The organism is Pseudomyxococcus flavus, from assembly GCF_050038885.1.
In the GTDB taxonomy this organism is placed as follows: Bacteria; Myxococcota; Myxococcia; order Myxococcales; family Myxococcaceae; genus Myxococcus; species Myxococcus flavus.
Map to the genome: position 1 here is coordinate 2,689,823 of NZ_CP143624.1, position 57,317 is coordinate 2,747,139.

The window sequence follows — 57,317 nt, forward strand, 5'->3', positions numbered from 1 at the left end:
GTGTGTCATCCTCGGGATGCATCATCCGCGAAAGACGGTTGAGTCGATCGTACTCAAAAGCGGTACAGAGCGGCGATGCAGGACGAGCGTGGCGCCTGTTGGAGTCTGGAGTAAACCCTCCACATAGGGGCTCCAACGGTGATGAGGTCGGCTGGTAGGCGGCCCCTATTCCCACGCGATTGCCCGCGCCATCAAAAAGCGAAACCTGGTGGTAGCGATTGTCGCTGGGTAGAGCCGGAACTGCGCTTCCCACGGCCTCATAGGTGAGTCGCCCGAGAGGATCTCCCTCATAATATCGTTGATGACGAACCATCCCGTGACGATCACGTACGGTCTCGCCAACAAGCTTGCCATCTCCTGAATAGCTGTAATCTAAACGCTCACTGTACAAAGTCCCATTGGGGTACGGCGCGGTCGCCTTCCACTGCAGTTTGTCGGTGAGCGTCCCTCCAACACACCCGGATCCCAGGGTCGTTCCCGCGCGGAAACACTGCACTTCGTATCGGCCGTCCGGGTGCTGCACCCAGTTTCCGGAGCCACTGCCTGTGTCATACCCATACTTCGTCACGGAAACCAAAGGCGTCCCATCGGCCACCCGGGTCTCGACCAACACGTTTCCCGCATAGATGAATTTTGTCACGACGCCGTTCGCGTCGCGCATCTGGGTCAGTTGACCGTATTCATCGTAGTCCTCGAAACGCGTCTCAAGGTAGCTCTTGGGATCGACCCCGCCCGGCGAGGTACACGTCCCATCTCCAGATATCCGGCTAAACACACGCCTGACAGCCAAACGACCAGCCAATCGAGGAGAAGCGGTCTCGGGCCAGTACTCATACTGCGTCATGGGAATGGGTGATTGGCTGTATTGGCTCGTCGAACACTGCTGCGCATCCAGGTGTCCCACTGCACACGGCCCCGCCACTTCTACAATTCGCCCCTTCGCGTCGCCATAGCCAGTCTGAGCAAACCCTCCTGGCACGGTGCAGGTGTAGTGGTCGCGATAAAAGACGCCGATGTGGCGCAATTCCGGAGCCCAAGTACCTTGCGCAGGGTCAAACTCGGAAGTGTATCCACTCCGAATCACGGCCTTGAGTCGTCCAGTGTCCTCATCGTAGTGATTCCGTACTTTATAAATTGCGTTTTGAGCCAGCACAGACTGTCCTGACACGTCCTTTATTCGTTGCTTGTAGTCCGGTCCGTACGTATAGCTGAAGTTGCGTGTCAACAAGGCGTCGCTGCCATCCGCCAGCGTAGCCCCCTCCTTGACTGCGGCTACCTCCACCGGAGGTAACGTTGGCCGATAGCCATTGCGCTCAGGAGGAACGCCCGCTCCCTCGGGAGCTAGCGCGTTCTCATAGACGGTTCGAGTACCGCGAACGTCGACAACGCTCTTCGTCGCAAAAACAAAATAGTCATGAGCGAGCGGAGGGCACGGCTCAACCCGACACGGATTGAACGATTCGACCTCCCAAGCGGTCTGTCGCTGATCAGGAGCCAGCGCACTACACGCCAACCCGGAACATTGCAAATCATTGCTCGTACGGATCGGACCATGCGGACTGTTTCGTCGCACCGCCATCACTGCGGTATTCGTAACTCCTGGAACCTGTGCTCCAGTGCCATCTCCGACCATTGTTGTTTCGATCTGCTGATGCTGGGTCTGGTTATTCCAGCAGTCCCCAAGATAGAGAGTACTAGGCGTTCCGAAACGTCCAGGATGACAGTAGGGGACCCCACCGTCCGAACGTGTTCTTCCATTGTTGTCAGCCCACAAATTGACCTTGGTGTTGCCGCTTCGGGACTGATTCACATAGGCGCCATCTTCGGAATCCATGATGAGCTCTCGCTCAAAGACACCGTTCCGTATCACACGGAACGTACGCAGCGGCTGCGGAGAAGGGCTACCATTGGCGTAAAGCACGGGCTCTACATACTCGTAACGCAACCGTGTCTCGGTCCCCGCCCCATGCCCGGCATTCAGGAGCACCTCCTCCAGCAATCCACCAAGAACTTGCGTCGACGTACCAGCATCCTGCTCGAATAGACCTTCTGCATATTGGTAGGAGACGACAGGTGTCGCGCCCGTTGGTGGCGCAGACTCTCCCGCGTCCGTCAACCAAATTTGTTTGAGAACACACTCCCGCTGAGGAACGACGCTTCCCGAGATCCCACCGTCCGCCAGCGTATGTATCATCTGCCGCCGGTCACGGAGGTTCACCGTGTCATATCCCAACCACAGCTTGCTGCCACCGGCCACCTCGATACTGGTGACATACGTCTTTCCCGCCCCAAGCACCGCGTCATCCGCAGCACCACACGCCTGACCGTACCCCAGCGTCGCAATGCGACGTTGGCAGGAGCTCACGGGATCAAGAAGAGAGCATCCCGGCGCCTCGATCTCCGGGCTCAACACGTAGCTAAGACGGCGGCGTATCCACCCCGGTTCTGCAGGCCCTCCGGGGGTGTCTCTCCAAGGTTCGGCGTACACGAACCGGCCCCCCGGCGTGTGGAGAACGAAAGCGGCCCCGAACCCAGAAGAGCTACCATTCAGGAGTTCCAGTTTCACGTCGTTGTCAGCATGGTTGCGCGCGAAGCAGGATGGCAATGGCGGTTGATTATTGCCCTGGCTCAGGCCGCACGCCTTGAACGAGAGTTTTTCCCCATCTGGTGTGAGCACATGCCAAGTCAAATCAAATATTGGATTTTCCCAACACAGATCATCTCCGGGCACGCATGGCCGCCGGCGTGCCTCATAGTCAACCCAGCTATCGAAATTGTGCCCCCACCTCATCCCCCCAGCGCAGTTGCTTTCAATGGTTCCACTGCACTGAAGAGGCGCAGCATGGCGATAATAGCCCAACGCATCCGCCTTCATGCTACCAAAGGGTGCACTTTCCGGCCGTTCGCTGAGATCCGAGGTCTGCCCCAACGTATCCATCGCATAGCGACGCACGAAGTTCACGCGCCCAAGCGTTCCTGTCACACTGATGTCAGCATGACTATAATTGGCACGCATGCTCCCCAATGACACTTCGCCTTCGGCTCCAGCCGTACGCGATCCCCCCACAGGAGGACGAGGATTGGCTGTCGCCTTTTCGACGGCGGCCTGCACCTCTGCATCTGTCTCAGTATCACCAGCCACCTGTGCGACAGCTAAACCCAGCACTGCAAAAACGAGCGCGGCCACTCCGCGCACATAAGCGCGATTTCGAATCATTCTACACTCCTGAGCAAAACCATTCGGCCTGTTCAACATTCATGTCGGCAATCACCACATTGTCTCTACTTCGCCGGCAATGACGAAGGAAGACACAAAGACTCGTTCCCGCCGGGCGAGGCTGCCGTGCACGTCCAACCATTGGGGCACTCGGACGTCCCAACACACGGCCGACTGCACAGCCTCGCGCCAGTCGAAACGCGCACACACAGCCCGCTCTCGCACTCGGCTGCCCCATGGGTTGCGCATGACTCAGTCAACTTACGCTTAGCCAAGCTTGACCCATCAACTGGCATGGGCTTCCATTCGCGAACCACATTGCCCACCGGGTCTGCAGCTGGCGGCGGCTTCTCTGTCCGCGCAGCCTCCTGCGAACACCCTAGAGCCAGAACCCCAAAAAACCAGACAAGGCTGCCCACAGTTGACAGTCGAAACTGTCCCTGCCTCTTCCTGTAGCCTGAACGCCGCATCGCCGAGCACCCCTTGGGCACATTTGAGAGCCCCCATTCATACCGCATGTCAGACATACATGTCCACGAGTGAACATCGGCGCGCAAAGCACGAAAAATCCGAAAAACACGCAAACTAACACACTCTAAGTTTTAGAAGAAAACAAACCCAAAGTGCACAAGAGAGTGACCGCTCGCCTTAGCAAGGACAAGCATCATCCGAGGCTTGACGACTCACCTGGGGAACCGTCCTGGTTCGCGCGTTCCGATTGGAAGATGCCCCCATGGAAGACGCCTGCATAGCCCGCTGAGTGCCGATGAGAATCAAGGCAATTGCCGGTTGCGCAGACTCATTGGGTGCCCTTCGCTTCCTCCGCGGAAGAGTTGGCCGACATTGCGCAGGCAACCAAGTGACGTTGGCGGCTCCTACACAAGACGACACGCCCTCTCTACGCGGCGGACCGGCACGCAAAGAACCTGGAATGCAAAGGCTTGAGCGTTCCGCCGCAAGGAGCACCAGGCCCCCCAAACTCAGGCAGTCCATTGCGACGACGCTGCCGTGCACAGCGTGTCGACTGCTGACAAATGTCCCCTGCCGTTGAAGGCCCTGCCAATACCCAGATGAACAAAGACTTGGAGCGCTCGGAGGTAGCGGTCGCCACTTTGAGCGCCGAGCCCTTGACAGCGATGGCTTGGTGGTGCGCGACCAGGTGCGAGTCGCCGCGGCATTCACTTCCGATTTCCGCGTGGCAGCAGGGAGGCCTCCTACGTATCTCATTCCCTCCGAGCCAACATGGCCGTGCCCGAGCCCCTCTTCCGAGTCGTCCTGGACACCTACGGCGCCTCACTCGAGCAAGTCTCAAGAAACCTTTGTCGGCCTGTTTTGCCTGAGACGCTCGGCGGGTGGGGTGCCCGTGACGTCAAGGTTCGGCAGGGGGCAGTGGCCGGAAGACGCGGAAGAGCAGCACCAGCGAGGGCACCACCGCGGCCGTGCCCACCCCCAGCGCCACCAGCAGCAATCGCTGCGCGCCAGGACTCGCCGCCGCGCCTTGCAGCGTGACGTCCGGCACCACCAGATACGGGTGCTGCGAGGCCGCCCACCCCAGCACGATGAGCCCCGCCTGGAGCGCCGCGGCGACGCGGGCCCACCGGAAGCGCCGCGTCCACAGCAGCGCGAAGGCCGCCACGGCCGCCACCGCCGTGCCCACGTGCAGCGTCAGCGCGAAGGGCGAGCGCAGCAACCCCTCCCAGACGCGGGGCGCCCCGTCCCTCGCCAGCAGCAACACCGCCAGCGCCGCTGCGAACACGGCCACGCCTGCCCCCAGCGCGCGGCGGCGGAAGTCCTCGCGCAGCGCCGTGGAGGGGGCTTCGTGGGTGAGGTACACCGCCGCCAGGAAGGCGAAGAGACACAGCGCCAGTACGCCCACCGCCAACGAGAAGGGCGTCAGCCACGACGCGAAGAAGCCGCTCACCACCGCGCGGCCCTCGACGCGAATGTCCCCGCCCACCACCGCGCCCACGCACATCCCCAGCAAGAGGGGCGCGATGACGCTCGCGCCGCTGAAGACGAGCCCCCACTGCCGCTGCACCGTGTCCCCGCGCGTGTCGTAGGCCCGGAAGGTGAAGGCCGCGCCGCGGAACACGATGCCCAGCAGCAGCAACGTCAGCGGCACGTGCAGCGCCACGCTCAGCACCGCGAAGGCGCGCGGGAAGCCGGCGAACAGCAGCACCACCCCGACGATGAGCCAGATGTGATTCACCTCCCACACGGGGCCGATGGCGCGGGCGATGAGCGCGCACTGCTCCGCCTTGCGCGGCCCCGACGCCAGCAAATCCCACACACCTCCGCCAAAGTCCGCGCCACCGAAGAGCGCGTAGAGGACGAAGGTCCCCGCCACCGCGAAGCCCAGAATCGCGTCAATGGACATGGGTCACTCCTGTCCGCGCTCTGCCCTGCAAGAGCAGCAGCGCTCCCACCACCGTGAAGCTCCCCACCGCGTCAGTGGACATGGGCCGCTCCTTCCAGCGCGCGCCCTGCCAAGGAGGCAGCGTTCCCACCACCGCGAAGCCCAGAATCGCGTCAGTGGACATGGGCCGCTCCTTCCAGTTCGCCGCGCTCCCGCCGGGGCAGCGTGCCCGCCACCTGCCGCGCGAGCAGGAACACCACCGTCACGCCCAGGAACAGGTACACGGCGGTGAAGGTCCAGAAGGGCGCCGCCAGGTGCGGCACCGGCGTCACCGCGTCCGCCGTGCGCATGACCCCGCGCAGAATCCACGGCTGCCGTCCCCACTCGGTGACGAGCCAGCCGGCCTCCATGGCCACCACGCCAAGCGGCCCCGACAGCAGCCACGCCCACATCCACCTGCGCCCGTGCGGCCACGCCTTCTTCCGCCACCGCCAGCCCAGCGTCGCCAGGGCCAGCAGCGCCATGGCGCTCCCCGTCCCCACCATGAGCTGGAAGGCCACGTGGACCTTCGCCACCGGCGGCCACTCATCGCGAGGAAAGGCGTTGAGCCCCTTCACCTCCGCGTCCGGGTCCGCGAAGGCCAGAATCGACAGGCCCTTGGGGATGTCCAGCGCGTAGGGCACCTCGCCCGTCTCCACGTTGGGAAGTCCGCCCATCCGCAGCGGCGCGCCGCGCTCCGTCTCGAACTGGCCCTCCATCGCCGCCAGCTTCACCGGCTGCGCCTTCGCCACGTGCTTGGCGGACAGGTCCCCCACCAGCGGCTGGAGCAAGGCGGTGACACACGCCAGCGGCAACGCCACCGACAGCGCCTTCTTGTGGAAGGCCGCGCCCGGGTGGCGCAGCAGCACGAAGGCGTGGATGCCCGCCATGGCGAAGGCGCTCGCCTGGTAGCAAGAGAGCAGCACATGCGCCGTCTGGTACTGCCAGCCCGGGCTGAACATGGCCACCAGCGGCTGCACGTCCACGGGCCCCGCCGCCGACGGCGTGAAGCCCGACGGGTGGTTCATGAACGTGTTCACCAGCGTGACGAAGAAGGCGCTGGCGGCGCCGCTCACCGCCACCATGACGCCGGAGAACAGGTGCAGCCCCGGCGACACCCGCTCCCGCCCGTACAGGTAGATGCCCAGGAAGATGGCCTCGGTGAAGAAGGCCACCCCTTCCAGGCTGAAGGGCAGCCCTATCACCTCGCCGTATTGCCCCATGAACTCCGGCCACAGCAGGCCCAGCTCGAAGGACAGCACCGTGCCGCTCACCGCGCCCACCGCGAAGAGGATGGCCGTCCCCTTCGCCAGCTTCTGGCTCAACTTCCGGTAGTCCGCGTCACCGGTGCGCCGGTGCTTCCAGTCACTGAGCACCATGAGGACGGGGAGCGCCACCCCCGCCGCCGCGAAGACGATGTGGAACGCGAGCGACAAGCCCATCTGCGCCCGCGCGTAGAGCAGGTCCGTCATGGGCATCAGAATGGTTTATGTCTGATTTTTACGCTTTTATCTATTCTTATAAATGCCCTCAGCGGAAGCGGGGACGCGGCGCGCGGGAACCAGCGTCACCACGGCGTTTCGTGCCACGGCGGAGGCCAGGGCGCTGGCGAAGATGAGGACGAGCTTGCGCCCCAGCTCGACGCCCAGCGGGCGCTGCTCCGCGCTGGAGGCCAGGCGGTCCGGGTGCTCCCAGGCCCGCGTCAGCGCCTTGCGGCGCTTGCGGCGCAGGATCTCGTCGCGATGCCGCGCGCGGTAGATGGCGAAGCCCACGCCCAGCCCCACCACCGTCAGCGCGACGGCACCCACGGCCATCAGCTCGGTGCGGTGCTGCTGAGCATGGTAGCGCACGTCGAGCGCGCGCTCACGCCGCCGGTCCAGCTCCGCCAGCGTCAGCAGCAGCTCGTCGCGGATGCGGTCCGCGGTCTCCTCCACCTGCTTCCGGTCGCCCATGCCCCGGGTGATGCGGTGCTCCTCGCGCCGCTCGATTTCCACGGACGCGCCCGATTCGCGGCCATCACCGTTCATTGCAGCGTCTCCCGCGTGAGGTGGTAGTCCGTCTTCAGCCGTTCCTGGGTATGTGGCAGGGGCTTCCTGGGCACGCGCTTGCTGCCCACGAAGAGCAGCCCTCCGGCGATGGCCAGCAGCACCACGCCCACCACCAGCACGCCCAGCGCCTGGGCCATGGGCAGCGCCAGCCCCAGGGCGACGAAGAGGACCGCCAGGGAGGTGAGCGCCAGGACGGCGCCTGCCCCCAGCAGGATGCCCGCGGTGCGCGCGGCCTTCAGCTCCTCACGCAGCTCCTTCTTCGCGTGCATCACCTCTGCGCGCACCAGCAGGCGGGTCTCCGCCAAGGCATGCCGGATGAGCTCCGCCGTGGAGAGCGTCTCCAGTTGACTTCGCTCCAGGCGTTCCGATTCGAGGTCCACGACGTGCGCCTCCTGCGCTGAGTCCGCGGACCACACGTGCGCTCCCATGCCAGCCTGGCATCCTTGCGGCCCGCTCCTTCGCACAAGGTGGGCAGGACGCTCCCTCCAGTGAAGTCCCGGGGGAGTGCACCTCGACGTCTGCCCGCCTGCCCGGCCTGCGCGCTCAGCGGCGGCGGCGGTGCGCCAGGGCGGTGGCCAGCGTCTCGCGGACCTGGTGGGCGCGGAACAGACGGTCCGCCGTGTCCATCAGGTTCTCCGCGTACAGCACCTGCTTGCGCAGCCGCGCGGGAATGGCCCGCGTGCCCAGGTGGGCCCCCAGCAGGGCGCCCGTCAGCGCGGCGGCCACGTCCGCCTCTCCGCCGCAGCGCAGCGTGAGGGCCACCGCCTCGCGGAAGTCGTGCGGCACCTTGAGGGTGGCGTACAGCGAGGTCAACAGCACCGGCACCACGTGGGGCGGCAGGCCGTCCACGCCCTTCAGCTCGCTGGGAGGCACGCCCACCTTGCGCAGCTGCGACAGCGCGCGCGTCGTGTCCCAGGTCAGCAGCCGCGGCAGGTACCGCACCTCCTCGGCCAGGCCCTTGTCGTGCACGGCCGCCGCCAGCGACAGCTCCTCGCAGAAGGCCGCGGGCGTCAGCGGCTCCTCCTCCATGCCCAGCGCCGCGGCCTGCGCGAAGGCCGCCGCGGCAGCGGCGCAGACCGGGTCCTTGTGGGTGATGACGGTGAGCACGCCCGCGTCGTGAGGCAGGCGCGCGCGGTGGCCGCTCTCCAGCAGCCCCACCACCAGCGCGCGGCTCAGCACCGAGTGACAGCGCGTGCCCAGCGACGCGCCCGCGCTCATCCACGGCACGCCGCCGGCCAGCCGCTGCAGCGCGTCCGCGAGGCTCTTGGGCGGCTGGAGGATGATGCCCTCCTGCCACAGCCACGCCAGGTGCGCCGCCGCGCTGCGCCCGTCCACCTTGCCCTCGCGAATGACGCTCTCCGCGGCCGCGAGCAAAAGCTGCGTGTCGTCGCTGAACTGGCCCTTGGCGAACTTGCCGCGCGGGCGGGGCGCGAAGTCCTCGGCAAGGCCAGGCAGCCGCGCGAGGCTCGCCGGCGGGATGCCGCGCAGCGGAAAGCCGAGCGCATCGCCGATGGCGAGCCCCACGAACGCCGCATGGAACCTGTCCTGGCGCTCGGCGGGAGTCAGCGACATGGGGTCGTGGAGATTAACCGAGGCTCAGGCCCGGACGGCCAGCGAGAAAGGAGAGAAACGCGTGAAACATCCGCGAGCCTGGACGGGAAGATTCATGCCGGGACTTGACGAGCGCGAGGCAACCGTCCTCGAACATCCACACGCAATCTTCACCGTCCACCCTCCATCCCTCGCGTCTCGTGGATCGCAACGCGGGGTGGGGTGACTACCGCAACCAACACACGCGCGGCAAGCGCTGGTCGGTGCACGCATCCGCGCACCTGTACACGTGTCCAACTCTCGAAGCTTCGTGCACGGTGCGCATGGCGCACGAGGGACGCGCAGGTGGCACCGGCGCGCGGGTGTCAGCACACGCGCGCCACGACTTCATGCGCCGTCACGTCCCAGGTTGACGACGGCTTGCAGCCGCGCCATCACGGCTTGTGCGCCCTGGTGCAGGTGCGTGCCATCCCAGAGCGCGGGCGTGGTGTGGCCTCCGTGCCGGCGCCAGTCCGCCGCTGCTTCCTCGAAGGCCACGTTGCGGAAGCGCACGCGGTCCTCCAGCGCGTAGTCCACGATGTAGCGCCGCGCCTGCGCGGAAGGTGCATCCGCGATGCGATGAAACAGCTCGAGCGTGCCCGACATCATGGCGCCGCGGCCGGAAGGAAGTAGTCCGTGAGGTTGGGCTGCGAGCGCACCAGCAGGTCCGCGAGCGTGTACTTGTCCAGCACCGAGAGGAACGCGTCGCGCGCCTCGGACAGGACGCCCTTGAGGCCGCAGGCGGGAGCAATGGGACAGGTGTTGCGCTCCCGGTCGAAGCACTCCACGAGGTGGAAGTCCGGCTCCGCGGCGCGCAGCACGCGCCCCACGCGGATGTCCGCGGGCGCGCGCGCCAGCATCACGCCGCCCGAGCGTCCCGCGCGCGCATCCACCACGCCCTGCCCCGCCAGCGTCTGCACCACCCGCACCAGGTGGTGCTTGGAGATGCCGTAGGCATCCGCAATCTCCTGGGTGGAGACGAGCCGGTCGGTGCGCGTGGCCAGATAGAGCAGCACCCGTAGCGAGTAGTCGGCGTGGAGGGTGAGGTACACGTCAGCGGGCTCCGGCGTCAGGAAGGCGCTGCGCCAGGGGGACGCTCGGCAGAAAGGCATCCACGTGGAGCTCCTTCAGCGAGAGGCCGGCCAGGAACAGCTTCTTGCGAAGGGATAGCACCAACGGCCCGTCGCCGCAGAGCCATGCACGCCAGCCTACTGGCCGGGGGCACTCGGCGCGGATGAGCACGTCCAGCGCGCCCTCGGCCACGTCGCGGGTGCCGCCCTCCAGCACGCATGGCCGGTAGTGGAGCTGAGGATGCTGCTCCGCCAGGGCCCGCAGCGCGTCGGTGAGGTAGAGCCCCTCGGGTGTGCGGGCGCCATGGAAGAGCCAGATGGGCCCCGCGTGGCCTGCCTCCAGCGCGTCTCGAACGATGCCGTAGAGCGGCGCGAGGCCGGTCCCCGTCCCGGCCAGCAACAAGGGCTGCTCGGGGCGGCCGGGGACATAGAAGCAGCTTCCCACCGGCCCCTGCACCTGGAGCCTGTCGCCCGGCCGTGCGTCATGCGCCAACCAGCCGCTCATCGCCCCTCCCGAAAGGAGTCGCACATGTAACTCCAGTGCGTCTTCGCGGGGCAAGCTCGCCAGCGAGTAGCTGCGCGTCAGCCCATCCGAGCGGATGAGGGAGAGGTACTGCCCCGCGCGATAGGACAGGGGGCTGTCCGTCTCCAGGCGCACGCGCAGGACACTCGGTGACAGCGGTGTCAGGGTGGCGATGCGCGCGGGGACGCGCAGGGCCTCCGCGCCCGTGACCTCCAGCACCGTGCCTTCCGGTGGCCGGCAGGTACAGGCGAGGAAGTACCCCTGCGCCCGCAGCGTCTCCTTCAGCCCTGCCTGCGCGGCTTCCGGGACGGGGCCCGCCACGGCCCGCATCAGGCAGGACTGGCAGGCCCCGGCGCGGCAGGCATTCGGAACGGACACGCCCTGGCGCAGCAGTGCGTCCAAGACGCTCTCTCCGGGCTCGAGCGGATACCAGCTGGACTCGTGCTTCACCTTCGCCATGGCGTGTGCTCCGGTGGGGTCAGCGGTTGAGGACGTCCGCGCGAGTGCTCTCCGCGATGGCCAGCACCTTCGCCACGAGCGGCGCCGGCACGCCGAGCTCCTCCAGCGTGTCCTTCAGGTGACCCGCCACCGCGTCGAAGTGCGTGTCGTTCAGCCCTCGCTGGACCAGCGGCGCGTGCCCCGCGCGCATGTCCTTGCCGCTGTAGTGAACCGGCCCCCCCGTCACCATCGTGAGGAACGCCTTCTGCTTGGCGGACTGGCGCTCCATGTCCACGTCCTCGAAGAAGTGGCTGATGCGCTCGTCCGCCAGCACCTTCCGGTAGAAGACCTCCACCGCCGCCGCCATCGCAGGCTCACCGCCCAGCTGCTCGTAGACGCTCTTCTCCGCCGCAATGCTCATGGTGTTCGCTCCCTTCGCCCGACATGGGCGCAAAGCTGCATTTTAAATGCTGCTTTGAAGCACGCTGCATCAACTGGGCCACAAGGGCAGCTGCGCTACTGGAAGCCAGGAATGAGGCTGGTGCGCGGCGCAACGTTTGCGCGAAGGTCCAGGTGCGGACGCAACGTCGCCCTCGACTGCACGACGGTTCCTCGGAGGCGCAAACCTTGCGCGCCATCACGAGGACTGTCGCGGACACCGGCTCCACACGAGGGGAGCCCCGGCGTCACGCGCAGGCAGCCAGGAGCCGGAAAGCCCCTGGCCGGTGAATCCGGAAGGCGGCGCTTCAGGCGCGCGCGGTGGTGGCGGCGCCGATACGGGCCGCCTCGCGGCGCACCGTGGCCTGCTCCAGCTCGAAGCGCGCGTCCTCGGCGGACATGCCCTTCATGCGCTCCTGGGCCTCGGCCATGCGGCGGCGAGCGCCTTCGACGTCGATGCCCGTGACGGGCTCGGCCGCGTCGGCGAGCACCAGCACCTTGTCGTTGCCCACCTCCACGAAGCCACCTGCGACGAAGTAGGACTCACGCCGGCCGCCCTCAATCAGCGTCAGCGCGCCCGGCTCCATCAGCGACAGGAACGGGGTGTGCCCCGGCCGCACGCCGAACAGGCCCCGACCCCCGGGGACAATCGCCTCGTCGGCCTGCACCGACAGGATGCGCTTCTCGGGGGTGACAATCTCCACAGTCAGCTTGGCCATGAGGCTCCTCGCACAACCGAATCAGAACGTGAGCTGGCGGGTGGTCCCACCTACCGGCTCCAACTCCACCACCCCGGCATCCGTGAGCCGGGGCCCCTTGCCGGGGATGCCGAGCGTGCCCTCCAGCCACTTGAAGTGGTGGGTGAGCTGTCGCACCTCGGAGAGCTGCCGCGTGGTGAGCCACTCGGTCAGCCGCTTCTCCTGGAGCCGCTGGCCATCCCGCCCGTACTGCGCCGCCACCACCACGCGCGCCCAGGCCGGAGGCCCCTTGGGCTTCTTCACCTTCGACCGCTTCTTGGGGCGCGGCTCCGACACGGGCTTGCCCTTCTCCACCAGCGGCCACACCACCCACACGCGCTCGCCGTCGTTGGAGACGAAGTAGAGGTCATCCACCGTCCCCACACACTGCGGCAGGGACCAGACGGGGCCGCTCTCCTGCGTCACTTCCAGCCGGCACTGCCCCTCCGCCACCTCCACCATGCGCACGCTGTACAGCCCGTTGGCGCTCACCCGGGCCCGTCCCTTGCGTTCCTCCGCGACCGCGGGGGAGCTCAGGAGCATCAGGACCAGGGCGAGCGCTGCACGGCGCATGGTGACCTCGGCGAGAGGGGGGAACCCTGGAGCTTAGCTCGCCGCGAGCTTCCGTGCGTTCTCGACGACCTCGTCGATGCTGCCCGCCATGTAGAAGGCGCCCTCGGGGATGTCGTCGTGCTTGCCCTCGGCGATCTCCTTGAAGCCCTGGATGGTGTCCTGGAGCTTCACGTAGCGGCCGTCCTTGCCGGTGAAGACCTTGGCCACGAAGAAGGGCTGCGACAGGAAGCGCTGAATCTTGCGGGCGCGGGCCACCACCAGCTTGTCGTCCTCGGAGAGCTCGTCCATGCCGAGGATGGCGATGATGTCCTGCAGCTCCTTGTACCGCTGGAGGATGCCCTGGACCTTGCGGGCCACCGCGTAGTGCTCGGCGCCGATGACGGCCGGGTCGAGGATGCGGCTGGTGGAGTCGAGCGGGTCCACGGCGGGGAAGATGGCCAGCTCGGCGATGGAGCGGTTGAGCACCGTCGTCGCGTCGAGGTGGGCGAAGGCCGTCGCGGGCGCCGGGTCCGTGAGGTCGTCGGCGGGGACGTAGATGGCCTGCACGGAGGTGATGGAGCCCTTCGTGGTGGAGGTGATGCGCTCCTGCAGACCGCCCATCTCCGTGGCCAGCGTGGGCTGGTAACCCACGGCGCTGGGGATGCGGCCCAGGAGGGCGGACACCTCGGAACCGGCCTGGGTGAAGCGGAAGATGTTGTCGACGAAGAGGAGCACGTCGCGGCCTTCCACGTCGCGGAAGTACTCGGCCATCGTCAGGGCCGACAGGGCCACGCGGGCGCGGGCGCCGGGCGGCTCGTTCATCTGGCCGTACACCAGCACGGCCTGGCTGGCCTCCAGGTTGTCCGTCTGGATGACCTTGGTGTCCTGCATCTCGTGGTAGAGGTCGTTGCCCTCGCGGGTGCGCTCACCGACGCCGGCGAACACCGAGAAGCCGCCGCGCTCCACGGCCACGTTGCGGATGAGCTCCTGCAGGAGCACCGTCTTGCCCACGCCGGCGCCGCCGAAGAGGCCAATCTTGCCACCGCGGGTGTACGGGGCGAGCAGGTCGATGACCTTGATGCCCGTCTCGAACATCTGCACGCGCACGTCCTGCTCGGTGAAGGGCGGGGGCGGGCGGTGGATGGACCAGTGCTCCTGCGCCTTCACGGGGCCCATCTCGTCCACCGGCTCACCGGTGACGTTCAGGATGCGGCCCAGCGTGGCCTTGCCCACCGGCACCTGGATGGGGGCGCCCGTGTTGGTGACGGGCATGCCGCGGCCGAGGCCCTCGGTGGAGTCCATGGCGATGGTGCGGACGGTGTTCTCACCCAGGTGCTGCGCCACCTCGAGGGTGAGGTTGTCCGGCTCGGCGCTCAGGTTCGCGTTGGTGACCTTGAGGGCCGTGTAGACCTCGGGGAGACCGCCGGGCGGGAACTCGACGTCGACCACCGGGCCGAGGACCTGGATGATTCTGCCTGCCGTCGGAACTTGAGCGCTCATGGAATCGTCTGCCTCGCACGGGGAGCGGACGGGCGCCGCCACCCTTGAAATTTCGGCCCGGCTGGGAGGGCGGGCCCCCTTTACCGGGGCCCCCCCCGGGGGTCAAGCCTCCCGGGCAACTGACTGGTAAGTCCGGCTTAGCGGAACCACACGCCGGGCGCCACTCCCTTACTTTCCATCCGGTTGGTACACCAGGGGCAGCCCGCTGTTCGGGCTGCCGACCACGACGACCTTGGCGTGGGTGAAGCGCATCTTTGGCTGCGCTGCTCCTCCGCCAGCGTGTCGGCGATGGCCTCGCGGATGGCCGTGGGCAGCGTCACGTCCCGCACCAGGATGGCCTCCACCACCACGTGCTTGCCTTCGAGCGAGCGCGTCACCTCGTCGAAAGCCTCCTGGTCGAGCTGCTCGCGCCTGGTGGAGTAGATTTCCTCCGGCGCGTAGCGGCCGAACACCTTGCGGGCCTCCGAGCGGACGATGGGGGCGATCAGGATGTCGGCGTACCTGGGCCCCGTCTGGGTGTGCAGCTCGAAGAGCTTCGAGGGGTCCACCCGGTAGCGGGCGCTGGCGTCCACCTTGAGGCCCAGGCCGTTGTTGGAGAGGACGCTCAGCCCGTCCTTCATCTCCTGGACGCGCAGGTTCCGCTGCTTCATGAGCCCCTCCTCCGACGGTCGCGATGCTCGCCGGAGGCTTCAAACACAAAGGGCCCACCCCGAAAGGGGCAGGCCCGGAAGCTGCGGTGGTCGCGGCTGCGGAAACGCCCTACTTCAGGGCCTCGGCGCCGGAGACAATCTCCATCAGCTCCTTGGTGATGACCGCCTGACGCGTGCGGTTGTAGGTGAGCGTCAGGCTGCCAATCATGTCCGTCGCGTTGGAGGTGGCGTTCTCCATGGCGCTCATGCGGGCGCCGTGCTCGCTGGCCACGCTCTCCAGGAGGGCGCGATAGAGCTTGATGTTGACGGCCTGGGGCACCAGGCGGTCCAGCACGGCCTGGCGGTCCGGCTCGTACTTGAAGTCCACCAGCGCCGTGGAGCCCTGGGCGGACGCCTGCTCCTCCGAGCCCAGCGTCTGCAGCGGCAGCAACTGGGCGACCTTCACCGTCTGGGAGATGGCGGAGACGAACTCGTTGTAGACGATGTGGACCGCGTCCACCTCGCCGTTGAGGTAGCTGGCCACCAGCTCCTCGGCCACGTCCGCGGCGGAGCGGTAGTTCAGCCGCTGGTAGAGCCCGCCGAAGTCCTTGCGGATCTCCTGGCCGCGGTTGCGGAAGAAGTCGTTGCCCTTGCGGCCCACCGTGGAGAGGCGGATGGCCTCCAGGTGCGTGTTCTCGTAGAGGAACCGGTTGGCGCGGCGGATGACGTTGGAGTTGAAGCCGCCCGCGAGGCCGCGGTCCGAGGTGAGGAGCACCAGCTCCACGCGCTTCACCGGGCGCGCCGCCAGCAGCGGGTGGCTGAGGCTCTCATCCCCCGCGCGGGCCGCCAGGTCCGCGATGATCTGATCCAGCATCGTCGCGTAGGGGCGCGCGGCCAGGATGTTGTCCTGCGCCTTTCGGAGCTTCGCGGCGGAAACCATCTTCATCGCCTTGGTGATCTGCCGCGTGTTCTTCACCGAGCGGATGCGCTTGCGAATGTCGCGAAGGGACGCCATGGACCGGGGAGCTCCTGTGGGGCGTTCAACCCGCTTCGCCCGGATGGGAGGCGGGGCAGGGTAAGACGGGGCCCCCTATATAGGCGGGGCGGGGGCCGGTCAACGGATGCCTGCCGCAGCCGGGCGGAGGATCGCCAGTCCCCCCGGGGAAGATGGACAGGCGAGCCTGCTCGTATCCCCCTCCCTTTGGTGGGAGGCAGACTTACCTTTCAGGGCATGGCGGCTCAAGCGTCATCAGGTCCCCTGCTCATTGTCGAGGACGACACGGACATCGTCGAAGCCCTCCAGACCTACCTGGAGCTGCATGGACACACGGTGCGGGTGGCGCACAACGGCCGTGAGGCGATCGAGCAGCTGACCCTCCCGCCCCGCCCCGCGCTCATCGTGCTGGACATGGCGCTGCCCGTCATGGACGGCCACCGGGTGTTGACGACCCGGAAGACGAGTGAGGCGCTGGCCCAGGTACCCGTCATCATCCTGTCCGCGGGCATGGCCGCCATGAACCCCAGGGACCGGGCTGTCTACGCCTCCACGTACAATGTCGCGGCATTCCTGAAGAAACCCGTGGACCCCCGCCAGCTGCTGGAAGTCATCGAGCGGCTCTCGCCAGGGCCGGCAGGTCCCCAGGCGGGCACGACTCCCTGAGACAGGGGCCTCGCATAAGGCTTTCCGGTGAGGAGGGCCCGGAACACAATGCCCCCCTACCGGTGGTCTCGGGGTCCATGAAGCCAGGTGGTGCGCGACGGGGATGGGTGAGGAAGGGGCTCGCGGTCATGACCGCGGGGGGCGTGGCCCTGCTCGCCCTCTCCCATTTCGTGCAGGTCCGCCATGAGGACCGCATCGTCCCCCTGGAGCAGGCACCGCAGGCCCCCATCGCGCTCGTGTTCGGCGCGGGGCTGGCGCGAGGCGCGGTCCCCTCCCCCGTGCTCGCCCAGCGGCTGGATGCGGCCGTCGCGCTCTGGCAGCAGGGCAAGGTGCAGACGGTGCTCGTCAGCGGAGACCAGACGAAGCCCTTCCACCATGAGACGCGGGCCATGCGGCGCTACCTGGTGGAGCACGGCGTCCCCGAGAGCGCCGTCCAGGGCGACGAGGCGGGGCTGTCCACGTACGACAGCTGCCTGCGGGCCGCCACCGTGTTCGGCGTGAAGCGGGCGGTGCTCGTCACGCAGCGGTTCCACCTGACGCGGGCGCTGTTCATCGCCAACTCGGTGGGGATTGACGCCTGGGGCGTGGCCGCGGACGAAGGACGGCCGACGCCGTGGCGCTACCAGGTGCGTGAGACGCTGTCGCGCGTGCTGGCGCTGGCCATGGTGCTGCTGGAGGTGGAGCCCGTCTACCCCTCCGGCCGCACCGCGCTCCCGGAGCGCTGAGGCACGGGCAAGCGTGGCAGGCAGGCGGGCGGAGAGAATTGCCGGGGCCCCCGCGGGTTCTCATCCTTGAAGACGAAGGCCGCCGACCCACCGCGCTTTCCAAGGAGAGGCCATGCGATTCAAGAAGCTCGGTTCAGACGACGTGGGCGAGTCCACCTCGCTGCGTCACATGAATCCGGACACCGGTGAGGATGAAATCAACATCTCCGACCAGGACCTGGCGGCGACCCCTCCGCTGGAGGAGGAGCCGGACTTCCGAGACATCCTCCCGGACGAGATACACGAGTTCCGCCGGGGCGATGAGGAAGAGGAGGAGCTGGAGCTGACGGCTCAGCCGGGGTACCGCATCCGCCCCATCGACTTCGACAAGCTCCCGCAGGGATAGGCGTGTGGCGGGCCGCGTCGAGGCAAGGCGCTTCGCGCGCCTTGCCTCCGGCCCCGTGACTACCGTCCGCGAGCGCCCTTCCTTGAGCTCCCGCCTCGAGAGGGCGAGGCCGCCTTCTTCGCCGCGGGCTTCCTGCCAGAGGCCACCTTCGCCGCGGACTTGCTCGCGGCCTTCCTGGAGGGGGCCGCCTTCGCCGCGGCCCTCTGGGTGGAAGCCTTCTTCGCGGCAGACCTGGCTGGTGCCTTTTTCGCGGCCGGCTTGCTCGTGGCCCTCGTGGCTGACTTCTTCGCCGCGGCCTTCTTGGCGGTGGGCTTGCTCGCTGCCTTCGTGGCCGACTTCTTCGCCGCGGCCTTCTTCGAGGCGGGCTTGCTCGTGGCCTTCGTGGCCGCCTTCTTTGCTGCGGCTTTGCTCGTAGCCTTCGTGGCCGCCTTCTTTGCAGTGGGCTTGCTCGCTGCGGCCTTCTGAGCAGCTGTCTTCTTCGCGACGGGCTTCGTCGCTGCGGCCTTCTTCGCGCCGGGTTTGCTCATGGCCTGCTGCGCAGCGGGCTTTTCCGGCGCAGCTTTCTGACCACCGGCCTTCTTCGTGGCGGGCTTGCTCACGGCCTTCGTGGCGGCCTTCTGCGCAGCGGGCTTTTCCGACGCAGCCTTCGGAGCGCCAGCCTTCTTCGCGGCGGGCACTTCCGGCGCAGCCTCCTTCGCGGCAGCCCCAGCCTCAGCCACGACCTTCCGCGCGGATGCCCCCTTTGCAGCGGCAGCCTTGCTCGCGGAAGCCTCCTTGGCGGCGGCCTCCTTCACCACGGACTTCCGTGCGCGAGCCCCCTTCGCAGCAAACTCCGCCAAGGAGGGCACTGCCTCGACGTTCTCCTCCGCTGCTGCCTCAGGTGCCGCGGGCTTCCTCGTGGGCGTCTTCTTCGCTGCGGGCTTCGTCGCCTCAGCCTCGGCCTTCTCCGTGGCGGGCACCTCAGGAGACGCGTCCGACGTGACCGGTACGGCCTCCTCGGGAGCTCTCTTCTCGGCGGGCTTCTTCGCGGTGCGCGTCTTCACGGACGCCGGCCCCACCTCGGCCTTCGCCTCCGGAACCTTGCGCGGCCCCCCGCGCGGGAACAACACGCCAGCGCCTCCGATGGCGAGCGGAATCTGTTCGGCCTTGCTGGACCGCGCCTTACCGAAGCGAGCCCCACGCGCCCCCGCCCTCTCTTCGTCCCGACCACGCGAGGACGGGCCATCTTCGTCGTACTCGTATGCGAGCTCGCGAATCTTCGCCTCTTCCTCTTCGGGCTCCTCCTCCGCGACCTCGTCGGACAGCTCCGCTTCCTCGAGCTGCTCCTCCTCGTCTGCCTGAGCCTCTTCTTCGAGCGCCCCTTTTTCGGCCTGCGCCTTTACTTCGAGCGCCCCTTCGTCGGCCTCAGCCTCTTCTTCGAGCTCGCCTTCTTCGGCCTCAGTTTCGTCGTCGACCACAGCCTCTTCTTCGAGCGCGCCTTCTTCGGCCTCAGCCTCTCCTCCGGCCTCAGCCTCTTCTTCGCGCGCCTCCACTTCGGCCTGGGCCTCTTCCTCCTCCCGCGCCGCCTCGTCGGCCTGGACGCCGGACAGTGCGCCCTGGAGGACGGCATTCATCGCGCGAGCGAAGGTGCGCTCACCGAAGCTCTCCACCTCCGCGGGGGGCACGAGCACGTCGAGCATGTCCTTCAGCGTGCGGTACAGCCGCATCTGCCGCTTCTCGCCCTCCCAGGTGCCATAGACCCAGTCCTCACCGTCGAGCGCCTCGACCCAGCCAGGCAGCGGGCCGCCACCGTCCCCCTGCTCCACCATCGCGGACTTGCGCGAGGCGAAGAGGTGCCGGTGCTGGCCCTTCAACCCAATGCGCCACAGCCCCGCGGCGGGCAGCCCTTCCAGCTTGAGACGGGTCTTCTCCAGGACGCTCGGTGCACCCTCGGCCCCATACAGGGGGAAGAGGTGGACCTCCCCGTTGAGCTCGCCCCCGTTGAACGCCTGATACAGGTCGCTGAGCTCGTCGGGGAATGGAACACCGCACTCCGTTTCGGCGCGACGAATCTCCTCGGGAGAGACGCCAGCTGACGATGCCTTGACCGACTTACGAAGTGCCTCCAACCACTCGTGCATGACCCCTCCACGACATCCAGTCGCACAACCTTACGGCGGCTGTGCCCTCCTGCGCAGTGCGCGCTTTGGCTTTTGATGACACCGCGCCAGAGCTGATCCAAACCGCTCCGGCTGACATGGTGGTCGGCGCCGCGCGCAGGCATACCTTGAAAACCCATGGCCCCCTTCCTGGCCATCCCCTCCCCCGGAGAAACCGGGCCCGAACGCGGGTGGGACATCCCCCGAACCGTGCCCGATACCCCACGACTCAGGGTCCCCCCAGCCTTCCGCTGATCCACTCCTCGCCATGCGGAGCATCCCCATCACGGCAACGGCCCTCTCGCCTGGCCGCCCAGAGCCCGGCCGAGGTGCTTGACGCCGTGTGTCTCCCGGCTCCACGAGCGGAATTTCGAACCGTGCTTAGCCTCCGCCAGACCGCGCCCAGGATGCCGCGCTGGCATGCCCGGGACGCCACTGGCGGCGATAGGCAGGGAGGTTTCATGGGTCATGGAGCGGGCTGGTGGGTGGCATGCCTGGTGGGTGCGGTCGCTTGCGGTCCAGGCGATAGTGCACGAGGACCGGAGCCCTCCGGTGCCGGCTATCCGCAGGTGCAGCAGGGCGTCCCCACCTTCGCATTGGACGTCGCGCCAGAAGACCTCGCGAAGCTGGAGGCGGACCCCTCATCGGACGACACGGTGCCGTGCACGGTGACGCTGCGGGGCGTGCGCGCGTCAGGGCAACTGCGCTATCGCGGCGCCAGCACGCGGGAGCTGCCGCAAAAGAGCTACAAAATCGAGCTGGACCCGGGCCAGGCACTGGAGGACCGCGACCACTTCCACCTGCTCGCGAGCTGGCTCGACGGTGGGAAGCTGACGGAGAAGTTCGCGGTGGACCTGTACACCGCCATGGGGCTGCCCGTGCCCAGCGCCCGCTACGTGCGAGTGAGCGTGAACGGCGAACACCAGGGGCTCTACCTGGACATGGAGCACGTGGGGAAGGACTGGCTGAGACACCACGGGCACGAGCGGGGCGCGGCCATCTACCGGTGTGGCCACCGCAACTGCGAGCTGACGCTGAAGCCCGGCCCGCATCAGGGAGACTTCGAGAAGCGCATCCCCAATGACGTCCCGGGACGCGAGGCGCTCGACGCGTTCCTGGCCTGGGTGAACCGGAGTGATGACGCCACCTTCGACGCCATGCTGGAGCGGCATGTGGATGTGGAGGCGTACCTGGGCAACCTCGTCGCGGATGCACTCATCTCCAACAGCCTCATCGAGGACTCGGGCAGCTTCTGGATTCATGAGCCCCAGGCAGACCGGTGGACGTACGTGCCCTGGGATTTGAACAACGCGCGGATGCTCTATTGGCGCACGACCCACCCCGAGGCACCGCTCTCCTTCGATGCCTCACCACAGCCCTTCACCCTGTATGACTCCGCGGTGCAGGACGTGTTCGACCAGCGCGTGCGGACACGGCCCGAGCAGCGGCCCACCTGGAGCGTACTGGCGACGCGTGTGTGGGACCGCCCGGCGCTCCGGGAGCGCATGCTGGAGAAACTGGAGGCCGCACTCGAAGGCCCCTTCTCCGAGGAGCAGGCCCTGGCGCACATCGATGCCTTGTGGAAGGTCGTGGCGCCGGAGCTGCGCGACGACCCCGCTGTCTCCCAGGAACATGCGCGTCGCGCTCGCGATGTCCTCCAGGACTACGTGCGCGGCCGGCGTGCCCGGTTGCTCGAAGCACTGAGTGCCCTGCAAGCGCACGGAACAGGGCCGCTGGTCATTCGCGCGATCGCCCCGGGGAGCATGGGCTTCCTGGAGCTGCACAACCGCGGCACCGCCCCGCTGCGACTGGAGGACTACGAGGTCACCGCGGACCTGCGCGCGACCGTGCGCTTCCGGCTGCCAGCCAGCGTCTTGGAGCCCGGCACGGCCATCCGGCTGGAAGCCAGTGGCGACACGTTCCAGGGGCCGCTGCACCTGCCCTTCACCCTGCCTCCAGATGGGGGCGAAGTCGGTGTGTTCCGCGCGAGCCGAGGCTCACGACCGCGGCTGTACGGTCCCGAGGATGCCGTCTGGTACGGCCCATTGCCCGCCGGCACGGTGTACGAGCGCCAGGGCGGCGGCACGGGCGAGGACTTCGAACCGCGAGTCCCGTGAGCAGGTTGAACGCACCACACGAGCCCGTTAGGCAGGAGGCCATGGCACATCCCGTGAGCTACGAGGGGACGGCGGAGAACTTCGACCAATTGGTCCTGGAGCCCAAGGGCGAGCTGGTGGTCGTGGACTTCTGGGGCCACGGCTGCCCGAACTGCGAAATCTACGCAGCCGCCGAGCCCGCCCTGCTGGCCGAGCTGGATGGCGCGCCGATGCGCGTCGTGAAGGTGAACGCGTACCAGTACGAGGACCTGGCCAGGCGCTTCGGCCTCTTCGGCATCCCGACGTTCCTCCTGTTCCGCGAGGGCAAGCTCATCGGGAAGATGAGTCAGTACTATGGAAAAGAGTACTGGCTCGGCGTCGTGCGGGACCACCTGCCCAAGGCGTGACGCCCCTCAGGACTTCAAGACGGGCGACGACAGGAACCGGAACACAGCCCGGGCCGTGTCCTCCCCGCCTACACCAGCACGGCCCCGTCCTTGCGCAGCACGCTGAACAGCTTGTCCCGATTCAGCTCCGACCTCGCGAAGGACTTCGCGACGAAGACCTTCTTGAGCGCCACGTCCGAGGCATCGAACTCGCCATTCTTGTAGTGGTGCTTCGCCTTCACCTTGGCCTGGATGTCGTGGTCGTCCGCGATGACCACGTCCGCCTTCAGCACGCCGCCGACGCGAAGCGAGGCGTCGTTGCCATGGCCCCAGACCACCTGCGCCTCCAGGCCCTTGCCAACGACCACCTCGCTGTCCGTGTCGACCCCCGTGGCGCGAAGTGTGCCCCCGACCACGAGCAACCCTTCCATCCCCACATTGCGCACCAGGCCTTCCACCGTGAGGTCTCCTGTCACGAGCAGCGGGCCATCCAGGTGCACGTCGCCCTTCACCACCAGGTCCCCACGCACGAAGCGCGGCGCCTTTGAGAAACGTGGCGTCTTCTCCTCCGACGGCAGCACCTCGCGCGCGAGCTCCACCACCGCCATGGCCGTCCAGGGGAATTCGCCCTGGAGCGCGGCCGCGAGCTGGTCCCAGGACGTGGCGCCTTGCAACGCGAGCCCTTTCAGGACCTGCTCGACGCCGTCTACGTTCTTGTCCTCGAAGTACCAGGCCTTGAGCAGCGTCTTGCACTGACGCTCCAGCGCCTTCTGCAGAGGCTGGACGTCGAGTGTGCCCTTCTTGCCGGCGGCTGCCTTGCCCCCCAGGAGCTGGGCGAGGGTCGCGTTCTTGTGCTCCAGCGCTTCCTGCACGGGCGTCTGACCGCTGCCATTCTCGAGCGAGGCATCCGCCCCCGCCTTGAGCAGGACCTCGATGACGGGCCCCCGTTCCTTGAAGCGTGCGTGCTGATGCAGCGGCGTCCAGCCCTTCCCCGCATTGGGATTGGCCCCCGCGTCGATGAGCGCCTGGGCCACGTCGGCACGCCGCGCATCGAATAGCGCCGTCCGCCCTGACCTATCGAGCGCATCCACGGGCACGCCACCTTTCGCCAGCGGGGCAATGCAGGACACGCTGTCGTGCTCGGCCGCGGCGTGCAGCGGCGTGGACTTCTGCGCATCGACAACGTCGGGGGCGATTCCCAGGCGGAGCAACTCCGTCACCAACGCCGCGTCATCCACCATCGCGGCGAGATGAAGCGCGCTGCGCTTGTCGGAATCCCTCGCGTTCAGGTCAGCCCCCAGCGCGACCAGGGCCACCACCCGGCCCGTCCGGCTGTTTCCTTCGAAACCAGGGCCGAAGAACGGCTTCGCGTCCAACCCCGCTGCGAGCAGGAGCCCGTCATCCAGCTCCTTACCCTTCTTCCCCTTGGGACGCGGCGCGGGCTTCTGCTTCCGCAGCCAGGTGTGGAAGCCTTCATCGGAGAAGGCTCCCTCCAGGCCCTGGAAGTTGAGCGGGTCGTTGTCGTCCATCACGCCCTGGGCGCACATGCCGGGGGACTCCCCCAGCTTGGAGAGCAACTCGCGGTAGCCCTGCACGGGCTTGGCTTGCGTCAGCGCACGCCAGGCGTCGAGCCCCCGGCGCCCGCGCTCGTGGTCCGGGAGCGGCCTCAGGCTGTCGGCCTCGTCCAGCGCGGCCTCCACTCTGTCGAGCTGCGCCACGGTCGGCTTGTGCCGCACCAGGTCCTCCGCCCACTGGCTCAGGGCCAGCGAGCGCGCTCGATGCGCGAGCGTCAGCGAGCCACCTGGCCTGGTGCCTCGCGTCAGCTCGAGGATGCGGTCGCGAAGCGCCCAGTGCTCAGCCTTCAGCTCACTTTCCCACCGGTGCGGCTCCATGCGCCTCGTCGAGTCCAGGGCCCAGCTCAGCGAATGGAGCCCCAGCAGGTGCTCAGGGTCCGCCGCCACCACCTCGCGCAGCAACGGAATCGCCCGGTCCAGCTGGGGTGGCATCTCGTCCAGCAGACAGTCCGCCTTCTCCATCAACGCGGCGACATCGACCTTCTTCGGAGCTTGAGCACGCGGCATGCCGAGGAAACTTGCCATGGAGCGAAAACAAGCGGGCGGGAAACCTCCGGCGCGCGGCGACAGTCGCCAATCCCGGCCCCCCGCGCTTCCGGCACTGGCATGCCCTCTGCTTGTTCACGGCCCTCGAAGTCTCCCGACCATTACCTGACTCGAGGACAACGCTGCCCTGCCCGCCACTTGGCCCTCGTGGCGGCGCGGCCTACTCTCCATGCACAACCTCATGCCTTTCGAGCCCTACCACGTCGACCCGGATGACCCGCGCGCGCCGCCCCAGGAGATATGGGACGCGCTCTCGCCCGAGGAGCGCCAGCGCATCTGCGACAGCCTCCCATCGAAATTCACCATTGCCGAGCGCGTCGAGGCCAGCCGCGTGAAACTCGTGCAGCAACTCGCCGAGGAGTCTCGCCTGCGAGCCGAGGAGACCCAACGTCGGGAGGACGCCGAGCGCCGGCTCGCCGAGCTCGAGCGGCTGCGCGGCGAACGCGCCTGATGCTCAGTCCCGATAGCCGCGCGCCTGCAGGCGGAACAGGTGCGCGTAGCGCCCGTCCTTCGCCATCAGCTCGTCGTGGCTGCCCAGCTCGTCCACCTGCCCGTTGTGGAGCACGGCAATCTGGTCCGCCATGCGCACCGTGGAGAAGCGGTGCGAAATCACAATCGCAATCCGGTCCGCCGCCAGCGCCTGGAAGCGCTCGAACAACGCGTGCTCCGCCTCCGCGTCGATGCTGGCCGTGGGCTCGTCCAGAATCAGCACCTCCGCGTCGTCACGCATGAAGGCCCGCGCCACCGCCAGCTTCTGCCACTGGCCCGCCGACAGCTCCTGCCCCTTCTCGAACCAGCCGCCCAGCATCGTGTCGTACTGCTGCGGCAGCGCCGCAATCACGCCGCTGGCCCCGCCCTGCTCGGCCGCCTTCAAGATGCGGTGGCGGTCCTCCAGCGCCGGCACGTGCCCCAGGCCGATGTTCTCCGCCACGTTGAACTGGTAGCGCACGAAGTCCTGGAACACCGCCCCGAAGCGGCTGCGCAGGTCCTCCACGTCCATGTCCTTCAGGTTGACGCCGCCGTAGAAGATGTCCCCCTCCACCGGCTCGTACAGGCGCAGGAGCAGCTTCACCAGCGTGCTCTTCCCCGCGCCATTCTCCCCCACGAGCGCCAGCTTCTGCCCCGGCTTCAGCGTCAGCGACACGTTCCGCAGCGCCCATGCCTCCTTCCCCGGATAGCGGAAGGACACGTTGCGCAGCTCGATGGCGCTGTCATGGCCGCGCGGCGGTGCGAGCGGCGGAAGCACCCGCGTTGCCTCGCCCCCCGTGGGGATGTCCAGGTACGCGAACAGGTTGCTCATGAAGAGCGCGTCCTCGTACATGGAGCCCACGCTGGTCAGGATGCCCTGGAACGCCGCCTGGCCCTGACGGAAGACGCTCAGGTACAGCACCATGTCGCCCACCGTTATCGCGCCGCCCGCCGCGCGGCCCGCCACCAGCAGGTAGCAGCCGTAGAAGGCGCCCAGCGAGAGCACCCCCAGCCCGAGCCCCCAGCCCATCCGCCGGAAGGCCAGCGCCCGGTCCTCCGCGAAGAACTTCTGGAAGAGCGCGCGGTAGCGCCCCAGCACCAGCGGCCCCAGCCCGAAGAGCTTCACCTCCTTCACGTGGCTGTCGCGCGTGAGGATCCACTCCAGGTAGTTCAGCTTGCGCCCCTCCGGCGCCCGCCATGAGTAGAGCCGGAAGCCCTCCATCGCCAGCCGCGCCTCGGCGATGAAGGCCGGCACCGATGCGGCCACCAGCACCACCACGCTCCACGGCGACAGCGCCACCAGCAACGCGGCGAAGGTGCCCAGGGTGATGGTGTTGCGGACGATGGAGAACGCCTGCGTCACCAGCGACAGCGGCCGGCTGTTCGCCTCGCGCCGGGCGTTCTGCATCTTGTCGTAGGTGGCCGAGTCCTCGAAGTGCTGCAACTCCAGCGCCAGCGCCTTCTGGAGGATGCGCTCGTTGAGCAGGTTTCCCAGGTTGGCGCGCAGCAGCTCGCGCGTCAGCGTCAGCCCGCGGTCCACCACCGCCGAGCCCAGCATCAACCCGAACTCCAGCCCCACCAGGCCGTACACGCGCGAGCGGGCCTCCAGGGAGCCCTGCGACGCCGCCACCACCGAGTCCACGATGAGCTTGCCCACCCAGGCGATGGCCGCGGGCAGCAGCGCCGCCACCAGCGTCAGCGCGCCCAGCACCAGCGCGCCGCGGGGACTCGCCTGCCAGAAGAGCCGGAAGGTGCCGGGGAGCTGCTTGAAGAGGCTGCCCGCGTTCTGGAAGCGGGCCTTGAGCGACAGCGGGGCAGAGTCAGCGGAGGGACGAGGAGACACGGTCCGCGTTCATAACGCGGACCGCGCCCTGCCGCTCAGGATGCGGGAGGGAGATGGCGCGACACCAGCACGTCGCAGCTCGCGTGCGCCAGCACCTGCTCGGTCAGCGGCGTCCGCGCCTCCGCTGCGGACATGGCCAGCGCCAGCAGGTCCGAGCCCTGCTCCATCGCCTCCGCCAGGATGCCCTCGGCGGGCTCGCCGCACCGGACCCGGACCTCCAGCTCGCGGCCCGTCTCGCGGTAGGGCGCGAGGAAGCGGCCCAGCGCCACCCGCGCCTGGTCCTCCCGCTCCTGCCGCCGGCGGAGCCACCGCTCCGCCGGCGCGTGGTCGCGGCGCAGCGCCGCCTCCTCCTCCAGGGTGTCCGCCACGTGCAGCACGTTGACCGGCGCCGGGGACGGGCACAGGCGCAAGGTCAGCTCCAGCGCCCTGCGCGACTCCCGCGAGAAGTCCACCGCCACCAGGGGCCGCCCATATGCGCGCACCGGGTGCGGCACCACCACCAGCACGGAGACGCCAAGCCGGCGCACCATGCTCCGCACCGTGGAGTCCTCGGCCAGCGCGCGCACCGGATAGCTCACGTGCGGACGCCCCAGGACGACCAGCTCCGCGCCCATCGCCCGTGCCAGGGCGGACGTCGCCTCCACCGGGTCCCCCTTGTGGAGCACCTCCTGCACCTCGACGTCCACGCGGTTGCGCAGCCGCCTGCACACGGAGGCCACCGCCTTGCGCAGGCAGCGCTCACCGGACAGCGCGCCGCCGGGCCCCGCCTCTCCGTCCGGGAGGGGCGCCACATGCACCACGCAGAAGATACTCCCGTGGCCCAGCGGAAGGCGGAGCGCGCGCGCCAGCGCGAACTCGGAGCGCAGGGAGAAGTCCGTCCCCACGACCACCCGCGACAACCCCCGCTGCCCCCGCTGCAGCCCCGGTGGCAGCATCGGCAACGCAGACTTCGAGAAGAGCGGTGATGACTTCATCTCAATCCCTCCTTTCCTTCCGCCAGACGCACCTTGTCAGTGAGTGTGTAGCGGTGGAGGAGACGCCTCGCAGAACCCAGGGCGCCCGTTCGCTCCGCCGCCCCACCAACGGCCGCACCGTCCAGGGCGGCGCGCCCATACGTCCAAGATTCAGACGTGAAGGCCCAGGCGCCATCGGGCCCGGCGTGCCGCAAAGTCCGCGGCCGGGCAGGCGTCCCAGGCGGACCTCTCCCCACCCGGGAAGACATCCAAGTGGGCAGGGGTGCGATGGAACGAGTCGTTCGTCTCGCCATCGACGGGCCCTGAAAAATCTCCAGCGAGCCGGCGGCCGTAAGTGCTCCGAGCCAGGGGAACCAGGCGTCCTCCACGGGGCTTGGCCTGCTTGGCACGTTCGGCGTGTGACAGAAACTTTTGGGGAGGCACGGCCGATACTTTGCAGGAGGTCCGGCGGGCAGCGCCTGGTGGGTCGAGTGGCGGGTCGGGCGGAACGCTGGAGAAGGGGGAAGTGCCAATGCGCGGGGTCATCACCGGACGAGAGGTGGTCGCCAACCTGGGGCTCATCTACCGGGAGTTCGGGACGGGCTGCGTGCTGCGCTGCCTGTGGGTCATGCTGAGCGGAAAGACGACGACGTTCCTCGAGGTGGCATGCCCGCCCGTGGAGAAGCGCTAGCAACGACACGGGCCGCGGAGGCATGTCCCCCCGCGGCCCGCGCCACGTCACGTCACCTCATGCCGCGCGCCGTCAGTTCGGCACGCTGAGCCGCAGCCGCAGCAGCGTGGGCTCCACCCAGGCGCTCGCCTCGGGGCCTCCGGCCTCCGCCTGGGCATCCAGGGAGGCATCGATGGCCGCCTTCAGCCGGTCGGCACGCGACGTCACCGCCGGGTGCAGGTCCTGAAGGATGTTGTGGGCCGGCAATGAGGCCGAGGCGCCGAACAGCGTGTACATGTCCAGGACGTCGTTCATCACCGGGGTGACCTCCACGTCCTGCAGGGTGTCGTGGCCCGACAGCACGGCGTCCTCGCCGTAGAGCAGCCCGCGCAGGTGCTCGTCGTGGTCCAGCGACAGCGGCAGCGCCAGCGCCGCGTAGGCCTGCCACACCAGCCGCGTGCCCGTCAGCTGCTTCGCCTGGGTCTGCAGCGGGTCGCCCGCCTGGTTCATGCGCGCCGCGACGTGGGCGTAGAACTGGCGCTGCTCGCCCTTGAGCACGTCCACCATCCGGGTGCGGATGCTGGCGCGGAAGGCGTCAGCCAGGGAGTAGCTGGACGGCGCGATGTTCTGCGAGACATAGCCCCAGCGCTTCGCCATCCACTCCTGGGGGTTCTGCGCGTTGTTGGGGTTGTACGTGGGCCGGTCCACGCCACGCACCATGGCGATGAACTCGTACCCGCCGGAGAAGCGGTGGTTGAACACCCGCTCGGACTTCCACGCATTCGTCGCGGTGTCCCAGAAGGTGTAGCGGACGTACACGGTGGACACCAGCCGGTACTTGCGCTCGTACAGACCGCCCAGGCCGGTGAAGACCTCGGATACGAGCTGCCAGCTTCCCTCGCCGCACAGGTCGATGGAGGCCCCGTCCACGTTCATGTTGTCGGCGATGAGCAGCGGGCGCAGCACGTCGTGGTTCCAGCGGGCCGGGTCCACGCCCAGGTAATCCGCCGCGCCATCACCGTTGTAGTCACCCCACTGGCCGCCAGCGCAGGGCACGATGGGCTTCTCTCCCTGCTTCAGGTAGTGCGTCGCCGGCTCCTGCTCCGGAACGCCCCACAGGTCGATGCCGTGCAGGCCCCGGTTGGGGTCGTTGCGCCAGGTGACCTCCGCCTGCTCAATGAAGTGCTTCATCCACGACCAGTCCGCCTGGTAGCGGGCGTGAATCCCGGCGAAGAGCGGCTTGCCAATGTTGCGCAGCGCCGTGTCCAGCCGCGTGCCCTGGGTGATGAGCTCGTTGTGGCGGGTGGTGAGCATCATCCCACCGAGCACGGGCTGCTCCTCGAAGAGCTGCGCGTAGGCCTCCGCGCCCGACATCCAGTCCTTCGGGCTGGAGACGCGCTCGGCGTGGAGCATGCCCAGGCCCAGCTGCGCGGGGAACTCGCGCAGGTAGTTGATGTTGTAGGAGAGCTTGTGGGTGGACAGCTCGTCCGCGGGGCTGATGGCCGGGTTGGAGCCGCGCCCGTCGATGCCCGCGAGCACCGTGGACTGGTGCGCGTCCACCGCGCCCCACTTGGAGAACTGGCCCTCCGCGGGGATGAACTCCTCCACGTAGCGCATGGGCGTCGGGTGGCGAGAGCTCCAGCCCAGGTAGTTCCAGGCGGCCAGTTCGAACGGGTCGTTCTTCACGTCGGTGAAGTACTCGTACATGTTCTGGTCCACGCGGTTCAGCCCCGTCTGCAGCGCGTGCAGCGCCGCCTGGACCTCCTCCACGTTCTGGTTCACCTGGCCCAGGTTCCAGTCCACCAGGGCGAAGCGGGCGTGCATGTCGCGGTGGATATCATTGAGCTTCCGGTCCACCCGGTCGAAGCGACTGAGCATCCGTCCCTGCATCTCCACGACGAACTGATGGAGCTTGCGGAGCTCCGTGAGGATGACCTGCTCGATGGGCGGCTCGGCCGGCTTGCGCAGGATGGAGAAGAGCTGGATGACGGCGCCGACAATCTGGCCGGTGAACACGGCGGCGCTGACAATCTGGAAGCCCTTCACACCCAGGTCGAGGAAGCCGGCGACCTTCTCCGCGATCTTGACGGAGCTCTCCGCGTACTTCGACACCGCCTCCAGGGTGGTGCTCAGCGCCTTGCTGAACCGCACGATGTCCGCGGCGAGCTGCGGATTGCCGTCTATCTTGAAGAGCTCGGCCACCAGGCCCAGGCCGCCCGTCACGCCCTCGCGCACGCCGCCCAGCGTCTCCTTCAGCTCCGTGCCCCGCGTCTTCGCCGCCGCGATGGCCGCCGCGAGCGCCGTCTCCTCCGGCGTGGCGGTGGTCGTCAGGGACGCCTCGGGCTCGCTGCCATCCAGGGCCAGGGACTGCCCCGGCTCCTTCAGCGCCTTGGCATCACGGTACGCCTGCTCGGCGATGTTCAGTTGATGGAGCATGTCCGAGTACTGCTGCACGGCGGACAGCGCCGCGGTGGACGCGGTCGTCACGAACGCCCGCGCGTCCTCCGCCGTCGCGGACAGGCTCCCGTCGCTCCCGAGCCGGGGCAGGACGAAGCCCGCCAGGGGGCCCATGGGATAGCTGGCCAGCATCTGCGAGGCGGTGTGGGTCGTCTGCAGACCCACGCCCGAGCCGATACCGCCGCCGTTCACCGCCGCCGCCAGCGCGGCATGGCTCTGGGCGAGCGCGTACAGGTTCGCCCAGGTCTCCTCGGTGAAGGCCTCGGCCTCACCGTACCGGTCCACCATGGACTGGGCGCTGGTGAGGCCGCGCTCCAGGGACAGGCCGTTGTGCATGCTGGCGAGCAGGCCCTGCGCGTAGGCGCGCAGCGCCCGGCCCGGCGCCGTCGTCGGGGCCAGGTGCGGCTCGGCGCGCGCGAGGATGCGAATCATCGTCCGCACGCGCGGGCCGGAGCCGTCCTTCTCCGGGTTGAAGGGGTAGACGTTCAGCGCGGTGGAGATGGCGTTGAGCGCCGAGGTCAGCTCGGCCTGGGAGAGCGTCGGGTTGTCACGCCCCAGGAAGTACGCCGAGCCCGCCAGCAGGTGCAGCCGAGGGTCCTGCCGGGACATGGCCACCGTCGCGTACACACGCCGGTTCACCTCCAGCGCGGACAGCGAGAAGGCGCTGCGGCACTCCGAGCAGGTGATGGGCGCGTCATAGACGGGCGCGCCGCGGCTCCCCGAGGCCACCCACTGCGCCTGGGCCTGCGCCTGCACCTCCGCCTTCGTGGAGGTGGCGGGGGCCTGTCCTTCCACGAAGCCCGGGCCACACTCCGCGTCCGGCGCCACGCCGTGGCTGGCGTCGCGGCAGGTGGCGTAGAGCGGCGCGCCGCTGCCAGCGCCGCACGGGCCCACCATGGTTCCGCACTGCGCCGCGTCCGTCACCCAGGCGCCATTCACCTGGCACGTCCGCGGGTTGGTGCAGGCCACCGTGCAGGCCGACTCCACGGTGCCGCACTGCGGGCCGGTGCCCGTCGCGACGTGCGCGGGGTAGTTGTAGAAGGTGATGTAGCAGAACTCCTCGGCCACACCGGCGGCCTTGCGAGCGCGTTCATCCGCCCGCGCGGACTCCTCGCCGCCACCGACGGGCTTGCCACCGATGTACCAGAGCCAGGTGATGCCACTCCACGTCGACGATGGCGCGTTCGCGGTCATGTAGCTCTGGGCGTGGTTCTCGCACGTCACGCCGGGGCGCGTGCCCAGCGGGACCACGGCTTCGTGCACGCCCAGCGCGTAGCCGAAGTCCATGTGCTGGCAGGTGGCGTAGGACGTACACGTCTTCGGGCTCGTGTCCTCGCCGCACGCCGCGGACGTCTGCTGCGCGAAGCACTCCAGGCTGTAGGTGAAGTTCCCGGTACACAGCCAGTCACCGCTCTCGATGTCCTCGGGCGTGCAGGAAAGGCCGTCCTCGACGGTGCGCGTGACGACGGGCGCGGCCGGTTCCTCGGAAGCGGCGGGCGGGGCTTCCCCGCAGCCCCAGAGCGCCAGCGCGGCCACCACGCCCTGGAGCCAGCGCGGACGCCTGTTTCCCACGGAGGCGTGCGTCGGCTGCGGACACACGTCCCCCCTCAATGACGGATTTCGCGACACATGCATGAAGGATTTCCCCCTCGCTAGGGCAGGGCCGAATTCGGCCAGGGCGGCACGAAAAGCCGTCCAAGTCCGGATACGGAGGGAGCGCGAAATCCTGGTCCTGGTTTCTGAATGAAACGGGCCGCGAGGATGTCCCCCCTCGCGGCCCAATCCTTCACAGCGATGTGCTCGGCCTGGGCCGCGCAGGACGGCTAGGGCTCGTCCCGGCGCGGCTTGTTGGAGTCGACCGCGTCCTTGATGACACGCTTGGCGTCTTCAATCTTGCCCTTGATGGCGCCCTTGGCCGAGTCACGCTTGCCCTCGGCCTCCAGCTCACGGTCGCCGCTCGCCACGCCTGCGACTTCCTTGATCTTGCCCTTGGCCTTGTCGGTCCACTCGCCCATGACGGGTCTCCTTTCACAACACACAGCGTGTTGGAGCCAGAGTGTGGGCATTCCAGGAATGCCACGCAGGCGCCCCCTGCTCCCCTGGCCGGAGCCCCGCCTGGCGGAGAAGCCCGCGTCCGGCCATGCCGGCGCACCGCCAGCACAGACATGAAATTCACGGATTGCCTGCCAGATGGCTTCAGGGCAACGCGGCATTTCCACACAGGCTGAAGGATGCGGAGTGTGGCTGGACATTGACGGCGAGCCATTCGGGCCGCACGCTGGGGTCACTGTTACCCAGGAGCCCCGCGTCCCGATGGCCACCCCTTCGCTTCCGACCCCTGGTGCCCTGCTCCGCCGGCTGTACCTGCTGCGCTCCGTCGTCACCACGGTGGCCTTCACACCCGCGGTGTACGTCGACATGCAGTTGCTCGACCTGACGGGGGCCCGGGAGTTCCAAATCTTCCTGGGCCTCATCACCCCGGTGGTGCTCGGGCTGTGCGCGGTGGTGCAGCCGCTGGTGGTGATGCCGTGGCTGATGAAGCGCGCCCTCGCCGCCCAGGGGACGCTGCGGGTGGAGCGGCTGATTCGCATCCCCTCGACGATTGCCTTCGTGGAGATGATGGCGTCGTGGACGCTGGGCGGCATCCTCTTCAATGGTGGCGCGGTGCTGCTGCTGGACCGGCCCGCGTCGGTCGTGCTGGTGGGCGTGGCGGTGGCGGTGAGCGCGGGCCTCTTCAGCAGCCCGCTGGCGTTCATGCTGTTCGAGCGGGTGATGATGCCCACCGTGCTGGAGGCCTACCAGCACGCGCCCAGCATGAAGCCCGCGGGCGAGGGCTTCGCGACGCGCCAGCTCTGGCTGCTGCCCGCGATGGTCGTCTCCGCGCTGCTCATCACCTGTCTGGCCAGCATCGTCACGCTGCACCTGCGGCTGGAGCGCGGCATGGGCGCGCTGGCGGCGGACCTCGCGGCGAAGGGGGACACCGCCGCGGCCGAGCGCGTACAGGCCACGGTGCGCCCGCTGGAGGCGGAGCTGGTGCAGCCGGTGCTGGTGCTCGGTGGCTACGCCGCGCTGGGCTCCATCCTCACCGCGGCCTGGGCGGCACGCCGGCTGGCGAAGGGGGCCCGCGCGGTGGGCGCGTCCCTGGAGGCGCTGGTGGAGGGCCGCGCCACGCCGCCGCAGTGGGTGTCCACGGACGAGGTGGGCGACCTGGCGGCGTCCACCTGGCACCTCTACCAGCAGCTCCAGGACCTGCCGCGCTCGCTGCGCGCCTCCGCCGGAGACCTGGCCGAGGCCGGCACGCGGCTGTCGCTGGCCAGTGCCCAGCAGAACCAGACGCTGTCGCGGCAGGCCGCGGCGCTGCACCAGGCGCGCGCCACGGCGCAGGAAATCCAGCAAGCGTCCCACGTGACGCACTCGCGCGCCACCAGCATCCTCCAGGTGGCCGAGCGCGCCGCCGCCGTGGGCAAGCTGGGCGAGGAGTCCCTGGCCGGTACGGAGAAGGGCCTCGCCGCCATCCGCGACATCGCCACAGGGCTGCACGAGCAGATGCTGGACCTGGAGCAGCGCGCCCGAGAGGTGGGCCGCGTATCGGAGGTGGTGAAGTCGCTGGCGGACCAGTCCCACATGCTGGCCATCAACGCCGCCATCGAGGCGACGCGCGCTGGTGAGCACGGCAAGGGCTTTGGCGTGGTGGCGCGGCAGATGCGCGACCTGGCGGACCAGTCCATCCGGGCCACCAACCAGGTGCGCGGCCTGCTGGAGGCCATGGCCACGGCGACGCAGCAGGCCACGGCCATGTCGGACCAGGGCGCGGAGGGTGTCGCGGAAGCGCTGGAGCCCCTGCGCCACAGCGGCGAGCGGCTGCGCGAGCTTGCGGGCCTGTCGAAGGAGTCCGCGGCGGCGGTGCGGCAGATTACGGAGGCCGTGTCGCAGCAGCACGCGGGCGTGGACCAGCTCTTCGCCGCGGTGCGCGAGCTGGACGAGCTGACGACGGACACGCTGCGGCACCTGGACACCACCCAGCAGGCGGCCTCCGCGGTGAGCCACGCCACCGGGCAGGTGTCACAGCTGGCACAGCGCTACGTCTGACGCGGCGCCGCGAGCACGCGCATCACAGCTGGCGCAGCGCTACGTCCGAGGCAGCGCCGCGAGCACGCGCCCCCAGTTGGCTCACCGCTACGTCTGACGCGGCACCGCGAGCACGCGCCCCCCAACTGGCGCGGCGCCACGTCCGACGCGGGCACACGCATTACAGCTGGCGCAGCGCTACGTCTGACGCAGCGCCGCGAACACGCGCATCACAGCTGGCGCAGCGCTACGTCCGGCGCGGCGCCGCTTCCGCCGGCTCGTCCTCCGGCCACGCGGGCAGCTCGGGCGCCAGGCGCCCTTCGGGGCTCAACACGGGGACTCGCAGCAGCACGGCGAGCCGGCCCACGAGCACGGCCAGCCGCGCCAGCCGCTCCCGGGGCTCGCCACCGCCCTCCTCGAAGCTGGCGGCGTCCAGGTAGGCGAGCTGCACCGCTGCCCGGCCATGCAGCCCCGAGACCCGCTGCTCCAGCGTCGTCAGCCGGGTGCGCATCGCGCCCAGGAAGCCCGTGGTCCGGCTCAGCACTCCGGCGGCGTCATCGAGCGCGCGCCCCCCTTCGTCCGGAGCGCTCGCGGCGAGCACCGCGCGCGCCGACGCGGCCTCGTAGAGCGGCACGCCGTCCAGCATCACCGGCGGCGCGTCCTCGTCCAGCCAGCCCCGGTCCAACCACGCCAGCACGGGCTCCAGCGCGGCGGGCGCGGTGACGCCCGCGCCCAGCAGGGGCCATGCGCGCTTCGCCTCGCGAGAGGGCGCCTCACCGAGCACCGCGCGCAGCGCGTCCAGCGCCTCGCCGTCCAGCACCTCGGCTTCCCGGACGTGCCCCCATCGCTCCAGCCGCTCCATCAGCGCGCGGAAGGGCACCAGCACCTCCGCATGCACGCGCGCCTGGAGCGCGCCGTAGGAGGCCACGCGGTCACGCACCCGGAGCCGATCCGCGCGCAGCTCGGCCAGCGCCTTGCGGTGTCGCTCCCGGGCCTCGCGCAGGTGCGCGTCCTCGGGCGTGGCGGCGGCCTCCTCCGCGAGCACCTTCCGCACGCCGAGCCCCAGGGCCGTCAACACCAGGCCACCCACCGCGAATGGGATGAAGAAGGGCATGCGCGACTCCCGTCCTGGAGAAAGTGCCAGCTTCGCATCCGCCATGCCCGGCGTATACGGGTGGGCCTCCCCCGCCCGCCGGGTGGGCGCGCCGCCGGCTCACCCCGCGCGGGCCTGGACCGGAGCGTCCTGCCCCAGCGGCGGCACGTACGGCCAGCCCGGCAGCGGCCCCCTGCCCGCCTCGCGCGTCAGGTAGTCCGCCGCGATGTTCGCGCTCTCCATGATGGTCAGCAGGCCGCTCCCCGGGTGCGTGCCTCCTCCCACGAAGTACAGCCCTTCGATGTCGCGGTTCTTCACCTTCGGCCGCAGCGGCCCCAGCTGCAGCCACGTGTGAGACAGGTTGAACACCGCGCCGCGGAAGACGTTGAAGTCGTCCCGCCACGTCTCCGCGGTGAAGTAGCGCGCGTCGCGGATGTGCGGGCGCACGCCCTTGAGCCCCACCTTCTCCAGCATCGTGGGGATGCGCTCGCGCAGCGCCTGCTCCGTCCTCGCCCAGTCCACCGGGCGGCCCGTGTTCGGCGTGGGCACCAGCACGTACAGCGTCGAGTGCCCCGCCGGCGCTCCGGACGGGTCCGTCACGCACGGGTTGCACACGTAGAAGGGCGGGTCGTCCAGGTCGACGTGCCGGTCCTCCAGCGCGTCGCGGTCCGTGCGCCGGGCGGACTCCGACAGGTAGATGAGGTGGTGCGGCAGGTCCGCGTACACCGTGTCCAGGCCGTAGTACGCCATGAAGGTGCTGCACGAGTACTTCGCCCGCTCCAGCGCCGCGTCCGTCAGCCGCGAGCCCTCGCGCGCCTCCGCTGGAATCAGCGTCTGTGCCGCGTAGGCCAGGTCCGCGTTCACCACCACCGCGTCCGCGTCCAGCACCTCGCCGCCCGCGAGCTTCACGCCCACCGCGCGGCCCGCGTCCACGCGCACCTTCTCCACCGGCGTGCCCATGCGGAAGGTGGCGCCCAGGTCCTGCGCGCAGCGCATCATCCCCCGCGACAGCGCCCGGAAGCCGCCCTCCACGTGCCAGACACCGAAGGCCAGCTCCAGGAACGGAATCACGCTGAACACCGACGAGCACGTCGTCGGGTGCAGCCCCAGGTACTTGGACGGGTACGCCAGGGCGTACGTCACCCGGTCGTCGTGGAAGAAGCCGTCCAGTTGCCGGTACAGCGTCTGCCAGGGCTTGAAGCGCAGCGTGGGCGCCAGGCGCCACGGCGCGTAGTAGCCCAGGTTGTCCGCGGACGTGCAGATGAATTTCTCGTAGGCGATGCCGTACTTCTCCCGCCCGTCCTCCATCCACCGGCGCAGCGCGGCGGCCTGTGTTGGGCCGAACTTCGCCAGCTCCGACTCCATCCGGTCCAGGTGCCGCGTCGTATCCAGGTGCGTTCCATCCCAGAAGTGCACCCGGGTGTTCACGTCCAGCGGGAGCAACGTCACGTAGTCCTCGAGCCGACGGCCCGCGCGCCGGAATATCTGCTCCAGCACGCCCGGCAGCTGGAGGATGGACGGCCCGGTGTCCACCGCGTACTCGCCCGCCGCGCCCAGGGTGAGCCCCTTCATCCGGCCGCCAGGCACCGCGTCCTTCTCCACCACGGTGACGCGGAAGCCCTGCCCCGCCAGGTTGATGGCGGCCGACAGTCCTCCAGGTCCCGCTCCCACGACGATGACGTGACGCACGCAGCCTCCTTGGGCCCGCCGAACTACCGGATCTCGGGAACGTCCGGTACCCCGGGTGAACGAAGGTCCACCCACTCCTTCGTGTGGCGAACGCGCCAGGCGGAGGGACGTTACAAGCGCCCTGCCCGGCAATGGCACGCTGGCCAACGCCATTCCAGCCTCCACGCACCCACGTGCCTTCGATTCCTCTCGCCCACCTGCGCCGCAATGCCGCCTCCTACAGCGCGGTGCTGGTGGGGCTTCTGGTGACCGCCGCGGCGGCCAGCTACGTCTGGCAGAGCCTCCAGGAGCGCCGGCATCGCCGCTTCGACGACGTCGCCGGTGACGGCACGCTGAGCCTCCAACAAGAACTGGACCTGTACCAGGCCCTGCTCCTGGGGGTGCATGGCCTGTTCGCCAGCAGCCAGCAGGTGGACCGGCACGAGTTCGGCGCCTATGTGGAGAGCCTGGAGCTGCCGCGCAGGTACCCGGGCCTGCAGGTCATCGGCTTCGCGCAGTGGCTCCCACCGGAGGACGTCAGCCAGCACGAAGCCGAGGTGCGCGCCACCGGCCTGCCGGGCTACCACGTCTGGCCGGCCGGGCCGCGCGACGCCTACACCGCCATTGTCTTCCTGGAGCCCTTCACCCCGGCGCATGAGCGCGCGCTGGGCTACGACATGCTCACCGAGCCCCACCGCAGCGCCGCCATGCTGCGCGCCCTGAAGACGGGCTTGCCCTCGGCCACCGGGAAGGTGCAGCTCGTGCAGGCGTGGGAGGACACCCTGGGCCGGGAAGGGTTCCTCCTCTACGTGCCCGTGTACCGGTGGCCCCAGAAGGCGCGGCCCTCGCGGCCGCCGCAGGCGCGCCTGCGGGGCTTCGTCTTCGCGCCCATCCGGATGGCGGACCTCATGGAGGGCCTGCGCTTTCCCGGCTTCCGGGAGACCATCGACCTGACGGTGTACGACGGGGCGGAGGTCCGCGACGACGCGCGGCTCTACACCTCCATCACCCCCGGGGTGCCGCTCGCGCCCGAGTTCAGGCAGGAGCACGCGCTGTCCGTCGCCGGCCAGACGTGGACGCTGGTGTTCACCGCGCGCAAGGCCTACCTGGACCGCAGCACCTCCGCGCAGGTGCCCATCGTCATCGTCAGCGGTCTGCTGGTGACGGTGTCGCTGTTCCTCATCACCCGCTCGCAGGTGAAGGCCCGCGCCACGGCCGAGTCCGCCAGCGAGGAACAGCGGCGGCTGACGGGCGAGGCCCGCGCCGCGGTCCAGGTCCGCGACGACTTCCTGAGCGTCGCCGCGCACGAGCTGCGCACGCCGCTCACCAGCCTCAAGCTCCAGTTCCAGTTGCTGTATCGCGGCCTGCGCGGCGGGGCCCCCCCGGACCTGGAGAAGCTGGGGCAGCGGCTGGAGTCCTGCGAGCGGCAGACGTCGCGCCTGACGTCACTGGTGGACAGCCTGCTGGACGTGTCGCGCCTGGCGCGAGGACGCCTGGAGCTGAACCTGGAGCCGCTGGCCCTGGACGAGGTGGCGAGGGAAGCCGCCCGCCGCTTCGAGTCCGAGGCCCAGAGCGCGGGCGTCCAGCTGACGGTGGACAGCCCCCAGGCCGTGACGGGCCGGTGGGACCGGCTGCGGCTGGAGCAGGTGCTCACCAACCTGCTGTCCAACGCGCTCAAGTACGGCCAGGGCACCCCGGTGGACGTGCGCGTGCGCAGCGACGGCACCCACGCGACCCTGGAGGTGGCGGACCACGGCATCGGCCTCACGCCCGAGGACGCCCAGCGCATCTTCGGCCGCTTCGAGCGCGCCGTCTCCAGCCGCCACTACGGCGGCCTCGGCCTGGGGCTCTTCATCACCCGCCAGCTGGTGGAGGCCCTGGGCGGCCGCATCACCGTGACCAGCGCGCCGGGCCAGGGCTCCACGTTCACCGTCGTGCTGCCCCTGAGCGGCCCCGCCGCGAATTAGCGAAAAACGTTCATTCTTGACTTTTCTCGTATTCAGCCTAAACACATCCTGAATTTGAGAATGCGTATCGTTTTCATCCAGACCCCACAGGTCCGTCTTGGCTGAAACGACGCCCCATCCCCTTCCAGGAAGGCCGTTTCCATGAAGAACGTTCGTTCCCTGCTGCCCTGGCGGCTCGCCGCCGCGGCGCTCGCCCTGTCCCTGTCCGGAGGCTGCGACAGCTCCGACGAGGACAACACCGGTCCGCTGTACGCCGTCACCACGCAGGACCTCAACGCGGAGGTGGCCGAGAGCTACGTCGTGGTGACGTCCCAGGCGGAGCAGGCCGCGCAGCTGTCGCTGGACAACGCCATCAAGGTGTCCGGCCGCGCGCTGGGCGTGGGCATCCGCAAGTCCGGCTCGCTCTACGTGGTGTCGGACGACAGCCCCACCGTGACGCGCTACACGCTCAACGACGAGGGCCGCCTGGAGCAGTCGGGCACCGTGAGCTTCGCGAGCCTGGGAGTGACGTCGCTCGGGGAGTACCAGGCGAACTTCCAGTTCGTCTCGGACACGAAGGCGTACTTCTTCGACGGCATCACCGCGCAGGCCGTCATCTGGAACCCCTCGGCGATGACCGTCACCGGCAGCATCCCGCTCGACGCGCTGACGATTCCGGACACGGAGATGGCCTTCTCGGGCGCGGTCGTCGCGCTCGACGGGCAGCTCATCGTTCCGGTGGGCTGGCGTCCCGTGGAGGGGGTGGGCATCACCCAGAAGGCGGGCGTGGTCTCCGTCGACACGGCGACGGACACGGCCACCCTCGCCACGGATGAGCGGTGCGGCTACACGCACGACGCGGTGCTCGGCCCGGATGGCATGGTGTACGTCGCGACGGAGGCCTATGGCGCGGCGGTGCGCCGCACCCATGGCGACGCGGCGCCGGAGCCGTGCCTGCTCCGGTTCGACCCGCGGACGCACACGTTCGACACCAGCTTCCACCGGCCCCTCTCGACGCTCGTGGGCGGCGGCATCGCGGGCTCGCTCGTCCCGGGTCCGTCGGGCACGGCGTACCTGCGCGTGCTCGACGAGGGCGTCGCCCCGGTGCTGGAGGGCACCCATCCTCGCACCCTCGCGAGCGGCGCGGGCTGGCAGTGGTGGGCGCTGAACCTCGCCACGCTGACGGCCACGCACGACACGCGCTTCCCGGCCACCTCGGGCAGCAGCTTCCTCTTCCAGGCGGAGAACCAGACGCTCTACACCGAGTTCGGCGCGGGCTCCGCGTCCACGACGCTGCACGTGCTGGGTGACAACGGCAGGTCCACGCTGACCATGCCGGGCCTGTCGTTCTCCTTCCTCCAGCTTCGCTAGCGGACGTCCTCCCGGGGCCTCGCGCGGGCGGGGGCCCCGGCCGCAGCACCCCCACCCGGTTGTCATCCCCTCGTTTGGAGTCTTCATGCGTCTCTCGTTCCGCATCGCGGGCGTCGTCGCCGTTTCGTCGTTGTGCGCCTCCCCCGCCTTCGCCACCAGCACGGGCGTCACCGGGCAGACGGGCAAGGACGGCGCGACCTGCAGCACGTGTCACAAGGGCGGGGAGCTGCCCACCGTCGAGTTCGAAGGGCCCACCTCGCTCGCGCCCGGCGCCACCGGGCAGTACGCCTTCATCATCCGGGGCGGCCCGGCGAAGACGGGAGGCGTGGGCATCGCCGTGGACAGCACCGAGGCCACCCTCCAGGCCGGCGAGGGCACGAAGAAGCTCGGCGCCGAGCTCACCCACGCCCAGCCCCGGGCCTTCACGAACAACGAGCTGCGCTTCCCCTTCACCCTCGTCGCGCCGGCGACGGACGTCACCCTCACCCTCTTCGGTGCCGGCAACTCCTCCAACGCGGACTTCCACACCGACGGAGACCGGGCCGTGGCCACGAAGCTGAGCGTGACGGTGGGCAAGGGAACGCCCGGCGTGGGCCCGGACGATGACGGTGAAGGCGGGGGCTGCGCCGCCGCGGGCAGCGCGCCGCTGTGGGCGCTGGTGCTGGCCGCGTCGCCCCTGGCCCTCCCGCGCCGCCGCCGGCGCTCGCCACGCCGGCAGGCCGAGTGAACGTCCGTTCGCCCCCTGCCCAGGCAGCCCAGGGGGACTCCGCTCGGGCCCTGGCGAACCGGAACATGTCGTGTTTCACCCGGAGCATGGGCCTGCCTGGCTGTCCCCATTGAAGACTGGTGGACACCGCGACCGGGGGCCGGCATCAGTGTTCGACAGTGGCCACGTCCACGTCTATGTCCCAGAACATGACCGCCGCGCCCACGGAAGTGCTGCTGTTCACCTTGAACGGCCAGCGCTACGGACTGCCCGCACCCGACGTGCGTGAGCTGGTCCGTGCAGCGCGACTGACGCCCCTGCCTCGCGCGCCCGCCGTGGTGGAGGGCTTGCTCGACCTGCGCGGAACCCTGCTGCCGGTATTGGACCTGCGCCTGCGCTTCCGCCACCCGCCCCGCGCGCTGTCGCCCCTGGACCACTTCATCGTGGCGTCCGCGGGTGAGCGGAACGTCGTGTTGCGCGTGGACCGGGCCGAGGGCCTGCGCGTCCTCCTGCCGGACGAGTGGGACGCCACGCCGCGCGAGCTGCCCGGCGTGGGCTACGTGGCGGGCGCCGCGAAGCTGAAGGATGGGCTCGTCCTGGTCCACGACCTGCGCACCTTCCTGTCCGAGGCCGAGTCGCTGGCGCTGGATGCGGCGATGGCCGCGCCGTTGGAGCCGGAGACCGCGTGAGCTGGGGCCCCTGGAGCCACCCGGGCTATACGGAGGTGCTCGCGCTGGTGGAGGAACGCGCGGGGCTGGTGCCCCCCAGTTGCCCGGCGTCCGCCGAGGAAGGCATCGCCCGCGCCATGGCCCGCGCGGGCCTGAAGGACTTCGACGCCTACCGCGTGCGGCTCCTGGAGGAGCCCGCCGCGCTGGACGACCTGCTCATCGAGCTCACCGTCGGAGAGACGTACTTCTTCCGCACGCCCGAGCACTTCGAGCACCTGCGCGGCGTCGTGCTGCCCGACCTGCGCGAGCGCCACGGGCCGGACCACACCGCGCGCATCTGGAGCGCCGCGTGCTCCTCGGGCGAGGAGCCCTACTCCATCGCCGCGCTGCTGATGACCGAGGGCTGGGAGCAGCACATGGCGGTGTACGCCACGGACGTGTCGCGCGGGGCGCTCGCCCGGGCCCGGAAGGCGCACTATGGCGATTGGTCCCTGCGCGGCAACTGGGCGGACCGGATGCGCGCCCACCTGCGCGCCGAGGGGCGGCGGTACGTCCTGTCCCCCGAGGTGCAGAAGCACGTGCGCTTCAGCTACCTGAACCTCGCGCTCGACACCTGGCCCTCGCCGGAGAGCGGCATCTGGAAGCTGGACGTCATCTTCTGCCGCAACGTCCTCATCTACTTCAACCGGCCCACCATCGAGGCGGTCGCGCGCCGTCTCCACGACGCGCTGGAGGAGGGCGGCTATCTCTTCACCGGCCCGTCGGACCCGCCGCTCGGCGGGCTGGCGCCGCTGGAGAGCGTCCTCACCGAGTGGGGTGTGCTGTACCGCCGGCCCTTGCCCGGAGCGTCCCTCTCCGCGCCCTTCCCGTCCGCCCTCCCCACGTCATGGACCGGCGCCGTGGGCGGCGAGCCCGGTGGCTCCGCGACGGGGGCGCTCGAGGCCTGGAGCCCCTCCTCCACGGGCGTGCCCGGTCCTCACGGGGCCGCGACGGTGACGGCCCCCGCATGGGGGCGGGATGGCTCGCTCGCCGGGAGCATGGGCGGGACTGGCCCCGCGCCCGCCTCCCAGGCGATGAGCCCGGGACAGAGCGCCCCTGGAACGGGTGGGCCCGGCTCCGTGCCGATGCCAACCGCGGCGGAACCGCGCCGAGCCGGCCCCGGCATGGCCGGGCCCGGCGCCGCGCCAGGGCCCGCTGCCATGGGCCCGGGCCGGAGCGCCCCTGGCGCGGACACCGTGACGGCCCCCACCGACAGCGGCCCGGGCGCGTCCAGCCACTCCTTCCCCGCCAGCCCCCCGCTCCTCGCCGAGAAGCAGCCCCGCGCGCCCAGCGCGGCGGCCATGCAGGCCGCGCGGCAGTCGCTGGCCCGGGGCCACTGGCGCGAGGCGGCCCAGCACCTGGGCGCCCTGGGCGAAGACCCGGACGCCGCCGCCCTGGCGGTGCGCGCCCTGGCGAACCTGGATGCCCCGGCCGCCGTCTACGCGTGCGCCGAGGCCGCCACCCGCCACCCGCTGGTCGCGGGCCTGCGCTACCTGGAGGCCCTGTTGCTCCTGGGCCAGGGCCGGCTGGCGGACGCCGAGCGCGCCGTCCGTCAGGCGCTGTACCTGGAGCCCACACTCATCGTGGCGTGGCTCATCCTCGGGCGCGTGCTACGCAGGCACGGCGACACGGCCGGCGCGGTGAAGGCGTGGCGCGAGGCGGAGCAACTGTGCACCGCGCTGCCGCCGGACGCGCCCGTCCCCCACGCGGATGGTGAGAGCGCGAGCAGGCTGGCGGAGGTGGCGCGCGGTGAGCGGTCACGCATGGAGGCAGCCCTGGCTGCCGGTGAGGAGCTGAGCTGATGCCGGGTTCCGGCGAAATCGACTGGGAAGCGGTCCGCGCGCGGATGGCGCGGCTGGCCTCGCAGGAGCAGGAGCAGGGCGCCCTGTCGCCCGAGGAAGCCGCGGCGCTGCTGGACGCCCGCGCCCGCGCGCTCTCACGCGTCCCCACGCCCGCGGTCGAGCCTGGCACCCTGCGCGAGGTGGTCCGCTTCAAGGCCGCGGGTCAGCGCTATGCCCTGGAGTCCCGCTTCGTGCTGGAGGTGGTGCGCACGGCGGAGCTGGTGACCTTGCCCGGCGCTCCGCCCGCGCTGCGCGGCCTCACCCTCATGCACGGCGAGGTGCTGCCCGTGGTGGAGCTGGCGCCGCTCTTCGGGCGCGCGCCCTCGGACACCCCGGGGCCCTTGCTCGTCATCGGGGCGGGCCGCCCCGAGCTGGGCCTGCGCACCGAGGAAGTGGAGGAGGTCGCCATCCTGGCCGGCAGCACGCTGCTGGAGCCGCCCAGCGCCCTGGACGACGTGGCCGGGAGCCTGGTGTCCGCGGCCGACAGGGACGGCACCCTGGTACTGGAGGGCGACGCGCTCCTGGGTGACAGTCGCCTCATGTTCGATTTGTCCGACGAAGGAACAGTATGAGCATCGGGAACCGCATCGCATTCGGATTCGGACTGTCGTTGTTGATGTTGCTGGTCGTGGCGGGCGTGGCCTTCCAGGGCGCCAATCAGCTCACGACGAGCACGGCGGGCCTGCTGACGGCCCATGAGAACTTCCGCATCATCCGCGAGGTGCGCGCGCTGCTGATGGACGCCGAGTCCGGCCAGCGCGGCTTCATCCTCGCCGGGGAGGAACCCTACCTGGTGCCCTACCGCGACGCGGTGGCGGCGCTCCAGAACGACATGGCCCGGCTGCGCGAGGCCATGGCGGACCACCCCCAGCAGCGGGCGCGCCTGGCCAGGCTGGAGCCCATCGTCGCCCAGCGGCTGGACCGCCTGGAAGAAGGCATCCGCTTGCGGCGCGAGCAGGGCCTGGAGGCCGGGGCGAAGTACATCCAGGCCGGCCAGGGCCGGGAAATCATGCTCCAGGTCAAGCAGGTCATCGACGAGATGCTGGTGGCGGAGCAGGAGCGCTGGGACGCGCACGCGAACGCCGCCCGGGAGATGGCCCAGCGCATCCTCTGGGTGCTGGGCATCGGTACCGCCCTGGGCCTGCTCATCGTCGGCGCCGGCAGCTACATCATCACCCGCGGCATCACCACCCCGCTGCGCGCGCTCATGGAGGGCGCCGAGCAGCTCGGCCGCGGCAAGCTGGACCACCGCATCCCCGTGAAGGGCAGCGACGAGACGGCGGAGCTGGCGCGCGCCTTCAACGACATGGCGGAGAAGCGCCAGCAGAACGAAATCCAGCTCGAGAAGGAGTCCGAGCAGCGCGAGCACACGCTCCGCACGGTGGCCGAGTTCGTCAACCAGTTGGCGGGCGCCAGCGCGGAAATCCTCTCCAGCACCACCGAGCAGGTCGCCGGCGCCCAGGAGCAGGGCAGCGCGGTGACGGAGACGGTGAGCACCATCGAGGAAATCACCAAGACGTCCGAGGAGGCCGCCGGCCGCGCCCGCGCGGTGAGCGACTCCGCCCGCCACGCCGAGGAGGTGGGCCGCAGCGGCCGCCGCGCCGTGGAGGAGGCCGTGGCCGCCATGGGCGCGGTGCGTGAGCAGGTGGAGTCCATCGCCTCGCGCATCCTCGCCCTGGCCGAGCAGGCCCAGGCCATTGGCGACATCATCACCACCGTCAACGACATCTCCGAGCAGACGCACATGCTGGCCCTCAACGCCTCCATCGAGGCCAGCCGCGCCGGTGAGCACGGCCGCGGCTTCGCGGTGGTGGCGTCCGAGGTGAAGGCGCTGGCGGACCAGTCCAAGAAGGCCACCGGCCAGGTGCGGCAGATTCTGGGGCAGATTCAGAAGGCCACCCACGGCGCGGTGATGACCACCGAGGAGGGCACCAAAAGCGTGGCCACCGCCACCCGCGTGGTGTCCGAGGCGGGCGCCAACATCCAGACGCTGTCGGACCTGCTGGCCCAGGCCTCGCTGACGGCGGCGCAGATTGCCGCCTCCGCCAACCAGCAGGCCACCGGCATCGGCCAGATTCGCCAGGCCATGCATGACGTGAATCAGGCCACGCAGCAGGCCCTCATCTCGTCGCGGCAGACCGAGCGCGCCATGCAGGACCTCAACGGCATGGGGCAGAAGCTCAAGGGCCTGCTGGGAGAGTACGGGCGCTGATGGACCGCGACCGGTTGGCCCAGGCGCTGCTGGCCACGTTCCTCGAGGAACTCGAGGGGCACGTCGTCTCGCTCAACCGCGAGCTGCTCGCCCTGGAGCGCGAGACGGCCCCCGCGCGCGTGGCGGAGCGCGTGGCGTCCCTGCTGCGCACGCTGCACAGCGTGAAGGGCGCGGCGCGCGCGGCCAGCGCCACCCTGGTGGAGACGGCCTGCCACCGCATGGAGGAGCTGCTGGAGCACGTGCGGGACGCGGGCGCGGGCACGCCCGAGGTCTACGAGCTGTGCTTCACCACCGTGGACGCGCTGGACGACGCCGGCCGGCGCCTGGCCGCGCGGCAGGACCTGACGGGCTCGCCGCTGGAGACGCTGCTGCCCCAGTTGGAGCGCGCCGCCGGACACCGGACCGCGGCGCCCTCCGGCGCCACGGCTGCCGTGGAGCACGCCGGAGGTATCGGGCCCACCGCGGGCACCGGGCACCCTACCGGCCCTGGCACCCACGCAGGTCCCGGCCCCGCCGCGAGCACCGCGCCCGACGCGGACACCGGAACCAGCGGCCCCACCCGGCCGGCGGCCTCGCGGCCCGAGCGGGCATCCGCGCAGCACGGGCCGTCCGAGCCAGCCGCCGCGCAGGCGCCGCAAGCGGGTGCGCCCATGCCCTCCTCGGAGCCACAGCCCGGCGCGTCCATGGGGGTCGAGGCGCTGCCCGTGCGCGTCTCCGCGCAGAAGCTGGACGCCCTGCTGGCCCGCAGCGGCGAGCTGCGCGTGGCGACGCTCCGCTTGGAAGGCCGCGCCGAGGCGCTGGAGTCGGTGCGCGAGGCGCTGGCGCAGGCCCGCGAGGCGGTGCTCGGCACGTCCGGAGAACAGGCGCTGCTGCGCGCGGAGACGGAGCTGGCGCGGGTGACGCTGGCGCTGGCCGCGGACCGGCGCACCCTGGGCGGCGTGGCCACCGGCCTGGACGACGAGGTCCGCCGCGCGCGCACCCTGTCCTTCGAGGAGGGCTGCGAGGGCCTGGAGCGCGCCGCGCGCGACGTGGCGCGCAGCCTGGGCAAGCAGGCGCGGCTGGAGATTCACGGCGGCGCGCTGGAGCTGGACCGCTCGCTGCTCCAGGGCCTGCGCGAGCCGCTCCTGCACCTGGTGCGCAACGCGGTGGCGCACGGGCTGGAGACGCCCGAGGCGCGTGAGCGCCTGGGCAAGCCGGCCGAGGGCCGCGTCACCCTCTCCGCGCGCCTCAAGGGCAGCCGCGTCGAGGTGACGGTGGACGACGACGGGCGGGGCCTGGACCTCGCCGCGCTGCGGGAGCAGGCGCGCGCCCGGGGCATGAAGGTGCCCGAGGAGGATGACGAGGCCGCGCGGCTGGCGTTCCTGGCGGGGCTGTCCACCGCGACGCAGGTGACGCAGGTGGCGGGCCGCGGCGTGGGCCTGGACGTGGTGCGCATGCACGTCGAGGGGCTGCGCGGCAGCGTGGAGGTGACGACGCTCCAGGGCCGGGGCACCTGCTTCACCCTGGACGTCCCCCTGACGCTCAGCACGCTGCGGGTGCTGCTGGTGTCCGCCGGCGGGCAGACGCTGGCGCTGGCCAGCGAGAGCGTGGCGCGGCTGGTGCGCCTGTCGCCGGACGAGGTGCGCGACGTGGAGGGCCGCCCCGCGTGGGCCTCGGGCGACGCGCTGGTGCCGCTGGCGTCGCTGGCGGAGGTGCTGGGCCTGCCGCCCGGCCCGCCCCGCACGCGCCGGGGCGCGGTGGTGCTGGCCGCGGGCACGGCGCGCGCCGTGGTGGTGGTGGACGAGGTGCTGGCCGAGCAGGAGGCCCTGGTGCGCTCCCTGGGCCACCGCGTGCGCCGGGCCCGGCACGTGTCGGCGGCGGCGGTGCTTCCGGACGGACGGCTGTCCCTGCTGCTCAACCCCGTCACCCTGGTGCGCGCGGCGGGGGGGCGCCCCGCCGCGTCCCTCTTCCCCGCGCCCGCCGCCCAGCGGACGCGGCGGCGGGTGGTGCTGGCGGACGACTCGCCCACCACGCGCGCGCTGGAGCAGAGCATCCTGGAGAGCGCGGGCTACGAGGTGGTGGCGTGCGTGGACGGCGCGGACGCCTGGGAGCGGCTCCAGGCGGGCGGCGCGGACGCCATGGTGCTGGACGTGGAGATGCCACGCATGGACGGCTTCGCGCTCACCGAGGCCGTGCGCGCCTCGCCGCGCTTCTCCCGGCTGCCGGTGGTGCTCGTCACCGCGCGCGGCAAGGCCGAGGACAAGGCGCGCGGGCTGCAAGCCGGCGCCAGTGCCTATCTGGTGAAGAGCGCGTTCGACCCGACGAGCCTGCTGGAGACGCTGAGACGACTGCTATGAAGAAAGACGCGTTGCGCATCCTGGTGGCCGAGGACTCGCCCACCGCCCGGCGCCTGCTGGTGGAAATCCTCCGCGCGGACCCCGGCCTGACGGTGGTGGGCGAGGCCAGGGACGGCGTGGAGGCGGTGGAGCTGGCCCAGCGCCTGCGGCCCAGCCTGGTGACCATGGACATCCAGATGCCGCGGATGGACGGCCTGGATGCCACCCGCCGCATCATGACGGAGGTGCCCACGCCGGTGGTGGTGGTGTCCACCCTGGTGGAGCGCGACATCCAGACGTCCATGGCCGCGCTGCGCGCCGGCGCGCTCGCGGTGCTCCAGAAGCCGCTGGGCCCCGAGTCGCCGGACTTCGACGCGGAGAGCCGCCGCCTGCGCGACACCCTCAAGGCCATGGCCGAGGTGAAGGTGGTGCGCCGCTGGCCGGACCGCGCCGTCGTGCCCACGCCCGTGCCCGCCGTCCCCGCGCGGCCCGTGTCCCCCACGCAGCCCGGCGTGGTCGCCCTGGCCGCGTCCACGGGAGGCCCGGCCGCCCTCTTCCGCCTGCTCTCCGAGCTGCCCGGCAACTTCCCGGTGCCCCTGCTGGTGGTGCAGCACATCGCCATCGGCTTCAGCCAGGGCCTGGCCCAGTGGCTGCGCACCGCCGGCCCCCTGCCCGTGAAGGTCGCCGAGGACGGCGAGCCCCTGCTGCCGGGCCACGTGTACCTCGCGCCGGATGATCGCCACCTCGGCGTGCGGAGCGAGGGCCGGGCGGAGGTCTCCCGGGCCGCGCCGGTGAATGGCTTCCGGCCCTCGGCGACGTGGATGTTCCGCTCGGTGGCCCGCGCCTACGGCCCCGCCTCGCTCGCCGTCATCCTCACCGGCATGGGTCAGGACGGGCTGGAGGGCGTGCGCGAGCTGCACCGCGCCGGGGGCCGCATCCTGGCCCAGGACGAGCAGACCTCCGTCGTCTACGGCATGCCCGGCGTGGTGGTGGGGGCCAACCTGGCCCACGAAGTCGTCGCCCTGCCCGACCTGGCGGCCCGCCTCACCGCGGCCTTCCGGGGAAACGGGGGAGGCTGAGTTACCGGGGCCAGAATATTGGATTTTAAAACATCCGCCGGAATCCCACGTCGCTGGGATGGTCCGGCGGCTGACCGGTGTCATGATGGGGACCTCTTTTCAGCCAGTCCCCATGGCAGCTCGACTTCCCGCCTCCCTCGCCTCCGCCTTCACCGCCCTCCCTGACCCGGCCTATGTCCTGGACGGGACGGGACGCGTGCTGGCCTGCAGCCGGGCGGGGGCCAGCGCGGTGGGGCAGCCCGCCGAGGCCCTGGTCGGCAGGCACTGGGGTGAGCTGGGCTTCCCACCCGAGGAGATGGCGCGGCTGGAGACGGCGCGCGCCCGGGTGATGTCCCTGGGCGAAGCCTGTCACCTCGAGGCGCCCTGGGCCACGGAGTCAGGGCCCCGGCGCCACGCGCTGGTGCTCACCCCCCTGCCCGCGGAGGACCGCGGCACCGGGTGCGTGCTGGTGACGGCGCGGCCCCTCACCGACGCGGAGGCCGTGTTCTCCCGCGCCATGGAGCTGGAGCTGGCCGCGCGGGCGGAGGTGGAGCAGGCCGAGCGCCGCCGCTCCTTCCTCTACCAGGCGATGACGACGCTCTTCACCCACCCGCCAGACCCGCAGGGCATGTACACGCTGCTGGCGCACCTGGCGGTGCCGGACCTGGCGGACTGGTGCCTGGTGGACGCCCTGGAGCAGGGCCCCTGGGTGACGCGCGTGGCCGCGGCCTGCCTGGACCCCACGCAGCAGCAGCGCGCGGGCGAGCTGCCCACGCGCACCGAGCTGCGGGAGGACGCCCCCGTGGGCCTCCTGCGCGTGCTGCGCACCGGCGAGCCGGAGCTGGTGCCCGCGGTGACGGACTCGCTCTTGCGCGCCGCCGCCGCCGAGCCGGCGCACCCCGCGCTGCTGCGGCTGCTCCAGGCGCGCTCGTACATGATTGTCCCCCTGCGCGCGCGCGGCCACACGCTGGGCGCCGTCACCTTCGTGTCCTCGGGCTCGGGGCGGCGCTACGGCCCGGACGACCTGGCCCTGGCCGAGGACCTCTGCCTGCGCGCCAGCCTCGCCATCGACAACGCGCGCCTGGTGGGCGAGTCCCGCCGCGCGGCGCGGGCGCGCGAGGACCTGCTGGCGGTGGTGTCGCACGACCTGAAGAACCCGCTGGGCGTGGTGCAGCTCGGCGCGGCGCTGCTCCTGCGCGGCGCGGGCGCCCGGCCCGGCGGCGAGAGCGTGGCCAAGCAGGCCAACCGCATCCAGGACGCGACCGAGCGCATGTCGCGCCTCATCTCCGACCTGCTGGACTGGGGCCGCCTGGAGGCGGGCGGGCTGCCGCTGGAGTGGGGCGAGCACGGCATCTCCGGGCTCCTCGGCGAGGCCCTGGACGCCATCCGTCCGCTGGCGGAGGCCAAGGGCCTGCACCTGTCCGTGGAGCTGCCCGCCGTCGACATGCACGTGCGCTGCGACCGGATGCGGGTGCTCCAGGTGCTGGGCAACCTGCTGGGCAACGCGGTGAAGTTCACCTCCGCGGGAGGCCACCTGACGCTGGGCGCGCGGGTGCGCGGCGGCGAGGTGTCCATCCACGTGCGCGACACCGGCTCCGGCATCGCGCCGGACGCGCTGCCGCACATCTTCGACCGCTACTGGCAGGCCCGGGACGCGGCCAGCCGTGGCACCGGCCTGGGGCTGGCCATCGCCAAGGGCCTGGTCGAGGCGCACGGCGGCGGCATCCAGGCGGAGAGCACCCTGGGCGAGGGCAGCGTCTTCACCTTCACCCTCCCCTCGGCCGCCTCGGCGCTGCCCGCCCATCCGCCGCTCGCGCGCAGCGCCTCGGACGCCTGAGCCGCTCCGGCAAGGGAGCCGCATGTCCTTCCTGCAGCAGGCCCTCGTGTTCCTCGCTGCGGCGGTGGTGGCCGTCCCCCTCTCCCGGAAGCTCGGCCTGGGCTCCGTGCTGGGCTACCTCGCGGCCGGCGCGGCCATTGGCCCCTGGGGGCTGAAGCTCATTGGCGACGTGGAGCACATCTTCCACGTGGCCGAGCTGGGCGTGGTGCTGCTGCTGTTCATCATCGGCCTGGAGCTGGAGCCCAGCCGCCTGTGGGCGCTGCGCCGCTCCGTCTTCGGCCTGGGCGGCATGCAGGTGCTGCTCACCGGCCTGCTCCTGGCGGGCGTGGGGCTGCTGTGCGGCCTGCCGCCGGGCGCGGCCATCGTCACCGGCTTCGGCCTGTCCCTGTCCTCCACCGCCTTCGCGCTCCAGCTGCTGGCCGAGCGCAACCAGCTCACCAGCCCGTACGGGCAGATGGCCTTCGGCATCCTCCTCTTCCAGGACCTCGCGGTGGTGCCGCTGCTCGCGCTGCTGCCGCTGCTGGGGAAAGGCGGCGCGCCCTCGCCCGAGCCGGTGTGGCTGCTGCTGCTCGAGGACGTGGGCGTGCTGGTGGCGGTGGTGCTGGCCGGCCGCTACCTGGTGCGCCCGGTGTTCCGCGCCGTGGCCGCCACCCACAGCCAGGAGCTGTTCACCGCCACCGCGCTCCTGGTGGTGGTGGGCACCGCGTCGCTCGTCAACGCGGTGGGCCTGTCCATGGCGCTGGGCGCCTTCCTCGCCGGCGTGCTGCTGGCGGACTCCGAGTACCGCCACGAGCTGGAGGCGGACCTGGAGCCCTTCAAGGGCCTGCTCATGGGGCTGTTCTTCATCACCGTGGGCATGTCGGTGAATCTCAGCCTCATCCTCCAGAAGCCGCTGCTGGTGCTGGGCCTGGTGCTGGGGCTGGTGGCGCTCAAGGGCGCGGTGCTCTACGGCCTGGGCCGCGTCGTCCTGAGGCAGCGCGCGGCCGCGGTCGACCTCGCCGTCGTCATCTCCCAGGGCGGCGAGTTCGCCTTCGTGCTCTTCTCGCTCGCCACCGGCCAGCACGTCATGGACCGCGCGCTGTCGGAGCTGCTCGTGGTGGTGGTGGGGCTGTCCATGGCCACCACGCCGGTGCTGTACGCGCTGCACGAGCGCTGGGTGCGGCCGCGCCTGCAGCCGGTGGCCGCGCGGCGCGAGTACGACGTGGCGCCCACCGAGGACAACCCCGTCATCATCGCCGGCTTCGGCCGCGTGGGACAGATTGTGGGCCGCCTGCTGCGCGCCAAGCGCATCGGCTTCACCGCCATTGACGCCAGCCCCGAGCAGATTGACTTCATGAAGCGCTTCGGCAGCCAGGTCTTCTACGGCGACGCCTCGCGGCTGGACCTGCTGCGCGCGGCCCGCGCGGACAAGGCGAAGGTGTTCGTGCTCGCCATCGATGACATCGAGGCCTCCCTGCGCACCGCCCGGGCCGTGAAGGAGCACTTCCCCCACCTCGTGCTCTTCGCCCGCGCGCGCAACCGCGTGCACGCCTACCGGCTGCTGGACATGGGCATCGACCGGGTGATGCGCGAGACGTTCCTCGACAGCCTGGAGATGGGCGCCGGGGTGCTCCAGGAGCTGGGCCTCACGTACTCGGAAAGCCGCCGCGCCCAGGAGCGCATGCAGGAGCACGACGAGCGCATGCTGCGCGAGACGGCCCGGTTCTACCGCGACGAGAAGAAGCTGGTGGAGCTGGCCGACAAGGCCCGCAGGGAGCTGGAGAGCCTCTTCGAGAAGGACGAAGCCGAGCAATCCGACCGGGCCTCGTGAAACCCTGTCGTCCCGGACTCCTCGCCTTCACCCTGAAATCCGTGTTTCACCCCTGGGTTGTATTCACCCGGGTCACATTCGTCTGTCCAAGGTGCATCCCCGGGGCCGGAGCCCGCCCCCCTTCCAGGCGGCGGGTGCGACGCGCGGTGCATCGACGCCTGCCTGGCATCGCGCGAGGCGGAGAGCGGAGTATGGTTCTCTCCCCACCGCTGACATCGAAGAGGCATGCCCCCCACCCCCGCCAAGAAGCGCCAGCGTCCTCTGGCCGAGCCTCCCGCCGAGACGCTCTCCTCCGAGCGGCTCCAGACGTTGCTGGAGGGGCTGCCGGACGCCTTCTTCCTGCTCGACGCGCGGTGGTGCCTCGCCTACGTGAATCCGCACATGGCCCGGCTGCTGGACGGCACCGCGCGGCTCCATGACGACGTGCGCCTGGCGTGCCCCGGGCTGCTGGAGCTGGGCCGCCACCTGTGCTTCGAGCAGCCCGTCTCCGAGCAGCCCCAGGTCCGCTACGAGCACGTCTGGCCGGAGCAGGAGGCGTGCTTCGACGTGCGCGTGCGCCCGGTGGAGGGCGGCCTGCTGGTGCACTGCCGCGACGTCACCGAGGAGCGCAGGTCCCGCGAGGCGCTGCGGCGCAACGACGAGGTGTTCCGCGCCATCCTCGAGGGGACGACGGACGCCGTCTACACGAAGGATGTGAATGGCCGCTTCACCATGATGAACCCGGCGGGCGCGAAGGCGATTGGCTACCGCGTCGAGGACGTGGTGGGGCACACCGACCACGAGCTGTTCGACCCGGCGGTGGCCCGCACCAACGCCGCGAACGACCGCGAGGTGTTCGCCTTCGGCCGCACCGTCACCTACGAGGACTCGCAGCCGGGCGTGGACGGCCCGCGCGTGTGGCTGTCCACCAAGGGCGTGCTGCGCGACGGCGAGGGCAAGGTGTTCGGCCTGTTCGGCATCAGCCGCGACATCACCCAGCGCAAGTGGGCGGAGGAGGAGGCCCGGCGGCACTCCGAGTTCCAGGAGCAGCTCATGGGCATCGTCACCCATGACATCCGCAGCCCGCTGGGCGCCATCATGAACTGGTCGCGCGTGCTCGCCGCCGGCGGCTCCGAGGAGGAGGCCCAGCGCACCAGCCAGCGCATCGCCGCCGCGGCGGTGCGCATCGAGCGCCTCACCCGGCTGCTGCTGGACTTCACCCGCACGCGGCTGATGGGCGGCGTGGCCATCGAGCCCCGGCCCGTGGACCTGACGGACTTGGCGGCCAAGGTGGCCCACGAGTTCGGCGTGGCCTTCCCCCAGCGCACCGTCCAGGTCGAGCACAAGGGCAACACCCAGGGCGTCTGGGACCCGGACCGGCTGGCGCAAGTCACGTCCAACCTGGTGGAGAACGCGCTCAAGTACAGCCCGCCGGAGACGCCGGTGCGGCTGACGGCGCGCGGGCTGCGCACGCGGGTGGTGCTGGAGGTCCACAACGCCGGCCGGCCCATCCCGGACCACCTGCTGCCCCACCTCTTCGAGCCCTTCCGCAGCGGCCCCCAGAAGTCCCGCACGCTGAAGATGAGCTACGGGCTGGGGCTCTTCATCGTCCGGGAAATCGTCCAGGCGCACGGCGGCACCATCGAGGTCCGCTCCGACGAGGCGGAAGGCACCACCTTCACCGTGACGCTGCCGCGCCGCTCCATGCCGGCGAAGCCGGCCGTGCCGCCCCTCGGCGGCGGGCAAGTCTAGTCCAGGTAGCGCCGCAGCAGGGCCACCAGCGCGGCGCCGTCGAAGGGCTTGGCCACGAAGTCGTTGCAGCCGCTGTTGAAGCACGCCCGCACGCTGCGCGCCTCGGTGCGCGCGCTGCACAGGATGATGGGCGTGCGCCGCGTCGGCTCGCGTCCGCGCATCATCCGGCACGCCTCCAGTCCGTCCAGGTGCGGCATCAGCACGTCCAGGAAGACGAGGTCCGGCCGCTCCCGCTCCGCGCGCGCCAGCGCCTCCAGCCCGTCCCGCGCGACGATGGCGTCATGGCCCAGCTCCGCCAGCAGCATCCGCTGCAGGAGCAGGACGGTGTCCGAGTCATCCGCCAGCAGGACCTTCTTGCGCCGCACGGGCGCGCGCGCCGTCATGGCCGCGCCTCCGCCTGGCAGAGCTGGCGCAGCTGCATGAGGCGCGGCGGCCCCATGCCCAGGAAGCGCACGCCCATGCCGTAGGGGTGGGACGCGCCGTGGCGCGGCGCGAAGGGGTGGGCCCAGGCCACCACGCCTTGCGTCTCCAGCCGCTCGCCCAGCGTGGGCAGCAGGATGTGCAGCTCCACCGCCGTCCCGGACCTCGCCGGCACCAGCGTGCGGAGGAAGAGGCCGCCGGGGCTCAGGGCACTGGACATGCCGGAGCGCCACTCCGCGCCGCGCGGCCCCACCTCGGCGAAGGTCACCGGACAGCAGAAGCGCATCCGCTCCGTCACGCGCAGCGAGGCGGCCTCGCGGCCCAGCACCGCGTGGATGCGGGGCAGCAGCGTGCCAGGCCGTCCCGGCGCGCCCACGTCCAGCGAGAGCGACGGCACCCCCTCCAGCAGCGGCTGCGAGCGCAGGGTGGACAGGCCCCGCAGCGCGCCCAGCGAGTGCTCCCGGGACAGCAGCACCAGGTGGGGCCGCTCGCCATGCTCCACCACCCGCGACGCCGCGCCCCCCACGGTGGCGCTGTAGAGAATGCGGTAGCCGCAGGCCTCCAGCAGGGCCCCCAGTCCGCCCCAGGCCTGCGGCCCACAGGCGCCCGCCAGCAGCAGCAGGCGCGAGGCGTCGCGCGACGCCCGGATGGGGAAGCCCCCGCCTCCCAGCACCGCCAGCCGCGCGCGCAGCTCGTGCGTCCGCAGCGGCGCCTGCAGGCAGTCCTCGACGCCCTCCGCGTCCCCCACCTCGAGGACGTCGGCTGGCGTCTCGGCCTCCGCCACCAGCACCACGGGCGGCCCATCCACGCCCAGCCGCAGCTTCAGCGCGCGCAGCCCCAGCCCCGCGCCGGACACCAGCTCCCGCCAATGCAGCAGCACCAGGGACGGCCGCAGGTGCCGCGCCTCCAGGAACGCGGCCTCCAGGGAGGGGACCTGCAGGGCCTCGCAGCGCAGGGGACGCAGCGCCCGGGACAGCGCCAGCCAGGACTCGCTCGTGGCCCCCACGCACAACACCCGCGGCATGGCTTCCACCGGACCTGGCGACGGACGCACGCGTCCTGGAGCGCTCATCATGCGATGCCTCCCTGGTGGCCTTTGTCCCCCCCTGGCCCGCCCGCCCTTTGCTTCCCGTGACTTCGAAGTATGAGAAACGGTCACTGGTAGGAAATCACCCAGGGCCAGTTTCAGCAGACAGATGGGAAATAAAGGACACAGCGCACCGACGGGAGCCGCGGCCGGTGTTGGCGGCCCCACGGAGCGGCTTCAGACGCGGGCGACGTTGACGCCCGAGTCGACGGCCTGCAGGTCGTCACCGAAGCGCACGTCCAGCGCGCCCCCCGAGGGCGGCTCATAGGGCGCGCGTCCCACCTGCGCCGTTCCGAAGCGGGGCAGGAAGGGGGCCACCACATACGAGCGGAAGCACCAGGCGAAGAAGCTCGACGGCTTGAGGGCTGGGTCGATGGCGGACTCGACTTTCGCGTGCGCCGCGGGCAGC

Annotated in this window: 47 protein-coding genes (2 of these 47 running past the window's edge); 20 read left to right on the forward strand and 27 right to left on the reverse strand. The window is 70.2% G+C overall.

Annotated features, from left to right (window positions below; translation table 11 throughout):
• The 16 genes from VZL07_RS11370 to atpG form a co-directional block, all read right to left on the reverse strand.
• Positions 1–3,217, reverse strand: the 5' portion of a protein-coding gene (locus tag VZL07_RS11370; RefSeq protein ID WP_426755521.1) for an RHS repeat-associated core domain-containing protein. 2,972 nt of this gene lie to the left of the window's left edge; the window shows 3,217 of its 6,189 coding nt (coding positions 1–3,217); the start codon lies at positions 3,215–3,217; its stop codon lies off the left edge, out of view.
• Positions 3,218–4,586: 1,369 nt separating this feature from the next.
• Complete coding sequence (locus VZL07_RS11375; RefSeq protein WP_426755522.1) at positions 4,587–5,594, reverse strand: cytochrome d ubiquinol oxidase subunit II; 1,008 nt, start codon at positions 5,592–5,594, stop codon at positions 4,587–4,589.
• Complete coding sequence (locus tag VZL07_RS11380) at positions 5,584–5,757, reverse strand: hypothetical protein (RefSeq protein WP_426755523.1); 174 nt, start codon at positions 5,755–5,757, stop codon at positions 5,584–5,586. Before VZL07_RS11380 ends, VZL07_RS11375 begins: the two co-directional genes overlap by 11 nt.
• The gene (locus VZL07_RS11385) at positions 5,747–7,090 is read right to left on the reverse strand and encodes a cytochrome ubiquinol oxidase subunit I (RefSeq protein ID WP_426755524.1); all 1,344 of its coding nucleotides are present in this window, start codon (positions 7,088–7,090) and stop codon (positions 5,747–5,749) included. Before VZL07_RS11385 ends, VZL07_RS11380 begins: the two co-directional genes overlap by 11 nt.
• Before the next feature lie 30 nt (positions 7,091–7,120).
• Positions 7,121–7,639 (reverse strand): hypothetical protein, encoded by a 519-nt coding sequence (locus VZL07_RS11390; RefSeq protein ID WP_426755525.1) that lies wholly within the window; start codon positions 7,637–7,639, stop codon positions 7,121–7,123.
• Positions 7,636–8,040 (reverse strand): phage holin family protein, encoded by a 405-nt coding sequence (locus VZL07_RS11395; RefSeq protein ID WP_426755526.1) that lies wholly within the window; start codon positions 8,038–8,040, stop codon positions 7,636–7,638. Before VZL07_RS11395 ends, VZL07_RS11390 begins: the two co-directional genes overlap by 4 nt.
• A 163-nt stretch (positions 8,041–8,203) precedes the next feature.
• On the reverse strand, positions 8,204–9,232 hold the full coding sequence (locus tag VZL07_RS11400) for an ADP-ribosylglycohydrolase family protein (RefSeq protein ID WP_426755527.1): 1,029 nt from the start codon (positions 9,230–9,232) through the stop codon (positions 8,204–8,206).
• A gap of 366 nt (positions 9,233–9,598) precedes the next feature.
• Complete coding sequence (locus VZL07_RS11405) at positions 9,599–9,859, reverse strand: hypothetical protein (protein WP_426755528.1); 261 nt, start codon at positions 9,857–9,859, stop codon at positions 9,599–9,601.
• The gene (locus VZL07_RS11410; protein ID WP_426757282.1) at positions 9,856–10,302 is read right to left on the reverse strand and encodes an RrF2 family transcriptional regulator; all 447 of its coding nucleotides are present in this window, start codon (positions 10,300–10,302) and stop codon (positions 9,856–9,858) included. The genes VZL07_RS11405 and VZL07_RS11410 overlap by 4 nt, the downstream gene beginning before the upstream one ends.
• A 1-nt stretch (position 10,303) precedes the next feature.
• Positions 10,304–11,302, reverse strand: coding sequence for a 2Fe-2S iron-sulfur cluster-binding protein (locus VZL07_RS11415; RefSeq protein WP_426755529.1), 999 nt, complete (start codon positions 11,300–11,302; stop codon positions 10,304–10,306).
• A 19-nt stretch (positions 11,303–11,321) separates the two neighbouring features.
• Positions 11,322–11,702 (reverse strand): group I truncated hemoglobin, encoded by a 381-nt coding sequence (locus VZL07_RS11420; RefSeq protein WP_426755530.1) that lies wholly within the window; start codon positions 11,700–11,702, stop codon positions 11,322–11,324.
• Positions 11,703–12,027: 325 nt separating this feature from the next.
• Complete coding sequence (locus VZL07_RS11425) at positions 12,028–12,438, reverse strand: F0F1 ATP synthase subunit epsilon (RefSeq protein WP_426755531.1); 411 nt, start codon at positions 12,436–12,438, stop codon at positions 12,028–12,030.
• A 21-nt stretch (positions 12,439–12,459) separates the two neighbouring features.
• Positions 12,460–13,029, reverse strand: a complete 570-nt coding sequence (locus VZL07_RS11430) for a hypothetical protein (RefSeq protein ID WP_426755532.1) — start codon at positions 13,027–13,029, stop codon at positions 12,460–12,462.
• A 33-nt stretch (positions 13,030–13,062) separates the two neighbouring features.
• Entirely contained in the window at positions 13,063–14,508 is a 1,446-nt protein-coding gene (gene atpD, locus VZL07_RS11435) for a F0F1 ATP synthase subunit beta (protein ID WP_426755533.1), read from the reverse strand.
• 137 nt (positions 14,509–14,645) lie between these two features.
• The gene (locus VZL07_RS11440) at positions 14,646–15,158 is read right to left on the reverse strand and encodes a prohibitin family protein (protein WP_426755534.1); all 513 of its coding nucleotides are present in this window, start codon (positions 15,156–15,158) and stop codon (positions 14,646–14,648) included.
• 109 nt (positions 15,159–15,267) lie between these two features.
• Positions 15,268–16,152 carry an ATP synthase F1 subunit gamma gene (atpG, locus tag VZL07_RS11445; RefSeq protein ID WP_426755535.1) on the reverse strand — a complete coding sequence of 295 codons (885 nt, stop codon included), beginning with the start codon at positions 16,150–16,152 and terminating at the stop codon, positions 15,268–15,270.
• A gap of 216 nt (positions 16,153–16,368) precedes the next feature.
• Here atpG and VZL07_RS11450 point away from each other — a divergent pair, with 216 nt between their 5' ends.
• The 3 genes from VZL07_RS11450 (at position 16,369) to VZL07_RS11460 (ending at position 17,907) form a co-directional block, all read left to right on the forward strand.
• Positions 16,369–16,797 (forward strand): response regulator, encoded by a 429-nt coding sequence (locus VZL07_RS11450; protein WP_426755536.1) that lies wholly within the window; start codon positions 16,369–16,371, stop codon positions 16,795–16,797.
• A gap of 128 nt (positions 16,798–16,925) precedes the next feature.
• Positions 16,926–17,522, forward strand: a complete 597-nt coding sequence (locus VZL07_RS11455; RefSeq protein ID WP_426755537.1) for a SanA/YdcF family protein — start codon at positions 16,926–16,928, stop codon at positions 17,520–17,522.
• A 112-nt stretch (positions 17,523–17,634) separates the two neighbouring features.
• Complete coding sequence (locus VZL07_RS11460) at positions 17,635–17,907, forward strand: hypothetical protein (RefSeq protein WP_426755538.1); 273 nt, start codon at positions 17,635–17,637, stop codon at positions 17,905–17,907.
• 59 nt (positions 17,908–17,966) lie between these two features.
• Here VZL07_RS11460 and VZL07_RS11465 read toward each other — a convergent pair whose 3' ends face one another.
• The gene (locus tag VZL07_RS11465; RefSeq protein ID WP_426755539.1) at positions 17,967–20,027 is read right to left on the reverse strand and encodes an SMI1/KNR4 family protein; all 2,061 of its coding nucleotides are present in this window, start codon (positions 20,025–20,027) and stop codon (positions 17,967–17,969) included.
• 479 nt (positions 20,028–20,506) lie between these two features.
• Between VZL07_RS11465 and VZL07_RS11470 the strand changes: the two genes are divergently transcribed.
• Both VZL07_RS11470 and VZL07_RS11475 read left to right on the forward strand, forming a co-directional pair.
• Positions 20,507–22,162, forward strand: a complete 1,656-nt coding sequence (locus VZL07_RS11470) for a CotH kinase family protein (protein ID WP_426755540.1) — start codon at positions 20,507–20,509, stop codon at positions 22,160–22,162.
• A 41-nt stretch (positions 22,163–22,203) separates the two neighbouring features.
• Entirely contained in the window at positions 22,204–22,548 is a 345-nt protein-coding gene (locus VZL07_RS11475) for a thioredoxin family protein (protein ID WP_426755541.1), read from the forward strand.
• 68 nt (positions 22,549–22,616) lie between these two features.
• Here VZL07_RS11475 and VZL07_RS11480 read toward each other — a convergent pair whose 3' ends face one another.
• Complete coding sequence (locus tag VZL07_RS11480; RefSeq protein WP_426755542.1) at positions 22,617–24,626, reverse strand: ankyrin repeat domain-containing protein; 2,010 nt, start codon at positions 24,624–24,626, stop codon at positions 22,617–22,619.
• Positions 24,627–24,828: 202 nt separating this feature from the next.
• Between VZL07_RS11480 and VZL07_RS11485 the strand changes: the two genes are divergently transcribed.
• Positions 24,829–25,098 (forward strand): hypothetical protein, encoded by a 270-nt coding sequence (locus VZL07_RS11485; protein ID WP_426755543.1) that lies wholly within the window; start codon positions 24,829–24,831, stop codon positions 25,096–25,098.
• A 3-nt stretch (positions 25,099–25,101) separates the two neighbouring features.
• Here VZL07_RS11485 and VZL07_RS11490 read toward each other — a convergent pair whose 3' ends face one another.
• Both VZL07_RS11490 and VZL07_RS11495 read right to left on the reverse strand, forming a co-directional pair.
• Complete coding sequence (locus VZL07_RS11490) at positions 25,102–26,925, reverse strand: ABC transporter ATP-binding protein (RefSeq protein WP_426757283.1); 1,824 nt, start codon at positions 26,923–26,925, stop codon at positions 25,102–25,104.
• Between the two features lie 68 nt (positions 26,926–26,993).
• On the reverse strand, positions 26,994–27,932 hold the full coding sequence (locus VZL07_RS11495) for a universal stress protein (RefSeq protein WP_426755544.1): 939 nt from the start codon (positions 27,930–27,932) through the stop codon (positions 26,994–26,996).
• Positions 27,933–28,443: 511 nt separating this feature from the next.
• On the opposite strand from VZL07_RS11495, the gene VZL07_RS11500 reads away from it, so the two are divergent.
• Complete coding sequence (locus tag VZL07_RS11500) at positions 28,444–28,602, forward strand: hypothetical protein (RefSeq protein WP_002633660.1); 159 nt, start codon at positions 28,444–28,446, stop codon at positions 28,600–28,602.
• A 72-nt stretch (positions 28,603–28,674) separates the two neighbouring features.
• Here the strand turns inward: VZL07_RS11500 and VZL07_RS11505 are convergent, their stop codons facing one another.
• Entirely contained in the window at positions 28,675–32,610 is a 3,936-nt protein-coding gene (locus tag VZL07_RS11505; protein ID WP_426755545.1) for a hypothetical protein, read from the reverse strand.
• A 251-nt stretch (positions 32,611–32,861) separates the two neighbouring features.
• Positions 32,862–33,053, reverse strand: a complete 192-nt coding sequence (locus VZL07_RS11510) for a CsbD family protein (RefSeq protein ID WP_426755546.1) — start codon at positions 33,051–33,053, stop codon at positions 32,862–32,864.
• Positions 33,054–33,351: 298 nt separating this feature from the next.
• Here VZL07_RS11510 and VZL07_RS11515 point away from each other — a divergent pair, with 298 nt between their 5' ends.
• Complete coding sequence (locus tag VZL07_RS11515) at positions 33,352–35,127, forward strand: methyl-accepting chemotaxis protein (RefSeq protein ID WP_426755547.1); 1,776 nt, start codon at positions 33,352–33,354, stop codon at positions 35,125–35,127.
• Between the two features lie 226 nt (positions 35,128–35,353).
• Here the strand turns inward: VZL07_RS11515 and VZL07_RS11520 are convergent, their stop codons facing one another.
• Both VZL07_RS11520 and VZL07_RS11525 read right to left on the reverse strand, forming a co-directional pair.
• Positions 35,354–36,220, reverse strand: a complete 867-nt coding sequence (locus tag VZL07_RS11520; RefSeq protein WP_426755548.1) for a hypothetical protein — start codon at positions 36,218–36,220, stop codon at positions 35,354–35,356.
• Positions 36,221–36,319: 99 nt separating this feature from the next.
• Positions 36,320–37,888 carry a phytoene desaturase family protein gene (locus VZL07_RS11525; protein ID WP_426755549.1) on the reverse strand — a complete coding sequence of 523 codons (1,569 nt, stop codon included), beginning with the start codon at positions 37,886–37,888 and terminating at the stop codon, positions 36,320–36,322.
• A 173-nt stretch (positions 37,889–38,061) separates the two neighbouring features.
• Here VZL07_RS11525 and VZL07_RS11530 point away from each other — a divergent pair, with 173 nt between their 5' ends.
• From VZL07_RS11530 to VZL07_RS11585, 12 genes are all read left to right on the forward strand, one after another.
• Positions 38,062–39,834 carry a CHASE domain-containing protein gene (locus tag VZL07_RS11530; protein ID WP_426755550.1) on the forward strand — a complete coding sequence of 591 codons (1,773 nt, stop codon included), beginning with the start codon at positions 38,062–38,064 and terminating at the stop codon, positions 39,832–39,834.
• A 141-nt stretch (positions 39,835–39,975) separates the two neighbouring features.
• Positions 39,976–41,184: an MxcI protein gene (locus VZL07_RS11535; RefSeq protein ID WP_426755551.1), complete on the forward strand. Its 1,209-nt coding sequence runs from the start codon at positions 39,976–39,978 to the stop codon at positions 41,182–41,184.
• A gap of 85 nt (positions 41,185–41,269) precedes the next feature.
• Positions 41,270–41,911, forward strand: a complete 642-nt coding sequence (locus VZL07_RS11540) for an MXAN_6652 family MXYO-CTERM-anchored protein (protein WP_426755552.1) — start codon at positions 41,270–41,272, stop codon at positions 41,909–41,911.
• A 176-nt stretch (positions 41,912–42,087) separates the two neighbouring features.
• Positions 42,088–42,579, forward strand: a complete 492-nt coding sequence (locus VZL07_RS11545; RefSeq protein ID WP_426755553.1) for a chemotaxis protein CheW — start codon at positions 42,088–42,090, stop codon at positions 42,577–42,579.
• Entirely contained in the window at positions 42,576–44,399 is a 1,824-nt protein-coding gene (locus VZL07_RS11550) for a CheR family methyltransferase (RefSeq protein WP_426755554.1), read from the forward strand. Before VZL07_RS11545 ends, VZL07_RS11550 begins: the two co-directional genes overlap by 4 nt.
• Complete coding sequence (locus VZL07_RS11555; RefSeq protein ID WP_426755555.1) at positions 44,399–45,010, forward strand: chemotaxis protein CheW; 612 nt, start codon at positions 44,399–44,401, stop codon at positions 45,008–45,010. The genes VZL07_RS11550 and VZL07_RS11555 overlap by 1 nt, the downstream gene beginning before the upstream one ends.
• Entirely contained in the window at positions 45,007–46,650 is a 1,644-nt protein-coding gene (locus VZL07_RS11560) for a methyl-accepting chemotaxis protein (RefSeq protein ID WP_426755556.1), read from the forward strand. The genes VZL07_RS11555 and VZL07_RS11560 overlap by 4 nt, the downstream gene beginning before the upstream one ends.
• On the forward strand, positions 46,650–48,986 hold the full coding sequence (locus VZL07_RS11565) for a hybrid sensor histidine kinase/response regulator (protein ID WP_426755557.1): 2,337 nt from the start codon (positions 46,650–46,652) through the stop codon (positions 48,984–48,986). Before VZL07_RS11560 ends, VZL07_RS11565 begins: the two co-directional genes overlap by 1 nt.
• Positions 48,983–50,044 (forward strand): chemotaxis-specific protein-glutamate methyltransferase CheB, encoded by a 1,062-nt coding sequence (cheB, locus tag VZL07_RS11570; protein ID WP_426755558.1) that lies wholly within the window; start codon positions 48,983–48,985, stop codon positions 50,042–50,044. Before VZL07_RS11565 ends, cheB begins: the two co-directional genes overlap by 4 nt.
• A 112-nt stretch (positions 50,045–50,156) precedes the next feature.
• Complete coding sequence (locus tag VZL07_RS11575; protein ID WP_426755559.1) at positions 50,157–51,860, forward strand: ATP-binding protein; 1,704 nt, start codon at positions 50,157–50,159, stop codon at positions 51,858–51,860.
• 22 nt (positions 51,861–51,882) lie between these two features.
• Complete coding sequence (locus VZL07_RS11580) at positions 51,883–53,670, forward strand: monovalent cation:proton antiporter-2 (CPA2) family protein (RefSeq protein WP_426755560.1); 1,788 nt, start codon at positions 51,883–51,885, stop codon at positions 53,668–53,670.
• Positions 53,671–53,895: 225 nt separating this feature from the next.
• On the forward strand, positions 53,896–55,401 hold the full coding sequence (locus VZL07_RS11585) for a PAS domain-containing sensor histidine kinase (protein ID WP_426755561.1): 1,506 nt from the start codon (positions 53,896–53,898) through the stop codon (positions 55,399–55,401).
• Here VZL07_RS11585 and VZL07_RS11590 read toward each other — a convergent pair.
• The 3 genes from VZL07_RS11590 to VZL07_RS11600 form a co-directional block, all read right to left on the reverse strand.
• Positions 55,398–55,784: a response regulator gene (locus VZL07_RS11590; protein ID WP_426755562.1), complete on the reverse strand. Its 387-nt coding sequence runs from the start codon at positions 55,782–55,784 to the stop codon at positions 55,398–55,400. The genes VZL07_RS11585 and VZL07_RS11590 overlap by 4 nt on opposite strands.
• Entirely contained in the window at positions 55,781–56,896 is a 1,116-nt protein-coding gene (locus VZL07_RS11595) for a PilZ domain-containing protein (protein ID WP_426755563.1), read from the reverse strand. The genes VZL07_RS11590 and VZL07_RS11595 overlap by 4 nt, the downstream gene beginning before the upstream one ends.
• Before the next feature lie 189 nt (positions 56,897–57,085).
• Positions 57,086–57,317: the end of a fatty acid desaturase family protein gene (locus VZL07_RS11600; RefSeq protein ID WP_426755564.1), read on the reverse strand. Its footprint extends 734 nt past the window's final position; only the last 232 of its 966 coding nucleotides appear in the window; its start codon lies beyond the right edge, outside the window; its stop codon occupies positions 57,086–57,088.

Bases quoted from the DNA above. Each gene is read 5' to 3' on its own strand.
- VZL07_RS11375 (WP_426755522.1), bottom strand. From the start codon at position 5,594: ATGTCCATTGACGCGATTCTGGGCTTCGCGGTGGCGGGGACCTTCGTC.
- VZL07_RS11380 (WP_426755523.1), bottom strand. From the start codon at position 5,757: ATGTCCACTGACGCGATTCTGGGCTTCGCGGTGGTGGGAACGCTGCCT.
- VZL07_RS11385 (WP_426755524.1), bottom strand. From the start codon at position 7,090: ATGCCCATGACGGACCTGCTCTACGCGCGGGCGCAGATGGGCTTGTCG.
- VZL07_RS11390 (WP_426755525.1), bottom strand. From the start codon at position 7,639: ATGAACGGTGATGGCCGCGAATCGGGCGCGTCCGTGGAAATCGAGCGG.
- VZL07_RS11400 (WP_426755527.1), bottom strand. From the start codon at position 9,232: ATGTCGCTGACTCCCGCCGAGCGCCAGGACAGGTTCCATGCGGCGTTC.
- VZL07_RS11405 (WP_426755528.1), bottom strand. From the start codon at position 9,859: ATGATGTCGGGCACGCTCGAGCTGTTTCATCGCATCGCGGATGCACCT.
- VZL07_RS11415 (WP_426755529.1), bottom strand. From the start codon at position 11,302: ATGGCGAAGGTGAAGCACGAGTCCAGCTGGTATCCGCTCGAGCCCGGA.
- VZL07_RS11420 (WP_426755530.1), bottom strand. From the start codon at position 11,702: ATGAGCATTGCGGCGGAGAAGAGCGTCTACGAGCAGCTGGGCGGTGAG.
- VZL07_RS11425 (WP_426755531.1), bottom strand. From the start codon at position 12,438: ATGGCCAAGCTGACTGTGGAGATTGTCACCCCCGAGAAGCGCATCCTG.
- VZL07_RS11430 (WP_426755532.1), bottom strand. From the start codon at position 13,029: ATGCGCCGTGCAGCGCTCGCCCTGGTCCTGATGCTCCTGAGCTCCCCC.
- atpD (WP_426755533.1), bottom strand. From the start codon at position 14,508: ATGAGCGCTCAAGTTCCGACGGCAGGCAGAATCATCCAGGTCCTCGGC.
- VZL07_RS11440 (WP_426755534.1), bottom strand. From the start codon at position 15,158: ATGAAGCAGCGGAACCTGCGCGTCCAGGAGATGAAGGACGGGCTGAGC.
- atpG (WP_426755535.1), bottom strand. From the start codon at position 16,152: ATGGCGTCCCTTCGCGACATTCGCAAGCGCATCCGCTCGGTGAAGAAC.
- VZL07_RS11450 (WP_426755536.1), top strand. From the start codon at position 16,369: ATGGCGGCTCAAGCGTCATCAGGTCCCCTGCTCATTGTCGAGGACGAC.
- VZL07_RS11455 (WP_426755537.1), top strand. From the start codon at position 16,926: ATGACCGCGGGGGGCGTGGCCCTGCTCGCCCTCTCCCATTTCGTGCAG.
- VZL07_RS11460 (WP_426755538.1), top strand. From the start codon at position 17,635: ATGCGATTCAAGAAGCTCGGTTCAGACGACGTGGGCGAGTCCACCTCG.
- VZL07_RS11465 (WP_426755539.1), bottom strand. From the start codon at position 20,027: ATGCACGAGTGGTTGGAGGCACTTCGTAAGTCGGTCAAGGCATCGTCA.
- VZL07_RS11470 (WP_426755540.1), top strand. From the start codon at position 20,507: ATGGGTCATGGAGCGGGCTGGTGGGTGGCATGCCTGGTGGGTGCGGTC.
- VZL07_RS11475 (WP_426755541.1), top strand. From the start codon at position 22,204: ATGGCACATCCCGTGAGCTACGAGGGGACGGCGGAGAACTTCGACCAA.
- VZL07_RS11480 (WP_426755542.1), bottom strand. From the start codon at position 24,626: ATGGCAAGTTTCCTCGGCATGCCGCGTGCTCAAGCTCCGAAGAAGGTC.
- VZL07_RS11485 (WP_426755543.1), top strand. From the start codon at position 24,829: ATGCCTTTCGAGCCCTACCACGTCGACCCGGATGACCCGCGCGCGCCG.
- VZL07_RS11495 (WP_426755544.1), bottom strand. From the start codon at position 27,932: ATGAAGTCATCACCGCTCTTCTCGAAGTCTGCGTTGCCGATGCTGCCA.
- VZL07_RS11500 (WP_002633660.1), top strand. From the start codon at position 28,444: ATGCGCGGGGTCATCACCGGACGAGAGGTGGTCGCCAACCTGGGGCTC.
- VZL07_RS11510 (WP_426755546.1), bottom strand. From the start codon at position 33,053: ATGGGCGAGTGGACCGACAAGGCCAAGGGCAAGATCAAGGAAGTCGCA.
- VZL07_RS11515 (WP_426755547.1), top strand. From the start codon at position 33,352: ATGGCCACCCCTTCGCTTCCGACCCCTGGTGCCCTGCTCCGCCGGCTG.
- VZL07_RS11520 (WP_426755548.1), bottom strand. From the start codon at position 36,220: ATGCCCTTCTTCATCCCATTCGCGGTGGGTGGCCTGGTGTTGACGGCC.
- VZL07_RS11535 (WP_426755551.1), top strand. From the start codon at position 39,976: ATGAAGAACGTTCGTTCCCTGCTGCCCTGGCGGCTCGCCGCCGCGGCG.
- VZL07_RS11540 (WP_426755552.1), top strand. From the start codon at position 41,270: ATGCGTCTCTCGTTCCGCATCGCGGGCGTCGTCGCCGTTTCGTCGTTG.
- VZL07_RS11545 (WP_426755553.1), top strand. From the start codon at position 42,088: ATGTCCCAGAACATGACCGCCGCGCCCACGGAAGTGCTGCTGTTCACC.
- VZL07_RS11555 (WP_426755555.1), top strand. From the start codon at position 44,399: ATGCCGGGTTCCGGCGAAATCGACTGGGAAGCGGTCCGCGCGCGGATG.
- VZL07_RS11560 (WP_426755556.1), top strand. From the start codon at position 45,007: ATGAGCATCGGGAACCGCATCGCATTCGGATTCGGACTGTCGTTGTTG.
- VZL07_RS11565 (WP_426755557.1), top strand. From the start codon at position 46,650: ATGGACCGCGACCGGTTGGCCCAGGCGCTGCTGGCCACGTTCCTCGAG.
- cheB (WP_426755558.1), top strand. From the start codon at position 48,983: ATGAAGAAAGACGCGTTGCGCATCCTGGTGGCCGAGGACTCGCCCACC.
- VZL07_RS11575 (WP_426755559.1), top strand. From the start codon at position 50,157: ATGGCAGCTCGACTTCCCGCCTCCCTCGCCTCCGCCTTCACCGCCCTC.
- VZL07_RS11580 (WP_426755560.1), top strand. From the start codon at position 51,883: ATGTCCTTCCTGCAGCAGGCCCTCGTGTTCCTCGCTGCGGCGGTGGTG.
- VZL07_RS11585 (WP_426755561.1), top strand. From the start codon at position 53,896: ATGCCCCCCACCCCCGCCAAGAAGCGCCAGCGTCCTCTGGCCGAGCCT.
- VZL07_RS11590 (WP_426755562.1), bottom strand. From the start codon at position 55,784: ATGACGGCGCGCGCGCCCGTGCGGCGCAAGAAGGTCCTGCTGGCGGAT.
- VZL07_RS11595 (WP_426755563.1), bottom strand. From the start codon at position 56,896: ATGATGAGCGCTCCAGGACGCGTGCGTCCGTCGCCAGGTCCGGTGGAA.